At 62.8% G+C, this 45,799-nt stretch carries 47 protein-coding genes and 5 pseudogenes; 9 read left to right on the plus strand and 43 right to left on the minus strand.

All coding sequences use genetic code 11. The features are described 5' to 3' along the window. From trbL to X756_RS0135560, 34 genes and pseudogenes are all read right to left on the minus strand, one after another. On the minus strand, positions 1-869 hold an 869-nt coding region (gene trbL, locus X756_RS138720), incomplete at its 3' end, for a P-type conjugative transfer protein TrbL (protein WP_023731537.1). 1 nt (position 870) lies between these two features. Next, on the minus strand, positions 871-1,266 hold the full coding sequence (gene trbK-alt, locus X756_RS138715) for a putative entry exclusion protein TrbK-alt (RefSeq protein ID WP_023731538.1): 396 nt from the start codon (positions 1,264-1,266) through the stop codon (positions 871-873). 10 nt (positions 1,267-1,276) lie between these two features. Next, a complete protein-coding gene (gene trbJ / locus X756_RS138710) occupies positions 1,277-2,035 on the minus strand; it encodes a P-type conjugative transfer protein TrbJ (protein WP_023731539.1) in 759 nt (252 codons plus the stop codon). Continuing rightward, positions 2,032-4,508: pseudogene (gene trbE / locus X756_RS01000000166115) on the minus strand (conjugal transfer protein TrbE). The gene trbJ and the pseudogene trbE overlap by 4 nt, the downstream one beginning before the upstream one ends. A 13-nt stretch (positions 4,509-4,521) precedes the next feature. Beyond that, entirely contained in the window at positions 4,522-4,788 is a 267-nt protein-coding gene (locus X756_RS138705; protein ID WP_245264589.1) for a VirB3 family type IV secretion system protein, read from the minus strand. A gap of 29 nt (positions 4,789-4,817) precedes the next feature. Continuing rightward, positions 4,818-5,111 (minus strand): TrbC/VirB2 family protein, encoded by a 294-nt coding sequence (locus tag X756_RS138700; protein WP_081731038.1) that lies wholly within the window; start codon positions 5,109-5,111, stop codon positions 4,818-4,820. A 35-nt stretch (positions 5,112-5,146) separates the two neighbouring features. Beyond that, complete coding sequence (gene trbB / locus X756_RS138695) at positions 5,147-6,163, minus strand: P-type conjugative transfer ATPase TrbB (RefSeq protein ID WP_023731544.1); 1,017 nt, start codon at positions 6,161-6,163, stop codon at positions 5,147-5,149. Between the two features lie 217 nt (positions 6,164-6,380). Continuing rightward, positions 6,381-6,698 (minus strand): helix-turn-helix transcriptional regulator, encoded by a 318-nt coding sequence (locus tag X756_RS138690; protein WP_023707464.1) that lies wholly within the window; start codon positions 6,696-6,698, stop codon positions 6,381-6,383. Next, a complete protein-coding gene (locus tag X756_RS138685) occupies positions 6,695-7,069 on the minus strand; it encodes a type II toxin-antitoxin system RelE/ParE family toxin (protein WP_023731545.1) in 375 nt (124 codons plus the stop codon). The genes X756_RS138690 and X756_RS138685 overlap by 4 nt, the downstream gene beginning before the upstream one ends. 83 nt (positions 7,070-7,152) lie before the next feature. Next, the gene (locus tag X756_RS138680; RefSeq protein WP_023731546.1) at positions 7,153-7,608 is read right to left on the minus strand and encodes a ribbon-helix-helix domain-containing protein; all 456 of its coding nucleotides are present in this window, start codon (positions 7,606-7,608) and stop codon (positions 7,153-7,155) included. Positions 7,609-7,615: 7 nt separating this feature from the next. Beyond that, positions 7,616-9,601, minus strand: coding sequence for a conjugal transfer protein TraG (locus X756_RS138675; RefSeq protein ID WP_023731547.1), 1,986 nt, complete (start codon positions 9,599-9,601; stop codon positions 7,616-7,618). A gap of 27 nt (positions 9,602-9,628) precedes the next feature. Then, entirely contained in the window at positions 9,629-11,368 is a 1,740-nt protein-coding gene (locus tag X756_RS138670) for a VirD2 family relaxase/mobilization nuclease (protein WP_023731548.1), read from the minus strand. 243 nt (positions 11,369-11,611) lie between these two features. Next, the gene (locus tag X756_RS138665; protein ID WP_023731549.1) at positions 11,612-12,406 is read right to left on the minus strand and encodes a lytic transglycosylase domain-containing protein; all 795 of its coding nucleotides are present in this window, start codon (positions 12,404-12,406) and stop codon (positions 11,612-11,614) included. Positions 12,407-12,409: 3 nt separating this feature from the next. Further along, complete coding sequence (locus tag X756_RS138660) at positions 12,410-12,745, minus strand: DUF736 domain-containing protein (protein WP_023731550.1); 336 nt, start codon at positions 12,743-12,745, stop codon at positions 12,410-12,412. 15 nt (positions 12,746-12,760) lie between these two features. Then, positions 12,761-13,358 (minus strand): annotated as a pseudogene (locus X756_RS02450) (S26 family signal peptidase). After that, positions 13,355-13,876 (minus strand): DUF2840 domain-containing protein, encoded by a 522-nt coding sequence (locus tag X756_RS138655; RefSeq protein ID WP_023731552.1) that lies wholly within the window; start codon positions 13,874-13,876, stop codon positions 13,355-13,357. The pseudogene X756_RS02450 and the gene X756_RS138655 overlap by 4 nt, the downstream one beginning before the upstream one ends. Further along, a complete protein-coding gene (locus tag X756_RS138650; protein ID WP_023731553.1) occupies positions 13,873-14,067 on the minus strand; it encodes a hypothetical protein in 195 nt (64 codons plus the stop codon). Before X756_RS138650 ends, X756_RS138655 begins: the two co-directional genes overlap by 4 nt. Then, a complete protein-coding gene (locus tag X756_RS138645) occupies positions 14,064-15,272 on the minus strand; it encodes a replication initiator protein A (protein WP_023731554.1) in 1,209 nt (402 codons plus the stop codon). The genes X756_RS138650 and X756_RS138645 overlap by 4 nt, the downstream gene beginning before the upstream one ends. Positions 15,273-15,289: 17 nt before the next feature. Continuing rightward, entirely contained in the window at positions 15,290-15,571 is a 282-nt protein-coding gene (locus X756_RS138640) for a helix-turn-helix domain-containing protein (RefSeq protein WP_023731555.1), read from the minus strand. 140 nt (positions 15,572-15,711) lie between these two features. Continuing rightward, the gene (locus tag X756_RS0135550) at positions 15,712-16,257 is read right to left on the minus strand and encodes a DUF2285 domain-containing protein (protein WP_348524282.1); all 546 of its coding nucleotides are present in this window, start codon (positions 16,255-16,257) and stop codon (positions 15,712-15,714) included. Further along, the gene (locus X756_RS1000000170140; RefSeq protein ID WP_081727466.1) at positions 16,229-16,477 is read right to left on the minus strand and encodes a DUF6499 domain-containing protein; all 249 of its coding nucleotides are present in this window, start codon (positions 16,475-16,477) and stop codon (positions 16,229-16,231) included. The genes X756_RS0135550 and X756_RS1000000170140 overlap by 29 nt, the downstream gene beginning before the upstream one ends. Before the next feature lie 134 nt (positions 16,478-16,611). Then, complete coding sequence (locus tag X756_RS138635) at positions 16,612-16,905, minus strand: DUF2285 domain-containing protein (protein ID WP_081726974.1); 294 nt, start codon at positions 16,903-16,905, stop codon at positions 16,612-16,614. Positions 16,906-17,047: 142 nt separating this feature from the next. After that, positions 17,048-17,374, minus strand: a complete 327-nt coding sequence (locus X756_RS138630) for a DUF736 domain-containing protein (protein ID WP_023731557.1) — start codon at positions 17,372-17,374, stop codon at positions 17,048-17,050. Between the two features lie 618 nt (positions 17,375-17,992). Then, on the minus strand, positions 17,993-18,433 hold the full coding sequence (locus tag X756_RS138625) for a hypothetical protein (RefSeq protein WP_023731558.1): 441 nt from the start codon (positions 18,431-18,433) through the stop codon (positions 17,993-17,995). A 135-nt stretch (positions 18,434-18,568) separates the two neighbouring features. Then, the gene (locus tag X756_RS1000000169535; protein WP_023731559.1) at positions 18,569-18,736 is read right to left on the minus strand and encodes a hypothetical protein; all 168 of its coding nucleotides are present in this window, start codon (positions 18,734-18,736) and stop codon (positions 18,569-18,571) included. 553 nt (positions 18,737-19,289) lie between these two features. Further along, entirely contained in the window at positions 19,290-20,216 is a 927-nt protein-coding gene (locus tag X756_RS138620) for a DUF2493 domain-containing protein (RefSeq protein ID WP_023731561.1), read from the minus strand. 339 nt (positions 20,217-20,555) lie between these two features. Continuing rightward, positions 20,556-21,593 (minus strand): toprim domain-containing protein, encoded by a 1,038-nt coding sequence (locus tag X756_RS138615; RefSeq protein WP_023731562.1) that lies wholly within the window; start codon positions 21,591-21,593, stop codon positions 20,556-20,558. Further along, positions 21,590-25,918, minus strand: a complete 4,329-nt coding sequence (locus tag X756_RS138610) for a strawberry notch family protein (protein WP_023731563.1) — start codon at positions 25,916-25,918, stop codon at positions 21,590-21,592. The genes X756_RS138615 and X756_RS138610 overlap by 4 nt, the downstream gene beginning before the upstream one ends. Positions 25,919-26,091: 173 nt before the next feature. After that, entirely contained in the window at positions 26,092-26,358 is a 267-nt protein-coding gene (locus X756_RS138605; protein ID WP_023731564.1) for a DUF6117 family protein, read from the minus strand. 24 nt (positions 26,359-26,382) lie between these two features. Next, positions 26,383-26,781 carry a hypothetical protein gene (locus X756_RS138600; RefSeq protein ID WP_023731565.1) on the minus strand — a complete coding sequence of 133 codons (399 nt, stop codon included), beginning with the start codon at positions 26,779-26,781 and terminating at the stop codon, positions 26,383-26,385. Positions 26,782-26,865: 84 nt separating this feature from the next. Further along, positions 26,866-27,341, minus strand: a pseudogene (locus tag X756_RS01000000166120) (hypothetical protein). Between the two features lie 96 nt (positions 27,342-27,437). Next, on the minus strand, positions 27,438-29,570 hold the full coding sequence (locus X756_RS138595; protein ID WP_023731567.1) for a ParB/RepB/Spo0J family partition protein: 2,133 nt from the start codon (positions 29,568-29,570) through the stop codon (positions 27,438-27,440). 173 nt (positions 29,571-29,743) lie between these two features. Then, positions 29,744-29,963, minus strand: a pseudogene (locus tag X756_RS1000000168185) (DUF2958 domain-containing protein); the annotation flags it as partial. Then, positions 29,909-30,874, minus strand: coding sequence for an RNA ligase family protein (locus tag X756_RS0135560; protein WP_023731568.1), 966 nt, complete (start codon positions 30,872-30,874; stop codon positions 29,909-29,911). The gene X756_RS0135560 and the pseudogene X756_RS1000000168185, both read right to left, overlap by 55 nt. A 42-nt stretch (positions 30,875-30,916) precedes the next feature. Here X756_RS0135560 and X756_RS138590 point away from each other — a divergent pair, with 42 nt between their 5' ends. Then, complete coding sequence (locus X756_RS138590; protein WP_023731569.1) at positions 30,917-31,105, plus strand: DUF3606 domain-containing protein; 189 nt, start codon at positions 30,917-30,919, stop codon at positions 31,103-31,105. Positions 31,106-31,110: 5 nt separating this feature from the next. Here the strand turns inward: X756_RS138590 and X756_RS1000000169040 are convergent, their stop codons facing one another. After that, positions 31,111-31,359 carry a hypothetical protein gene (locus X756_RS1000000169040; protein WP_023713611.1) on the minus strand — a complete coding sequence of 83 codons (249 nt, stop codon included), beginning with the start codon at positions 31,357-31,359 and terminating at the stop codon, positions 31,111-31,113. A 121-nt stretch (positions 31,360-31,480) separates the two neighbouring features. Between X756_RS1000000169040 and X756_RS138585 the strand changes: the two genes are divergently transcribed. From X756_RS138585 to X756_RS1000000170465, 5 genes and pseudogenes are all read left to right on the plus strand, one after another. After that, entirely contained in the window at positions 31,481-31,750 is a 270-nt protein-coding gene (locus X756_RS138585; RefSeq protein WP_023713612.1) for a DUF982 domain-containing protein, read from the plus strand. A gap of 2,178 nt (positions 31,751-33,928) precedes the next feature. After that, positions 33,929-34,762, plus strand: a complete 834-nt coding sequence (locus X756_RS1000000168195) for a thermonuclease family protein (RefSeq protein WP_245264590.1) — start codon at positions 33,929-33,931, stop codon at positions 34,760-34,762. 239 nt (positions 34,763-35,001) lie between these two features. Continuing rightward, positions 35,002-35,094 (plus strand): annotated as a pseudogene (locus X756_RS1000000170640) (SOS response-associated peptidase); the annotation flags it as partial. 113 nt (positions 35,095-35,207) lie between these two features. Continuing rightward, complete coding sequence (locus X756_RS1000000170645; RefSeq protein WP_348524298.1) at positions 35,208-35,300, plus strand: hypothetical protein; 93 nt, start codon at positions 35,208-35,210, stop codon at positions 35,298-35,300. Positions 35,301-35,329: 29 nt separating this feature from the next. Beyond that, positions 35,330-35,695, plus strand: coding sequence for an SOS response-associated peptidase family protein (locus tag X756_RS1000000170465; protein WP_280800017.1), 366 nt, complete (start codon positions 35,330-35,332; stop codon positions 35,693-35,695). Between the two features lie 202 nt (positions 35,696-35,897). Here X756_RS1000000170465 and X756_RS0135580 read toward each other — a convergent pair whose 3' ends face one another. Both X756_RS0135580 and X756_RS138575 read right to left on the minus strand, forming a co-directional pair. Beyond that, entirely contained in the window at positions 35,898-36,740 is an 843-nt protein-coding gene (locus tag X756_RS0135580) for a plasmid partitioning protein RepB C-terminal domain-containing protein (RefSeq protein ID WP_023731574.1), read from the minus strand. Continuing rightward, positions 36,734-38,338: a recombinase family protein gene (locus tag X756_RS138575; RefSeq protein WP_084569983.1), complete on the minus strand. Its 1,605-nt coding sequence runs from the start codon at positions 38,336-38,338 to the stop codon at positions 36,734-36,736. The genes X756_RS0135580 and X756_RS138575 overlap by 7 nt, the downstream gene beginning before the upstream one ends. Before the next feature lie 113 nt (positions 38,339-38,451). On the opposite strand from X756_RS138575, the gene X756_RS138570 reads away from it, so the two are divergent. The 3 genes from X756_RS138570 to X756_RS1000000169045 all read left to right on the plus strand — a co-directional run bounded on the left by X756_RS138570 (position 38,452) and on the right by X756_RS1000000169045 (position 40,052). Further along, entirely contained in the window at positions 38,452-38,853 is a 402-nt protein-coding gene (locus X756_RS138570; RefSeq protein WP_023731576.1) for a type II toxin-antitoxin system HicB family antitoxin, read from the plus strand. A gap of 198 nt (positions 38,854-39,051) precedes the next feature. Beyond that, complete coding sequence (locus X756_RS138565; RefSeq protein ID WP_023731577.1) at positions 39,052-39,369, plus strand: YMGG-like glycine zipper-containing protein; 318 nt, start codon at positions 39,052-39,054, stop codon at positions 39,367-39,369. A gap of 515 nt (positions 39,370-39,884) precedes the next feature. Further along, positions 39,885-40,052, plus strand: a complete 168-nt coding sequence (locus X756_RS1000000169045) for a hypothetical protein (protein ID WP_023713678.1) — start codon at positions 39,885-39,887, stop codon at positions 40,050-40,052. Positions 40,053-40,269: 217 nt separating this feature from the next. Here X756_RS1000000169045 and X756_RS138560 read toward each other — a convergent pair whose 3' ends face one another. The 6 genes from X756_RS138560 to X756_RS01000000166135 all read right to left on the minus strand — a co-directional run bounded on the left by X756_RS138560 (position 40,270) and on the right by X756_RS01000000166135 (position 45,460). Further along, complete coding sequence (locus X756_RS138560) at positions 40,270-41,148, minus strand: YihY/virulence factor BrkB family protein (protein ID WP_031239541.1); 879 nt, start codon at positions 41,146-41,148, stop codon at positions 40,270-40,272. A gap of 125 nt (positions 41,149-41,273) precedes the next feature. Beyond that, positions 41,274-42,458 carry an acyltransferase gene (locus tag X756_RS138555; protein WP_031239542.1) on the minus strand — a complete coding sequence of 395 codons (1,185 nt, stop codon included), beginning with the start codon at positions 42,456-42,458 and terminating at the stop codon, positions 41,274-41,276. Positions 42,459-42,852: 394 nt separating this feature from the next. Next, positions 42,853-43,674 carry a DUF3618 domain-containing protein gene (locus X756_RS138550; RefSeq protein ID WP_023731580.1) on the minus strand — a complete coding sequence of 274 codons (822 nt, stop codon included), beginning with the start codon at positions 43,672-43,674 and terminating at the stop codon, positions 42,853-42,855. Continuing rightward, positions 43,671-44,063, minus strand: coding sequence for a phage holin family protein (locus X756_RS138545; protein ID WP_023731581.1), 393 nt, complete (start codon positions 44,061-44,063; stop codon positions 43,671-43,673). Before X756_RS138545 ends, X756_RS138550 begins: the two co-directional genes overlap by 4 nt. A 120-nt stretch (positions 44,064-44,183) precedes the next feature. Continuing rightward, positions 44,184-44,744, minus strand: a complete 561-nt coding sequence (locus X756_RS1000000170145) for a hypothetical protein (protein ID WP_023731582.1) — start codon at positions 44,742-44,744, stop codon at positions 44,184-44,186. Positions 44,745-45,004: 260 nt separating this feature from the next. Continuing rightward, positions 45,005-45,460: a manganese catalase family protein gene (locus X756_RS01000000166135; RefSeq protein ID WP_084569984.1), complete on the minus strand. Its 456-nt coding sequence runs from the start codon at positions 45,458-45,460 to the stop codon at positions 45,005-45,007. Positions 45,461-45,799 lie beyond the last annotated feature (339 nt).

A 45,799-nucleotide genomic window follows, 5' to 3' on the forward strand; every position in this document is an offset into this window, starting at 1 on the left:
GCTGTGCCCACTGCTGCCATGCCGCCGGCGGCGAGCCCGGTGCCGACCGCCGCACCCGCGCCGAGCTGCGGGCCGCCGGAGACGAGACCGTTGGCGATACCAGGTCCAAATATGCCAAGGCCGAGCAGCGACAGCGCGGCCAGCACGATCGCCATGGCGTCGTCGATCGACGGCGTGGTCCCGCCGAATCCGGAAGTGAACTCGGAGAAAAGGGTTGAGCCGATGCCGATGATGACGGCGAGCACGAGCACCTTGATGCCGGACGAGATGACGTTGCCAAGCACCCGCTCGGCCATGAACGCGGATTTGCCGAACAGACCGAAGGGTATCAGCACGAAACCGGCGAGCGTCGTCAGCTTGAACTCGATCAGGGTGACGAAGAGCTGGATCGCCAGGATGAAGAAGGCCAGCAGCACCAGCGCCCAGGCGAAGAACATGCAGGCGATCTGGATGAAGTTCTCGAAGAAGGACCAATAGCCCATCATGTTCGAGATCGAGTCCAGCAACGGCCGGCCGGCATCGAGCCCGGTCTGCGCCACCTTGCCCGGGCGCATGAGATCGTTGACGGTAAAACCCGTACCCGAGGCCTTCAGGCCAAGCCCGGCGAAGCTTTCGAAGACGATGCGGGCGAGATTGTTCCAGTTGGAAATGAGGTAGGCGAAGACGCCGACGAAGAGCGTCTTCTTGACGAGGCGCGCCATGATGTCCTCGTCGGCACCCCAGGACCAGAAGAGCGCCGCCAGCGTCACGTCGATGACGATCAGAGTTGTGGCGATGAAGCCCACCTCGCCGCCGAGCAGGCCGAAGCCGCTGTCGATGTAGCGTGTGAAGACTTCGAGGAAATGGTCGATGACGCCCATGCCACCCATGTCAGCGCGGCTCCGGCCGAGGCGGCTCGACCTGCATCGCGGGAGCGGTCACATCCGTCCCCTCCCCTTCTTGCCGGTCGCCTGACGCGGGCACATTCGGAAACAGCGTTGTCGGCGCTACCGGCGCAGGCGCGGTTGCCGAGTCACGTTGACGGAGAAACCGGCGCCGGCTCTCTGCCCAGGCTTTCAGACAACCGGGATCGCGAGGACCGGCCTCGCCGATCCCGGAACAGCGGCGCAATTCGAACGCGAGCAGGTCTTGTGACGCGGTGGAACGGTCCCGTGTCCCAAGGGCGTCAGGCTCATCGTCCTTGCTGCTCATCTCGATCGCGGTCACTGTCAAAGCGACCGCGATGAAGACGACCGCACTGACACGAGCGAGGATCTTGCCATCCATCGCTCCGGCCTCAGTTCTTGCCATAGAACATCTGCGCACTGCCGGGTTGGTAGCCCGAGCCCTGCGTCAGGAAGCGGCGGCGCTGCTCCCGGCCCTGGTCGGCGGCGGTGGCCTGCTCGGCCGATTGCAACGCTTGCGCCCGACCATTCGCGGCGACGACAGCGGTGAGATCGGCAAGCTGCTGCGCCTGAAGCCCGAGGAGCTGGTTGCCGGCCTGTGTTGCCTGAAGCGCGCCCGTCGCACCCTGGCTTTGGCCGACCAGTGCCGACATCTCACTGCGATTGGTGTCAATGTTGCCGACGACGCCCGCCTGCACACGCATGGCATCCTGAAGGCCACCAACCGTGTTGCCCCAGCGCGAGCGCGCGTCGGCGACGAGTTGCTGATCCGAAGCCGATAGCGAGACGTTGCCGTATTTCTGCTGGAAGGCCTGATCGATCTGCCGCACGTCATAGGCAACGTTCTGCGCCTGACTGAGCAGTTGCTGCGTACGCTGCACGGACTGCTGAAGCTGTTCCAGCGAGGAGAACGGCAGGCTTGCGAGATTGCGCGCCTGGTTGATGAGCATCTGCGCCTGGTTCTGGAGCGAGGTGATCTGGTTGGTGATCTGTTCGAGCGAGCGCGCTGCCGTCAGGACGTTTTGCGAATAGTTCGAGGGATCGAAAACGATCAAGGCCTGTGCCGGTGTCGTCAGGAAAGGCGAGAGCGCGGCAGGAGCGACAAGCAGTGCGGCGGCGAACCGCATGCCAAGGGAACGGCGTTGTTTCATGGGGACTTCTCCTTGTTGGTGAGGGCGGGGCTGGTTAGGGCGGGGCTGGTTATGGCGGGAACGAGTTCAGCGGCCCAGCCGACGCCACGGTGGCTAAGCCAGGCTGCGAGGAATCCGTCGCGGCCGTGCTCGGCGAAGATGCGGGCGATCGCGGCCTGGTCGGTCTTCGAGGACACAGCGCAGAGCGCGAGCGCCACATCGGACAGACCGAGCTCGAACAGCCGGTTGCCGCGTCGGGACTGGCAGTAATAGTCGCGCTTTGGCATCGCCCGCGCGATGATCTCGATCTGCCGATCGTTGAGGCCGAATCGACGATAGATCGCCGTGATCTGCGGCTCGATTGCGCGCTCGTTTGGCAGCAGAAGCCGGGTCTGGCAGCTCTCGATGATCGCGGGCGCGATTGCCGAGCCGTCAATGTCGCTGAGCGACTGCGTGGCGAAGATGACGCTGGCGTTCTTCTTGCGCAGCGTCTTTAGCCATTCGCGGAGCTGGCCGGCAAAGCCCTCGTCGTCCAGCACAAGCCAGCCTTCGTCGATGATGAGAAGGGTTGGCGAGCCATCGAGCCGGTCCTCGATGCGATGGAAGAGATAGGACAGGACGGCGGGCGCGGCACCTGTTCCGATCAGCCCCTCGGTTTCGAATGCCTGGACCGACGCCGATCCGATATNCCGATATGCTCGTGCTCGGCATCGAGCAGGCGGCCATAGGGACCTCCGACGCAATAGGGGCGCAATGCCTGCTTGAGATCGTTTGATTGCAGCAGCACGACCAGGCCGGTGATGGTGCGCTCCTCGACAGGCGCGGACGCCAGAGAACTCAACGCCGTCCAGATATGCTCCTTGATCTCAGGCGTGATCGTTACATTCTCACGCGTCAGGATCGCCACGATCCAGTCGGCGGCCCAGGCGCGCTCGGGGACATCGTGAATGCGCGCGAACGGCTGAAGACTGACGCTATCGGACGCTCCATCGCTGAGATCGCCGCCGAGATCATGCCAGTCGCCGCCCATGGCGAGTGCCGCCGCGCGGATCGAACCGCCGAAATCGAAGGCGAAAACCTGCGAGCCTTCATACCGGCGGAATTGCAGCGCCATCAGTGCCAAGAGCACGGACTTGCCCGCGCCGGTCGGGCCGACGATCAGCGTATGGCCGACGTCACCGACGTGAAGCGAAAGCCGGAACGGGGTCGAGCCTTCGGTCTTGCCGAAGAGCAGAGGGGGCGCCGCAAAATGCTCGTCCCGCACAGCGCCCGCCCACACCGCTGAAAGCGGTATGATGTGGGCGAGATTGAGCGTGGAGATGGGAGGCTGTCGGACGTTGGCGTAGACATGACCCGGCAGGCTGCCGAGCAAGGCGTCGACGGCATTGATGGTTTCGATGATCGCCGTGAAATCGCGGCCCTGGATGACCTTTTCGACCAGGCGCAGTTTTTCGTCGGCGATGCCAGGATCATCGTCCCAAACAGTCACCGTCGCGGTGACATAAGCCATGCCCGCATAGTCGGCGCCGAGCTCCTGCAGCGCCATGTCGGCATCAGCGGCCTTGTTTGCGGCGTCGGTGTCCACGAGGACGGACGCTTCGTTGGTCATCACTTCCTTGAGGATCGCGGCGACCGACTTGCGCTTGGCGAACCATTGACGCCGGATCTTTGTCAGCAGCCTGGTGGCATCGGTCTTGTCGAGCAGGATCGCGCGTGTCGACCAGCGATACGGGAAGGCCAGCCGGTTCAGTTCGTCGAGCAGACCCGGCGTGGTCGCGGTCGGGAAACCCGTGAGCGTGAGAATGCGAAGATTCGACGCGCCAAGCCGCGGCTCAAGCCCGCCTGTCAGCGGCTGGTCGGCCAGCATGGCATCGAGATACATCGGCGTTTCGGGAACGCGGACACGGTGGCGATTGGTCGAGACGCAGCCATGCAGATAGGTCAGCGTCTCGGCGTCATCGAGCCACTGGCACTCCGGCATGAAGGCTTCGACAAGGCGCAGGACGCGGTCGCTGCGGTCAGCGAAGCCGGTCAGCACCGCATTAGGGTCCAGGCCCTTCCGCTCGCGCCCTTCGTAAAGCCAGCTTTCCGCGCGGGCGGTGTCTTCGGCGGGCGCAAGATAGGTGAGAGTCAGGAAGTAGCTGGACTCGAAATGCGCGCCGGCCTCCTCGAAGCCCGCCTTTCGCTCCGCATCGACCAGCGTGGAGGCCGCATCTGGAAAGCGGCTGTCGGGATAGCCGGTCGAGGCATGGCGCTGCGCCTCCACGAAGATCGCCCAGCCGGAGCCGAGGCGGCGAAGGGCATTGTTGAGCCGGCCGGCGACAGCGACAAGTTCGGCGGGGACGGCGCTGTCGAGATCGGGACCGCGAAAGCGCGCGGTCCGCTGGAAGCTGCCGTCCTTGTTGAGGATGATTCCGGCGCCGACCAATGCCACCCAGGGCAGGAAGTCAGCGAGCCGGCTGCTACGATTGCGATATTCGGCAAGATTCATCATCCGATGGCCCCCCTCAGACCGTGAGATGCGCCGGGATGCGCAGATGCCGGCGAACTACGTCGACGAAAAGCGGATCGCGCTTGGCGGCCCAGAGGGCGGCAACATGGCCGATCGCCCAGATGGCGATACCGACGAGCCACAGACGCAGCCCCAGCCCCACGGCGCCCGCGAGCGTCCCGTTCATGATGGCGATGGCGCGCGGGGCGCCGCCGAGCAGGATCGGCTCGGTCAGCGCGCGGTGCACGAGGACCGTATAACCCGGTACTGTATAATCCGGCATTGGGCCGCCCTGTTCGACAGCGCCCACCATCAGACCAGCGCTCCGCCGCCGAACGAGAAGAACGACAGGAAGAAGCTCGACGCCGCGAAAGCGATGGACAGGCCGAACACGATCTGGATGAGCCGGCGGAAGCCGCCCGACGTGTCGCCGAAGGCGAGCGTCAGGCCGGTGACGATGATGATGATCACCGCCATGATCTTGGCGACCGGGCCTTCGATCGACTGGAGGATCTGTTGCAGCGGCTGTTCCCACGGCATCGACGAGCCGGAGGCATAAGCGGGCGCGGCCATCACCAGGAAGAGCGTGCCAACGGAAACAGTCATGGCAAGACGATGGCGCCCGAGGCGCAGGCGTTGGATCACGGATTTTCTCCTTCAGGGCTTTGGATGACCAAGGTTGTGCTGTCGTCGCCCTCAAGGACAGCTGGCGCGACCCGGTAATCACCGTCCGGGCGCAGCCCATCGACACAAGCGAGTTCGGACAGCCGGCGCGCGGAGCCGCGGCCGGAAAGGACGGCCACCAGATCGATTGTTTCGGCGATCAGCGCCCGCGGGACCGTGACGACGGCTTCCTGGATGAGCTGTTCCATGCGGTGGAGCGCGCCAATGGCGCTGCCGGCGTGGATCGTCCCGAGGCCGCCGGGGTGGCCGGTCCCCCAGGCTTTGAGCAGCTCGAGAGCCTCGGCCCCGCGCACCTCGCCGACCGGAATGCGGTCGGGCCGCAGGCGCAGCGATGAGCGAACAAGATCAGATAGAGACGCGGCACCGTCTTTCGTGCGCATCGCCACGAGATTTGGCGCGGCGCATTGCAGTTCCCGCGTATCCTCAATGATGATGACGCGATCGGCGGTCTTTGCCACTTCAGCGAGCAGCGCGTTGATCAGCGTGGTCTTGCCCGTGGATGTGCCGCCTGCAACGAGGATGTTCGCGCGGTTGGCAACGCCCAACCGAAGTGTGTCCGCCTGGCACGGCGACATGATCCCGGCCGCGACATAGTCTTCGAGGGTGAAGATGGCGACGGCGGGCTTGCGGATCGCGAAGGCGGGCGCCGCGACGACGGGAGGAAGAAGCCCCTCGAACCTCTCCCCCGTCTCCGGCAGCTCGGCCGAGACACGTGGGGAGCCGGCATGGACTTCGGCACCGACATGATGAGCAACGAGGCGAACGATGCGTTCGCCGTCCGCCGCCGACAAACGCTCTCCGGTGTCGGATAAGCCCTCGGACAGGCGATCGATCCACAAACGCCCATCGGGGTTGAGCATCACTTCAACGACGCCCGCGTCGTCGAGATAGCTCGCGATCGCGGGTCCGAGCGCTGTGCGCAACATACGTGCGCCGCGCGCCAGACCTTCTGAATTGTGATGCGAAGCCGCCATCCTGTCCCCGTTTCGATCCGGGGGACATGGGCGCCCCCTGGACGGGGATGATTAAGAGAGCCACATCTCGAGTGGTTTCAACACCTATGTCGAGGCGTAGTGGCGTAGCGTGCAAATACAGGAGATTGGCGGTGCCGACCGGCAATCAAAGGCTGACGATCTTCAGGCAAGGGCGGCGCTCGCCGTCAATTGTGCGCTCGTCGGCAAAGCCGTCTGGTCAAGCGGCCTCAGCACGAGTTGACCGTCGAGGCTTATGGCGCACCACAACATCCACCTTGTAATCGAGCCGATCGAGGCAACGCACGAGGCGATCTATCGAGAACTTGCCCGTTCGCCCGGTGACGATGGCGGAGACATCCGGCTGTTTCATCCCGAGCAGTTCAGCCGACTTCGCCTGGGTCAGGCGCCGGCGCTTGATAATGGCGCGGATCTCGCGGGCCAGCTTGGCCTTGAGCAATTCCTCTTCGGGATTGTCAAAGCCAAGGTCCGCAAACACGTTGCCGCTGCTCACTTCGGCGGTGATGTCTTCTGTCATGACTTTGTTCCTTTCCCATAGTTTTCGCGGTAGTGCGCCTCGGCCGCCTTCAATCGCACTGTCACGAGATCGATTTCGTGCTTGGGTGTCTCCCTGCCCTTCTTCGACTTCTTCTGGAAGCAATGAAGCACGTAGATCACCCCGGCAAAGCGCACCGCATAGACGGCCCGGTAGGTATCTCCGTCGAAGTCGTCGATCACCTCGAGGATGCTGCGGCCCCCAAACCCTTTCAGGGCTTTGACAGCCGGGTGCTCCTCACCATTCTGGGCGTCGTTGATTGCGACACCCATCAACCGGCGAACATCGACCGGAAACTCGCGCAGGTCGCCCTTCGAGGATCCCATCCACACCGTGGGCTTTTGGTTTTTCATTCGCCTGCCTTATAGCATACAGACTATAATTTTCAACCAAGAATCCTGATCGAGGCTTGCAAAATCTCAGTCCTCCCGTCCATTTAGCCCACGGGCCTGCCGGGCTGGTGGGTGTCCAGGCCGCCATCGATGTCCTCGGAGATCTCCTGGCGAAGCTTTGGACCTTTTGCCAGGCGCCGGCCGAGCGCGGTGACAAAGGCATCATAGCGCTCGCCCGCCTTGGCATGGGCAGCCTGCCCCGCGGGCTCGGGCAACGCTGGTGTTGTCGCCAGCCAGAAGCGGACGAAAACGGCGAGCGTCTCCACCGCAATTCCAACATCGCGCTCCTGGCGTGCCATGCGGCGATCGAGCTGGTCGAGCCGCTTGGTGATCGCCGCCTCCTGTCGCTCGGCGGCATCGGGTGAGAGGAACGACTCGATGGCCGCCTCGGCGACGAGCGACCGTGAAAAATCTCGACGCGCCGCATGTTCGGCCAGCCTGCTCATGACCTTCGGATCGAGATAGACGGACAGGCGTTGTTTGCGGGGTGGCTTTACCATGGGAGCCTCACATATCCACGCCGTCGCCGGGGTCGAGCGACACCTGTCGCGCAATGCCTTGCATCAGACGCGTCAGCCGACGGTTGCGGGCAACCTCGTCCTCCACGTCGTCTATGCGATCGATCTCGAATTCGTTCTCGGTCGAAGGCTTCACGACCTGCTCGACACGACTGAGCTCGGGTTGCCGAAGACGCTCGGAATCAGTTGTGTCGTCATCCGTGGCCGACGGCGCCGACGTGGCTTCAGCAATCTGCGGACGGGAAGGCAGAGGCAGTTTCGTCCAGTCGTCGGGCCTCCCCTCCTCCGCCGCCGCCGTCAGCACCGGCGGCGGCAGGATACGTTCCTGGAAGCGAGCATCCTCATGATAGCGCGCCTTTTTGGCGCGGATAGGCGGCGCACCCGAAACCATGACGATCTCGTCGGTGGACGGCAGTTGCATCACTTCTCCAGGCGTGAGCAGCGGCCGAGCCGTCTCGGAGCGGGAGACCATGAGATGACCGAGCCACGGCGACAGCCGGTGGCCGGCATAGTTCCTCATGGCCCTCATCTCGGTCGCTGTTCCCAGCGCGTCGGACACCCGCTTGGCGGTGCGCTCATCGTTAGTGGCAAAGCTCACCCGGACATGGCAGTTGTCGAGGATTGAATTGTTGGCGCCGTACGCCCTCTCGATCTGATTGAGGGATTGAGCGATGAGGAAGCTTTTCAGCCCGTAGCCGGCCATGAAGGCGAGCGCCGACTCGAAGAAGTCGAGGCGGCCAAGCGCCGGGAACTCGTCGAGCATCAGGAGCAGCCGGTGCCCTTTCGCCCTCACCTGCAGATCTTCAGTCAAGCGGCGGCCGATCTGGTTGAGGATCAGGCGAATGAGCGGCTTGGTCCGGCTGATGTCGGACGGCGGCACGACGAGGTAGAGCGTCGTCGGATGCTCGTCGTCGATAAGGTCGCTGATGCGCCAGTCGCAGCGGCGCGTGACCTCTGCCACGACAGGATCGCGATAGAGGCCAAGAAACGACATGGCGGTGGACAGCACGCCGGAGCGTTCGTTGTCTGATTTGTTCAAGAGTTCCCGCGCGGCGTTGGCGATGACCGGGTGCGGACCGCCCTCACCCAGATGGGCTGTTTTCATCATCGCGGACAGCGTCGATTCGATCGGACGCTTCGGATCGGAGAGGAAACCGGCAACGCCGGCAAGCGTCTTGTCCTTCTCGGCGTAGAGGACGTGCAAGATTGCGCCGACCAGAAGGGCGTGGCTGGTTTTCTCCCAATGGTTTCGCCGCTCGAGCGAGCCTTCGGGATCGACCAGGATGTCAGCGATGTTTTGAACGTCGCGGACTTCCCATTCGCCGCGGCGCACCTCGAGCAGCGGGTTGTAGGATGAGGATTTCGGATTGGTCGGATCAAACAGCAGGACCCGGCCATGCCTGGCGCGAAAACCCGCGGTGAGTTGCCAGTTTTCGCCCTTGATGTCGTGAACGACGGCGGAGCTCGGCCAGGTCAGCAGCGACGGGACGACGAGGCCGACACCCTTGCCCGAACGTGTGGGCGCGAAGCACAGCACATGCTCCGGCCCATCGTGGCGCAGATAGGCGCTGTCATATCGTCCAAGCACCACACCATCGGGGCCGAGAAGGCCCGTTGCCTTGACCTCCTGCTTGTCGGCCCAGCGGGCGGAGCCGTAGGTCTCGACCTTCTTGGCCTCTCGAGCCCGCCAGACCGACATGCCGATGGCGACGGCGACGCAGGCGAAACCGCCGAAAGCCGCGATAAAGGCTCCCTCTACGAAGATCGACGGCGCGTAGGCATCGAAGCCATACCACCACCAGAAGAATGACGGCGGAAGGTAAAACGGAAAGCCCAGGACACGGAACCATGGCCTGCCGAGCTCGGGCTGGAATGCCAGGCGCCAGGCTACCCATTGCGTCGCGCTCCAGGTAGTGATCAGAACGATCATCAAGACCGCGAGGATCTGGCCCCAGAGTATCTTGGTGGCGGACATAGAAGCGGTCCTTTCTTCACAACGAGGTTAGAGACCGAGGCTCCGCTTGCGGGCGAAGCTCCAGTCGATGCCGCCGTCATCGCGAGCGACGCCCGAGACGTGGCGGCCAAGATGCTTTTCGAGAGACGGCGTCCAGGGCACCAGTTGGAAACCGAGGCCGTCATCCATCATGGCGAAGCGGCCGGAGGCGAGCGTGAAACGGTGCCGGTAGGAACCGGCCACAAACTCACCACTGCGAACGCGGTTGAACGGCTGGCCGGTTTCGGCCGAGAGCTTTTCGCCGAGCGCCTCCAACTCGCGGCGACGCAGCGTGTCTATTAGGTTGCGGGTGAAGGTTGTGCGTTGGCCATGCCGCTCGCCGAGGCCCTGTTGGACGAGGTGGTCGGCACGGAGCTGCATCGCCTGCCGCACCTCGGCGCCGAAGCCGCCTTCCGACAACGCAATCGGTTCGCAGGCGGTGTTCTGGCGATCGAGCCAGGTGGCGCCGGCGGCGGTAACCTGCCGCTCAATATCGAGATCGGAACGGACAGCGAGCGCCACGCGACCATGTCCCTGCGCGTCACTGAACTTGCGCAGCTCGACGATCGAACCCGGAGCGCTGTCGCCGGCGGCATCGAGATCGGACAGCTTGATGTGATGTGTGCGGCCGTCGGTGCCATCGACCACGGCGTAGGCGCTGCCCTTCAGCTCATCATCAAGGCCGCGGTCGACCAGCCGACCGACGATAGGCGAGTCAAGGCGCTCCGCCGCCAGCACATAGTTCGCCGCGCCGCGCTCGATGCCCTGTTCTGTCAAGGCGCGATGCATACGCTTGATGATGTCGCCGCGCTCACCAAGCTCGCGCAGCGTCTCCTCGGCCTTTTCGCCGATCATCCATTGGCCTGGGCCGACCTGTTCGGCAAGGCCAAGGGTTTCGAGCTTGCGCACCCGCCCGACCTTCAGCACGTGATACTCATCGGGCTGAGCGTTCGCCGGGGACGCAAGATTGACAACGCCTGTGTCGCGGCCATCGCGAACAAGCTGCCGATCAAGTTGGGTCCAGCGTTCGGCTTCGACCTGGCGCTCCAGATTGCGATGGATGTCGACATCGGTGCGCGGGCCGAGCTCCTGCGTAACAAGGTCGGCGGCGCGGGCGCGCATCCCCTCCTTGATGTAATCGCGGGAGATCACAAGATCCTGCCCATCATCAGTCTGGCCGCGCAAAATGATATGAAGGTGCGGATTGTCGGTGTTCCAGTGATCGACGCCGGCCCAATCGAGCTTCGTGCCGAGGTCCTTTTCCATTTGGCCCATCAGATCGCGGGCGAAGGATTTGAGATCCGCCATTTCGACGGCATCTTCCGGCGAGACGATGAAGCGGAAGTGGTGCCGACCATCGCTGCACCGCTCGGCAAAAGCACCGTCATCCACCTCCCCGACTTTCGGCCCGAACAGCCTTGCCTTCTCCCCGTCACGGGTGACGCCCTCGCGGCGCAGATAGCTGAGATGGGCGGCAAGCGGCGCGGCGCGCGCGTGATGTCGCACCAGCCGTGTCTTGATGATCACGGTGCGCGAGCGGCCGGTGAGGAGACGATTGGCGCGCACGCTCGCCGAGCGGCCACGCCCGAAGGTCGAGCGATTACCCGGACGGATCCGGCCGGAGCGAGAGATACGGGCGCCCGCCTTCTGGGCGGCGGCAAGCGCCTGCGCGATGAAGGGCCTGGCGCGCTGGGTGCCCGATGAGCGGATGCGGCCGGGCCGGATTCGGAATCCATCCTCACCGTTCATGACGAAGATCCGCACATCGTGTCAAAACACGGAAATCACAGGTAAATGGGTGTTCCGCCGAGGTGCGCGAAACCTTCGCACCTCGCGGAAATGCTGCATAACCTATTGAAACAACACAACCGACCGACGCCGCACCTCGCGGCCTTTTATCTCGCCATCTTCCGGTTGTTCTGCCCACCTTCCGCCTCCATCCACGCCACGGTGCGCGGGAGCATGCGGTTGCGCGAAAACGCCCATGCGCGCTCATGGCTGGATCCTGTCGCCGGCTCGCGCCACGAAGAGGTCTTCGGACAGCGGCACGATGGCGGAGATATCGCGCACGATGGCGGAGATATCGCGCACGGTGGGTGCAGAGCTCGCGTCATTTGGTGGTCGCTCGGCCGGCACGAGAGCGACAGCCTGTATGCGATCCGGCTGACCGACGAAGAGCGAGCCGTGCTTCCACGGAATGGCCTCGACAGACGTGACTGCGAAAGGGCGCATACCCTCGCTTTCACCCATCAGGGGGGCAAGTGCTGCGACATAGGCGCGGGTCTCGGCCGGTAACGGCCGTCCGGTAAGGTAGGCTTCGTAGCGTGCAGGTCCCGCATTGTAGGCGGCCAGAAACCCCGGTGAGCCGAAGCGATCGTGCAGTTCGCGCAGGTACGCCGTTCCTGCCATGATATTGTCGCGAGGATCGAACGGATCGCGGCCGAGCGACCAGCGGGCGCGCAGGTAATCCCATGTACCCGGCATGATCTGCATCAAGCCGCGGGCACCCGCGCTGGAGACGGCGCGCACATCGCCCGCACTCTCCTTGCGCATGATGGCGCGTATCAACGCGGTCGGAACGCCGAAGCGGTGCGAGGCTTCGCTGATTTGCGTGCCGAAAGGATCGCGCTGCGACGATCGTGTGAGAGGTGTTTCCTGCGCCAAGGTCGCCGCCGGCATGACGGTCGCAACGGACAGGCCGCAAAGGAGGAGCAGAGCCATGCGCCGGGCAGCGCGAAGCGGCCCGGGCGCACCGCGATGGCTCGTCGACGGACGGCGAGCGCGCATCGTTCAATCCTTCCCGCTGCGGTCGCGCGGGCGCGCCCAGTGCAGCGACCAGGACGTTTTGTCGTCGCCATTGCGAAAGAGGTTCGCGCGTATCGGCTGCGCGAAGGTCGGGTCGTCGAGCTGGATCGAGACATAGTCTCCGGCCTTTTCGCTGGAGCGTTTCCAGCCGGCACCAATCTCGGGGCCGTCCTCGTTTCCGGCGTGAATGCGGTAGTCAGGCGCATTCTCCGTTTCGCTCGCCTCTGCCGCCACAATGGCGATATCCAGGTTGAGGCTGAGCGTGTGGATGCGCCCGTTATAGCCAGTCTTCTGGCGCGTGAATTCTCCGATCTGCTGCATGTCAGGCTCCTGTTTTCAGTTGTGCGGTGGTGGGCTGGCGGCCCGACACGCGCCGCCGGTCGCGCGCTCACCGCATTGGCGCGCGCCTTCGAAGCGGCCGTTGCCGCCCTCGTCCGTCCACAGTGGGACGGCGCGGCCGATGATCTGGCTGGTGGCGAGGAGGCCGAAGTAGCGTNCCATCGAGACTGTCGCGGACCTGCCAGTTCATCAGGAAGACTTCGCCGCTCGCGATGCGGCGGCAGCCCTGCCAGACCGGCAGGTCACGGCCGGCCCGATCACGCTCGAGCGCCGCGCCCGCCTCGATACCGTCGACGGTGATGGTGAGGTTCGAGCGACAGACTCGTTGCCCGGAAACGCCAAGGATGCGCTTCAAGAGTGGCACGCCCCTCGGCAGATAGCCGCGATCGGCGAGGAACGCCGCGAGTGGCTCGGGGGCGTCGACGGCGACAAGATCGGTGACCTCGAACGGTCCGTGAAAGTCGATCGTATAGAAGCCGATCGGTGCGCTGGCTGACGCATTCCAGATGAGCTTCGTGGGCGTCGAAGTGAGGCCGGGATAGCCGACGCCCATGGTTGCGACAACGCTGGCGAGGATGATCCCGGCGCGCGTCACGGCTCGGTCCTCTTGCGCAGCAGGAAGGCGCGATGTTGGTCGAGTGTGTAGCTGCGCGGCTCGTGGCCTGCGGTTATCCGGTTGTGGATGTGCCGCCAATGATCGGGCGACACCAACTCAGGCTCGATGTCGAGGCGCTGGATGGCGTCGATCGCCTGCAGCACGCGTTCGACCTTGGGCCAGCTCTCGACCTTCAGAAGGATGTCGCCGCCAGGCCGCACGAAGGGCAGTGTCTGATAGGCTTCGCCACGTGATACCGCACGCACGATATCGATGCGTGAGATGATCGTTCCGAAGTCGTTCGCGGCCCACCGCACGAAGGCGAAGACCGCGCCGGGACGATAGGACAGGATGCGCCGGCGACGATCAACAATCTGTTCGTGGGCGGGCGTGCCGAACCGTATCCAGTTCTCGATCCTCTTCTCGACCCAGGTCAGTTCGACATGGACGAGATTATCGGCAGCGTGGTCCGTGGCCGGGAATGCGCCGCGCATGCGGGGAGCCGCGGTGCCAGTCATTTCGGTTCTCCTGATGCAGTGGGAAATGCGCGCGCGAGCCTCGCGGGCAGCGTGTTGGCGACGAGGAGGTCGTGCTCGAAAGCGGCGATGCGTGCGCGCTCCTGAGTCGTCATGTCGGTGGTCGGGCGCACGACGAAGGTCGCGAACTGATTTCCCTTGCAGGTCAATTCACCGGCGAGAAGCAGCGTCAAAGTTGCCTTGCCGACACGGCTCTTTTGATTGCGGAGTGCGGCGATCGTCGGGTGGCTTTCGAGCGCGGATCAAGAGGCGGATTCGGGGCGTCAGAGACGCTGGTTGCCGTGTTGCGACCGCCAGAAACCGTCGACGTTTGGGGGGTGTTGTTGGTGGTTACGCTGAGTGCGTGGCTGGCTCGCCGGACGAGCCTCTGCACATCGCGCGCGCGCTCTTCAGAGTTAGAGTCGGGGTTAGAGTCTAAGTTAAGGGCGCGATTTCGGCTTTGCTTTCTAAGGGTTAGGCCCCGTTTGGGTTCCTGATAGCACGAGCCTGCGGTTCCCGATGGCACGATAGTTCCGGTTCCGGATAGCACGATGCCGCCCACAGGCTTTCCACAGAAGCCGATCCGCTCGAAAGCGAGCAGCGTCCGGCCGCCCATCTCCACTTCGAGGAAGAGCGTGTAGCCGGGCAGCGGCTGGCGGCGGATGATGTCGCGTAGCTCGAAGGCAAAGCGCTTGTGGGGTGACAGGCTGCCGGATTTCTGGTGCAGGTGACGGAAGTCGAAGCGCCAGCCGTCGGGCTGGCGTCCGCCATGCTTGCGCACCAGCCGATAGAGCCAGCGCTCCAGCCCGCCAGTGAGGTCGAAATAGGCGCGATCGATCGTCAGCACGAGCGCGTCATCGAGGACTGCCTGGTAGAACCAGTCGGGGACGATCAACTCGATCCCCGCGGGTTTGCCATGGCGATCGATGCGCTCCTGCCACTCATTGATCCATGAGAAGCGGTGACGCCGGCCTTCGGCGGGCTGACGAATCGTCGTCGAGACGGTGGTCGACTGCAGCCGGTCAAGCCCCGCCTTCAGGCGCTGATAGTCGCGCAGGCTCTTGCCGCGGCCAACGAAGGTCAGAATCTCATAGGGCGTGGCGGCCATCAGACGCGAGGTGCGAAGGCCCGCGTCGCGCGCCTCGACGATCTGGCTTGCGGCCCAGATCAGGATGTCGGCGTCCCAGATGGTCGCCATGCCATGATCGGGTACGGCTTCGACCCGGATCGTGACGTTGCCGGCCGTGAAGTCGATTGGCGCGACGCGATGGGTCTTGGAGAGGGAGAAGAACGGATAGGCCATGAGATCCTGCGCATCTCGTGGGGCGAAGTCGCCAGGCAGCGCCCTGAACAGGTCAAGCTGCCCGCGCTCCGAAAGGGATTGGTTTCGCGTCGCCATTTGGAATCCGCGCGCGATCAGCGTGTGTATCGTCCGCCGTGCGTCTGCGGCGTCGGCATGTGACGCTTGGCCGGCAGGACCGACCCACGAGGGTCGGATGTTGAGGTGACAGCGCCGCGTTCGGCCCAAGCCTGAAGATCGTCGACGGCATAGACGACACGGCCGCCGAGCTTGCGGTAGGAAGGGCCAGTGCCATAGGTACGGTGCTTTTCGAGCGTGCGGGCGGACAGGCTGAGGAAATCCGCGGCTTCCTTGGTGCGCAGGAAGCGCGGCGGCAAAACGGCGATATCGGGTCGCATGGGTCGAACCTCCGTGGGGTTTTGGGCAACCGCTGGCGTTCAGCGGTGGGCGGAGACCACGGTGGCGGAGAATGGGCTTCGCAAGGGATGGGGAAGTTGAGGGGGGCTAAAACTCCACCCCCTTTGCGCGGCCAGACCCGCTAGGATCGACGGCGATGACGCAGGATTTGCAAATAGCCGCCGCCGATCATGGCGGTGGCGCCTTCGACCAGGCCGATCACCGCATCGCGCAGCGCGGAGGTCTTCCAGGGATCGGCGGCGACGCGCTTAGACCCGTAAAGCGCGATCGCAATGTCGCGGTAGCTCGCGCCATTCGAGTGGCCGTCAGCGGCCTGCATCATCAGTCGAAAGCGGCGGCGCTGCTGCGGGGTCATCCGCGTGTCCGAAGGTGGGGGGCGCCCCTGCAAGGAACGCCAGAAACGGGCGAGTGCTTCGATCCGTCCCAACGTCTCTGCATCCAGGGGGATCAGCGCCGCCAAAGGACCGTGCGGCTCACTACCGGGCAGAAGCAAAAGTTGAGTGGCGACACCTGCACTATGGACAGTGTGACGTCCTTCCGGGCTGTCGTGGAGCACGCCCGGGCCGGTCAACGGCGTCGATCGCAAGGAAGACAGAAATTCCGGCGCCGGCACGAGAGAAACCACAGCTGGATCGACGTCAGGCGACCAGAAAACGTCTTGCGCCAAGGCGGACAAATCCGGCCTGGCCGGGAAATCGTAACCCCCACTGCCGCTGTGCCTCAGGGGGGAACGGTGCTTTTTCGGCTCTTGTGGTCAGGAGCGCTTGGTAGTGCCGTTGATAGGGTTCGTGACGCCGCAGACACTCCCAGGCGAGCCCCTCGATGGGTAATGTATCGAAATAGTCGTAACTGTCATTGTCTCGCCAATGCGACGTATCCGGCCTCATCCAAGAGCTCCTCGCAAACAACGCGTAAACCCCGCCTCCGAACGATTCCGTGTTGTAGCGATTGGCGGAAGACTCTTGCTGGGCATCGGGTGATGCCGCTTCGGCATCACCCGCGAACCACAGGTGCTGTGGTGCTAGCTGCCGGGTCGACGCAAGAGATGACGGTAGCCTGCACGCGCCATCCAGCGCGCTCGCGCCAGATGGCTGTCGTGGATGCGCCGGGCGCGTTGTGGCTCCTTCGTCAGATCAATGCCGAAGAGGATTTCGACCACCTCGCGCCAGTCCGCACCGTCGTCGGCGGCGTCAAGCAGGCGCATATAGAGCTTGACGTGGTCCCGATCGTATTCGGTGAGTTCGTCACTGGTCGGCGCGGTTTCGTCAAACGGCTCGATCATCGCTTGCCTCCTCTTCACAGAGTGAGCCTGCATTTTATAGAAGCAATTTTGCCAGCGGAGGATGGTTGATCAGCATCGGGCGATGCGGTTTCGGCATCGCTCTCAGCTTGGGAGAACCGAACCGGACGTCCGCGGAAGAAGGCCCCGGCCTTCCGGCCGGGGCCTGCGCGGGTCCTTAGTCACCCCGCCGTGCGTTCGGGCGGGACCAGATGAGCGAGAAACCCTCACCTTCCTCGTCGTCGAAGAGGTTGGCGTAGATCGGGGCGTTGAAGCTCGGATCGTCGAGCTTGAGACCCAGGTAGTCGCGGCCCTCGTTGGAGGTCTTCGACCATGCGGCACCGATCTCGGCGCGGCCGACCAGCACCCGGTGGCTGGGAGCGTTCTCGCCAGTGGCGCGTGTGTCTGGGACGATGCGCACGTTCTTGGCCTGGACGCTGAGGGTGACGATTTCACCGGTGAACTCGTTCGAGGCGGACTTCTTGAAGGTGCCGATGGTAGCCATTGTAAGTCTCCATTTTCTGATCCCGAGCCCGCACCATGCGGCCTCGATGGCGATCACTTGGCCGGAGGCGAGCGACGACGCATCGCTTGCGACCGGAGCAACGCGGAGGACGGCGCAGGAACGACTTTCTTGTCTCGCGAGGAATGGCGGTGCTCGGGGTCCCCATGCCCTTGCGGCATGGGGTGGGAGCCGGCAGGGGAAGAAAGTAGAGACGCGCCGTTGCGGCCTAGGCGGTCGAGGCTTCAGCCGTCCTTCGGCCAGATCAGCCCATTGAAGAGGCGGTTTGGAGCGCTCTTGGGACAGATTGGCAACGGCGACGTTGGCGAACAACGAGCCTCCAGCAGATCGTTGCGAGTTCACTGGCGTCGTCCACGCATTCCAAACGCCGGGAACCCCACGCACCTCCAGCGCGGCAGTCACCGGCCGCGCTGCCGTCCTGCCACCGATTGGTCGGCCTGCCATGCGGCATCGACCGAAAAATGTCCAAGTCCACAGACGGGGCCGCGCCGGCACGTGGCCGTTGCTCGATCCATGGCATGCATCCCGAGTGCTCCAACCACCGAGGACAAGGAGGCCAAGCCTTCATCGCTCTGGTCCACCCGCCTCGCTCGCGCGGGTTTAAGCTCGAACCATGTCCCTACCGGATTGGTCGGCGGCGGCCATGCCCGCGACCCGCAGATATGCCGTGACGCCGACGGCGATCGCGCCAATGACGGAAAAGACGACCTGCCAGACTTCCGAAGGCATCATGTGATTCGCGATGCCATGAGTGGTATGGTATCCGGCAACGATCGCGGGAGCGACGAAGACCATCGCGATCGCCAGCTTTGCCCACATTGGCCTGATAACGCAGAGGAGGATTTGGCCGACGCCGAGTGTCAACCCGGCTGCGAGGATGCCGACAAGGATCGCGCCAAGCCAGCCGGTACCGGTGTTGAATGCCCATGTACTTGCGTTGACGCCGACGACCAAAGGGAGGGCGACGATAGCAAGCGTGAAGAGCAACCAGCACAAGATGCCGATGGCCGCGATGCAAAGGAGAATGCCGAGGATGATCATGGTGGTGTCTCCGAGAGAATGACTCTGGTGATTGCGCCTTCCACCACCACCTGGCGCAGTGCACAGCATAGCAAGGGAAAAGCGCGGGCGAAACCCGCCGGTGTTCTTGCATCGCCAAGCGCGATGTCCGCCCCGTCATGGGGTGAATGGGTCAATTTCGCCGATGATGGCTGTGTCGTCGCCGTCATACTCGTTAGCCGGGACGACCGAGAGAGTGCCGTCGCCAGCACGAAAGATGACGATGGTGACCATGAGAGTGGCGGCGAGGCTGAAGGCGAAGGCATGTGCGTCGGCGAAGGACATCGATCCGGCTCCTGTTTGAAGCGGAGGACCCTCCCCCGCTGACAGGCGCCCGATGTGTTCGGCCGATGGCCGCAATCACCGCGAAGGTGAAGCCGGAGCGGCGGCACGCTTCGCGTAGTCCGACCCCTTGCGGGTTGATGGCGTCAGGCCGTCGGCCGGACCAAGGATCAGCGCAATGGATCGCGGGTGTGGTCATCTTCAAGTCAGGAGCAGCGGGCGTTGTTGGCGCGACGCCCGTGCTACAGGAGAGCCTGAGCAAGCTGTCGCGCGATGTGGCGGGCGTCGAGCGAGAAACCGGGCGGCCATGATCGCGATGGGTCCCGTTGGAAGCCGCCACGCTGAAAATGAGGATGAAGCTGGGCGATGACGCTGTGCACTCGCGGTGGCAGGCCCAATCCAGCTCGTTCGGCGTAAAGAGCCGCTTTGCCGAGATCGTGCCCGAAATGGCGGCGGTTCCAAGGATCGCCGGTCGCAACTCTGAGAAGATGTAGACTTCAGGAGCAATTCAATGGCGATGGCGATGGCGTGAAGGACCGCATTGATGCGGCGGCGCTTATGCGCCGCCGTTGCCTAGCCGATAGACCGGGATACCGAGCTTGCGAGCCTTGTCCGCCAGGTTCTCCTGAATGCCGGTGCCCGGAAAGACGATGACGCCGATCGGCATGACCGCCAACATCTGGTCGTTGCGCTTGAAGGGAGCGGCCTTGGCATGTTTGCTCCAGTCGGGCTTGAAGGCGACCTGCTGCACCTTGCGATGATCGGCCCAGCGGGCGGCGATCTTTTCGGCGCCTTTCGGTGATCCGCCGTGCATCAGCACCATGTCGGGGTGCTTGGCGCGGATTTGGTCGAGCTTTGCCCAGATCAGCTCGTGATCGGCCGTATCGCCGCCGGAGAAGGCGATCTTGGGGCCGGCGGGTAACATGATTTCGGTTTCCGCGCGCCGCTTGGCAGTGAGGAAGTCGCGGCTATCGATCAATGCGGCGGTGAGATGGTGGTGGTTGACCATCGACCCCGTGCGCGGTCGCCAGGCCGAGCCGGTGTGCTGATCGTAGTGATCGGCGGCCTGGTCACGCATGAGCTCGAAGGCGTCGCGCCGTTCGATCATGGTCTGGCCCTGGGCGGTGAGTGTCTCGAGTTCAACCGCCTTGATCTCGCTGCCGTCCTGTTCGCGCTGCAGGCGGCGCTGGGCCTGCTCGTTGTCGTCCAGTTGCCGCTCGATCCGTTGTACAGCTCGGTGGAAGACATTGGTGACGGACCAGAGGAGGTCATCGAGGTCGGGTTCGAGGCGCGTGTCGCTCAGGGTGGCGATGAGGGCGTCAAAGATGTCGGCGACGGCTCCGGCCGCGTGGTCGCCACCAGGGAGCGGTCGCGGATCGGGCTCGTCGGCAAATGGGCGCCAGCCATAGAGCTGGAGTTCGGTGAGGATGTGATCGGTCGGAGAAGCGGCGTGGTGCGGTTCGGTGTCGTCGTGCTCGCTCATGGGGATGCTCCCGTCGGTTTGACCGCGACCCTCGCGGCCTTCATGGCGACGAGAGCCCACGGGCGGGACGGTCCGACACCCGCAGCGTAGCGGAGGGCCGGAGCGTAGCGGAGGATGGCGGCGGCCGGCTATTTTGCCTCGCGATGGAAAGGCGTCGCGACCAATCGCTGCCATTCGCGAGCAGTCGCGCGCCGCGGAAAATAGTCGGCCGCCGCCATTGCCTGGCCGGCCCGATTGTGGGCCGATCGCCCTCTCGAAGGCCGGGTCGCGGTTCCCTACCGGCGGGCTCCCATCCATGCGATGCGGCCACACCGTGCGCCGCGCGCTTCCCTTCCCGCCTCACGCCGCCCGTGTCAGATAGCGGATGCGATCCCTGCGCATGAGCTGGTCCGCAATCGAGGCGCGGAAGGTGGCAAGTCCGAAATGGCGGAGATCTTCGTTAAAATCCTCCATGAACGGCGAAAGAACGATCGCCTCGATCCCGGCGTCGATCGCGCGCTCGAGCAGGCTGTCGCGGGCACCGTCACCGGCCGGATCTTTGTCGCGGATGACATAGAGCCGCTGCAGGTTCGGCGGGAACAGGATGGCGGCGAGATGAGCCGCCGAGAGAGCCGCCGCCATCGCCATGTCGGGCAAGGCGCATCTGAGCGACAGCGTCGTCTCGATGCCTTCGCCTGCCGCCATGACGCTGCCAGGTACGCCGAAGCGGACGGCGTGACCGAGGAGGTTACCCATTGCCCGACGCGGCGTGTCGACGAGTGCCTTGCCGGCGCCGTCCGGTGCGAGCCAGGTGCGGTGCGCGCCGGTCAGATGTCCATCGAGATCGGTGACAGCAGCGATCATCGCCGGCAAGGTCCTGGTCGGTCCATGATCGTCTGGCCGGTAGTAGCAGTGTGGATGGAACTGCAAGGCTGTGGTTCCGTGCAAAGTCGTAATGCTACGTCCACGCAAATACGTTTCCACGAGGGTGCCGATAATGGGCTTCGACATGGCGACCAGTCGGCGAGCCGCTTCCGGAGAGCCAATGGGGACCTGCGTGATCGGCTCGGCCGGTCGGGGTGGCATGGCATCTGGCATAGCGAGAAACACGCGCGCCTCGTCGGCGACGTCCCGGAAATTGACCAGTCCGAGGGATTCGCGGATGACATCAAGCAGGTCGCCATGCTCGCCGGTAGCGGCGTCGGTCCATTTGCCTGGAGGTCCCTTCGGGGATGGCTGCAGACGCACGAACATCGAGCGGCCCGGCGCATTGCGGACGTCGCCGACAGTCCAATAGTTGCCCTGGCGACGGCCATTGGAGAGGTAGTGGCGGCACACCGCCTCGGCATATGCGCCGAGGCGGTGTGCCAGGTCGCATGCAGCGTGACGCGGACTCATGCAGCCTCCCGCTCACTGACCCGATCGATTGGGAAGTGGTCGAGCACGCGCTCCAGCACGGCGAGCCCGTTGGCGTCGATCGGCACGAACATCCTGAGCTTCCACGAAATGATCTCGTGGAAGAGACCGTACGCGGTGAGGCGCTCGCGCATCGCGTCGGTGAAGCCGGACAATTCGATGCGCCATGCGCCCATGACGCGGCTGCGGCGAAGCTGGAGATCCTCGGCAAGATCGAGGATGGTCCGGCCGTCCATCAGAACCGCAAACGCCTGCTCCGGCGACAGCAGCACCACGTTCGTCGCAGAGGCCTTGGCGGCCCATGCCGGCGAGACGCGGCGGCCGATGAGGCGCTCGCCCTCGTCGGTCTGAAGTCGACAAACGCGGGTCGACTCGTTGGGCAGGCGCTTCCAGATCGGTAGCAGCAGGCCGGTGACCATGTGCAAGACCGAGTCCGAAAACTCCGGCACCCCGGCGATTTCGGCCGTCCAGGCAGATATGAACGCCTCGCGGTCGGCCTCGATCCAGCGTGTTTCGCCCATAGCCTTGAGCGGCATGTTCTGGCCTTCCATCGGCCGGATCAGGCGGACACGTCGCTCGACCTCGCCATCGTCGAGCATGACGCTGGGGGTCGGGATCTGCACGGCGGCGCGGCCCGATTGCTCGTTGATGAGCAGTAAGGCACGCGGATCGCGGAGATGAACGAGCGCCGCATTGAGCGTGACGGGCCGATTGCGCTTGCGTTCGGTGATCGTGAGCAGGCGGCTTTCGGCGCCAGTGCGCGGATGGGTGTAGATCACCTGCCGATCGGTGACGACGAAGTTTTCGGCCTGCAGCGTCTCCAGCCCGGCGTCGTAGGTGCCTGACGCGATCGCGCCCTCGATGCGCGCCGCCAGCAGTTGCTCGAAGGCACCGAACAGCACGCCCTGCAGCGCAATGGTCAGTGCGAGCAGGCGATTGAGGAAGGTGGTGATCGGCGGCAACTCGTCCTTGATGCCATTGGCATCCATCAGCTTGAGACCCGTCGCCGCCTCGAAACGGTCGAGCGAGCAGCCCTCGACCTTGCCGCGTACGATCAGCAGATAGAGTTGCCGTAGCGCATCGCGGGCATGGTGGCTTTCCAGATTGTCCTCTGGCCGGAACAGGCCCTGGCCGCCGGTCTGGCGCTGGCCGCGCGTGATTGCGCCTAGCGTATCGAGCCTTCGCGCGATCGTCGAGAGGAAGCGCTTTTCCGCCTTCACATTGGTCGAGATCGGCCGGAAGAGCGGCGGCTGCGCCTGATTGGTGCGATGCGTGCGGCCCAGGCCCTGAATGGCGGTGTCGGCTTTCCAGCCGGCTTCGAGCAGATAATGCACACGCAGCCGCGTGTTCCGGGCCGACAGTTCGGCGTGGTAGCTCCTCCCCGTTCCGCCCGCGTCCGAAAAAACCAGAACGCGCTTCTGGTCATCCATGAAGGCCTGCGTCTCGGCGAGGTTGGCTGACCCGGCACGGTTTTCAACGACAAGGCGCTCGCCCTTCCGGACAATGCGGCGCGAGCGACCGGTGACCTCGGCCACGATGTCCACCCCGAAATGCTGGACGATCTGGTCGAGCGCGCCGGGGACAGGCGTCAAGCTGGCGAGTTTGGCGATCAACTCGTCGCGCCGGGCGACCGCCTCGCGGCTCTCGACGGGCTGGCCATCGCGGTAGACCGGGCGCGACGACAGATTGCCCTCGCTGTCGGTGTACGGCTCGTAGAGCTGCACGGGGAAGGAATGGGCTAGGTAGTCAAGGACATATTCGCGGGGCGTGATGTCGACGCGAACGTCGTTCCATTCCTCGGTCGGGAGTTCGGCCAGCCGCCGTTCCATGAGCGCCTCGCCCGTCGAGACGATCTGGACAACGGCCGCATGGCCCTCCTCCAGATCGTGGGTGATGGAGCGGACCAGGGTCGGTGTCTTCATGCTGGTCAACAAATGACCGAAGAAGCGCTGCTTGGCGCTTTCAAAGGCGCTGCGCGCGGCCGACTTGGCCTGGGCATTGAGCGTACCGGTGCTGCCGGTGATGTTGGCCGCCTGCATCGCCGCATCGAGATTGTTATGGATGACGCCGAAGGCCCCAGCGTACGCGTCATAGATGCGGACCTGTTCGGGCGTCAGCTCATGCTCGAGCAGTTCGTATTCGACGCCGTTGAAAGAGAGGGAGCGGGCGGTGTAGAGGCCGAGTGCCCTGAGGTCGCGTGCCAGCACTTCCATCGCCGCCACGCCGCCGGCCTCGATCGCCTCGACGAACTCGGCGCGGGTCGAGAATGGAAAATGCTCGCCGCCCCAGAGGCCGAGCCGCTGGGCATAAGCGAGATTGTGGACGGTGGTCGCGCCAGTCGCCGATACATAGACGATGCGGGCGTTCGGCAGGGCGTGCTGTAGCCTCAGGCCGGCACGGCCTTGATGGGAGGGAGCGGCGTCGCCGCGTTCGCCCTTGCCGCCACCGGCGTTTTGCATGGCGTGCGCCTCGTCGAAAATGATGACCCCATCGAAATCCGGACCCAACCATTCGACGATTTGTTTGACCCGCGAAACCTTCTCGCCGCGATCGTCGGAGCGTAGCGTGGCATAGGTGGTGAACAGGATGCCTTCCGCCAGCGTGACCGGCCTGCCCTGCGGGAAGCGGGAGAGCGGGGTGACCAGCAAGCGCTCCATGCCGAGCGCGGACCAGTCGCGCCGCGCATCCTCGATCAGCTTGTCGGACTTGGAGATCCAGACCGCCTTACGACGGCCCTGCATCCAATTGTCTAGGATTACGGCGGCGGATTCCCGGCCTTTGCCCACCCCAGTGCCGTCGCCGATCATGAAGCCTTGCCGGAAGCGCACGGCCCCCGCCGCGTCATCGGCCGCGGCGCTAACCATGTCAAAGGCCTCGTCGAGCGTCCAGGCGCCGGCGAGATACTCGGCGTGAGCCTCGCCCGCATAGATGACGGTCTCGAGCTGCGCGTCCGAGAGCAGGTCAAGGACGTTCTTCGGTAGGCGCGGCCGGTAGCCCGGCTTGGGTGGCGCTACCGAGGCCATGGCCGCCGATTGAACGAGCTTGGTGGGGTGAGCCCGCGAGCCGGGAATGCGGATCGCCTGAAGCCCGTAGGCCTCATAGATGGCGTCGCTGATCTTGCCGTTCTCGGCGGCCTGCCAGTCGACAGCCTCATAGGCGAGGTCGATAGCTTCCGGTTCGGCGATCGACATGCGTGGCGTGGTACTCGCCGAGCGTGTGAGATAGCCGTGCACTTTGCGGGCCGCGGCGACCGCCGATGTCGCGCTGGGAAGGGCGGCCATCACGACCGGCGGCCGCGCGGGAAGGCGCTCCTCAATCCACGTGAGGAGCGTTGCCGCATCCGGAGCGATGCCGGGAGCATCCGGGAAGAGCGAGGGATCGTCCGCCGGCACCCTGTCGATGACGGTGAGGCGCGTCGGGAAGGTCGTGCCGTGCTTGGCATAGACCGAGCCATCGATGGCGGCGGAGAAGACCATGCGACCACGCTCCTGCAGGCGAGTGAAGGCGGCGGTCCAGGTCGGATGGTCGGGCGCGAAGTTCGCACCGGTGATCGTCACCAGCCGCCCGCCGGGCGCAAGGCGCGACAGCGCCGAGGCGATGTGCCGCCAGGCCGCGTCGGCCATGCGGCCCTCGACATTGGCCATGACCGAAAAGGGCGGGTTCATCAGCACCACGCTCGGCACGGCGCCGGGATCGAGATGGTCGTCGATTTGGGCGGCGTCGAAGCGGCTGGCGGAGACGCCCGGAAAGAGACACGAGAGAAGTGCCGCGCGCGTCTCGGCAAGCTCGTTGAGGATGAGCGAGGCGCCGGCTATCTCGGCCAGGATGGCGAGCAGCCCGGTGCCGGCGGAAGGCTCCAGCACACGGTCGCCGGGCGTGATGGCGGCGGCCGTTGCGGCGACCAGGCCGAGCGGAATCGGCGTCGAGAACTGCTGGAAGGTCTGTGCTTCTTCGGACCGGCGCGTATGCGTCGGCATCAGCCCTGCGATCTTCGACAAAGCGGACAGCCGTGCAGCCGGAGATTCGGCTTTGCGGGAGAGCGCCTTTCCGTACTTGCGGAGGAAAAGGACCGTTGCGGCCTCGCAGGCATCGTAGGCCTGCTTCCAGTCCCAGGCGCCGGCGGCGTCGGAGGCGCCGAATGCGGCTTCCATCGCCGAGCGGAGCTTTGTCGCGTCGATGCACTCGCCGCGTTCGAGACGGGGAAGCAGCAGGCCGGCGGCGGCGAAGATAGCGCCGGCAGCACGGGTTTGGGCGAGCGGGAGCGGCGCGGCGGTTGGAACCGCCGCGGCGGGCGAGATCATGTACATGGTGTGAACCTCGGGAGAGCGGGGACAGGACCGAGCCGCGCGGCGCTCTCTCTGGACCGCACGGTTTCCAAACCCATCCCGGCCCGCCTCTCCCTCTCAGGTCCCGCCGAAGCTAAAATGAAACAAGCGCCCCGCCATGAGGTTGAGCGCTTGCCGGTATCAACCGATCTCGATCATATTCCGCCGTCAGGCTCCGACTTCTGTAGCAAACCTTTGGCGTCGTCGGGATCGGGCGGCAGGTAGGCATCATAGGGATTGCCGTCGGCAAGATGACCGAACGGGGTGAACACGTAGTCCGCGCCCTCCCGCCCGACCGCGCAGATTACATAACGCCGCTGCCCGGTCGCCGCGTCGGCGCATTCCATCAACGCGAGGTTGCCGTCGCTGGCGGCACGAAGCAGCGTCTGGAAGTTGCTGCGGGCATGGTCGGGAATGCTCATGGCAAGTCCTTCGCATCTCCGGGTTCAACTGGATCGCGGGCGGCCCGCGAGGATCGCTTCGCCGCGCGCGATCGCCCATTCGGCCTTGCCGAGCCACCCCGGCGGCGTCGGTCGGCGGGCCCTTAGCATCGCCGACAATGATCTTGAGCAAGCCAGCATGAGTTCGAATTGTGCGGCCTTGCGCTGCACCGCTTCCCCAAAATGTGCATGAACCGGAATGGCCTGTCCACGATACGCGGCACCGGCGCCCTCCCATATGCCGGTGACATGGGCTTCGCCCGAGGACTCGCAATCCTCCCGCTGACCCGAACAGTCAGTGTCCTCGATGGCAAATCGGCACGCGACGTCGGGTGTCTCAGCCAAATAGGTTGAATGCCGGAACACTGGTAGGTGGTACGTCGTCTCGATGGTGAATTGCGGCATTTGCTGCTCCTGAAAAAGGGCGGCCCGGCGTTCGTCTCCGAGCCCCGGCCGGCGGGTCGAGGTTGATGTCCATGCGTGCAGGTGTTACGCCGCCGCCCGCCCCTCGACGACGTCGGCGCCGACTTCGTCAGCGGTGACGTCTTCAAGACGCGCATTGCGGTACCCGGTCTTGGCCAACCAGAGTGCGGCCGCCTCCCGGCTCTCGGCGAGGTACAGCAACTCTTCGTCGTCGCCGATCTGCTGCAGGACCCGGACCATGCCGATACCGGGCTGCTCGACGATCTTGAAGCTGAGGTCGCTGTCGACCGAGTAGGTTCGCATGACCGTCACGAGGATGACGCCGCCGGAGGAGAAGTTACCTTCATTGAGCGTGATCGAGGCCGGTGCGCTGTAGGTCGGACGGTCGCGCGGCGATGCCTTGCGGACCAGACGGCCGAGGCGTTGCGACGGCCCCAGTCGGCGAGCTTGCGGGTAAAGCGCGCCGGCGGTTTGGGGGTGCCGTCCGAGTACTGGATCAGCGAGCCTAGCGGGGCGTTGTCATAGACGATGTGGGCGGACATGGATGTCTCCTGAAACGAAAAGGCCCGACAGGGCGTCGGGCCATGAGGGTGAGGTGAAGGGGAACGGGGCGACCGGAGTCGCCCCGTCGATGGGTGCTATTCGGCAGCGACAGCGTGTGCGATGACCTCATCGGCTGCCGCCGAGTCGTCTTCGTCATCGCCGGCGAGGAATTCGGGCAGGTCAGGTTCCTCGCCCTCGCCCGGCTGCGCGGGCCGTGCGTCATGATCGATCAGACGGAGCGGTTCGGGTAGCCAGCCACTATCGGCAAGGAGGCGTTCGGCCTCCTTGGCCATGTCGCCCTTCTTGAGGTGGTCGATGAGTTGAGCCGCCTGCTCGCTGGCACCTTCGCGCACGGCTTCGAGGATGCGGGACTTGGTGACCCGGCCGAGATAATTATCGACCGTCGGCCGCCAGCCCGCATCCACCATGTCGAGCCCGGTGGCGTGGGAGAGCCGGTCGGCTTCGCGCAAGCGCTGCTCCAGCCCGTGCTGGGAAACGCCGCTGCCATAGGGGTTAGGTCGCTCGAACAGCGCGTTGATCCCATAGCTGACGCAATGCGCCAGCAGTGCGTGCTGACTGGCTTCATCGAGACTGTCGAGCCAAGCCCACAGAGTCTGATCGTCACCGAGCGGAATGTCGCCCTTCCACGCCTCATGGCGTTCGTCGATCGCCTTGGCCGCGGGGCTGTCTTTCAGCTCGGCGTCTTGCGTCGGCAAGTGGACATGTCGGACGAACGCCTCGAGGCAGCCAGTCGCGGAGCGATGACCGAAGGTGTCGAGGACGAGCCGATGCAACAGCGCCGTGATGGCCACATGCTGGTTCTCGGCCACGGCATTGCGCAGCGCCAACGTGCGATACGCGGTGAGCTCGATCACCAGGCGTTCGGGCAGCGGCTTGATGGCGTCGCCGTCATCCTCATCGGGCTCGGACGTTTGCGCGCCGATGGTGATGGTGGCGCGGCGAACCGAAGGATCGTCGCTTCCCTCCTCGCTCCCGGTCACACCGCCGGGCTCGGCGGCGTCGCCGTCGACCGCTTCCAGCGCTTCGTCCTCGGGGCGCACATATCCGCGATCGACGACCAGGTCACCGTCACGGTTGATGCTGATGAAGGCACCGGCGCGGCCGATATCGGCGGGATCGTAGTTCATCGGGCGGCTCTCGAACGCCTCCAGCACAGACTCGATCTCGCCGAGACGTTGATCGACCGCGTCGGGGAGTTCGTCGGATTCACCATACTCGGCTTCCAGCCGTTCGTACTCCGCGCGCAGGGCTTCGCGTTCCGCCCGCTCCGCGTCGGTCAGATCGACGGGGGTGCCGGCCAGTGCCCGCAGACCGTGATTATGGCCATAAGGCAGATCGACATCGACCACGATCCACTTCCAGCCCTCCGTCGCGATTTCGTCGGCGATCGACTTCAGCTTGTCGCGGACCAAGCGGTCGAGCAGAGCGGGGTCCTGAAGCCAGCCGCCATTCTCGGCCTCGAACAGGTCGCGCAGCACCATGCCGCCGGCAGCGACATACGCGTCGACACCGACGAACAGCGCCCGGCGATCGCTTGCCCGCACAGTGGTTTCCGTCAAAAGGCGCCGGATCTGCTGCGGCTCCTTCGACCAGGAGTTCTCGAGCGCCTCCCAGACCTGCTCCTGACGGGCGTGATCGTCGGTCACGGTAAAGGCCATGAGATGCTCGAGTTGCATTCCCTCCTGCTCGTAGACCTCGTGCAGCTTGGGCGAAACTTTTGCGAGCCGCAGGCGCTGCTGGACAAAGGTAGCGGACACGAAGAAGCGTGCCGCAATCTCCTCATGGCTGGCGCCCTGATCGTGCAGGGTCTGGAAGGCCCGGAACATATCCAGGGGATGTAAATCTTCGCGCTGAAAATTCTCGGCCAGCGAGTCCTCCTCGATCGGGATCGCGCTGTGGGCGTCGCTGACGACGCAGGGAACCGGCTCGGTCTTGATCATGCGCTTCTGCTTGACCAGCAGTTCCAGCGCGCGATAGCGGCGCCCACCAGCCGGCACCTCAAACATGCCGGTCTCATTGCCCTCGCCATCCAGCACTGGCCGGACGTTGAGACTCTGCAAGAGGCCGCGTCGTGCGATCGAGGCGGCGAGGTCCTCTATCGTTTCCCCGCGCTTGATGCGCCGGACATTGGCCTGGCTCAGCACCAGCTTGTTGAAGGGGATGTCACGTGAAGCGTTGAGGGTGATCTTCTGCTTGGGCGTAGCCATGTGGACTGTCTCCGCGACGGGCGGCCGAGACTCTCTCGACCTCCAAACCCGTCAAAAGAAACGGGCGCAGCCCTCTCACTCTGAGGACTGCGCGGCACACCGAAAATCCGGAGGGCGACAGGGCCGCAGACACGACTTTGCGCATCTGGCATTGGGGATTTCAAGCTGAGATCTCACGCGCCGTCTCGGCCAGACTGGGCGGCGTGGTAGAGGATGCGTTCCGCGTCGCGAAGGCTTTCCGGCCCGGCGGGCGGCCTCTGCCCAGACCGAAATCGGTAGGTCGGTGGTAAAGAGGATATCGCGCTCGATACCCACGCGGATAGGCAGCCCGACCGACGTCATCTCGAAGAGCGAGAAACTGCCCTGCTCGGGATATCCGAGACCGGCGAGACCNTCAGACGTGTGCTCTTCCGATCTTTGAAGAGCTTCACGACCGGTACGTGATCGGCGTTAACCCACTGTGTCGCCGGCCGCCTCATCCCCTTCGGTGCCGGCCCAGCGTGCTCCTGGACGCGCTTCCATAGCCGTTCGCGAATAGGGCGGCTGGAGTTGATGAACGCTGAGCCTACATACTGGCCGGTCTTCCGGTCGGCCATCAGCGCAAAGGCCGGCTTGCCGGGTTCACGCTCGACGCCAAGCAAATCGTATTCTTCCACCATGTAGCTTTTCACCTTCAGCCAGGCGGACGACCGGCCGCTGCGGTATTTGCTGTCACGTCGCTTCGATACCATACCCTCAAGGCCGGCTTCATCGATCAGGTGGAATATGGCTTTAGCGTCTCCGGGCAGCGCTTGGCTGAACTGGATGCGGTCATCAGGCAAGATGAGGCCTTCCAGGATTTCGCGTCTGTCTTCGATATCCATGTCCCGCAGATCGTGACCGTTCAAGTGGAGGAGATCGAAGGCGACGAAGTAGAGGTCATGCTGGCGGCTGGTGATGGCTTTGCGCAGCGCCTGATAGTCCGAAAGGCCGGCTTCGTTGAGTACGACTATTTCGCCGTCTATGATGGCATTCTCAACGCCAAGGCGTTTTGCGGCACCGGCCAGATCCCTGTATTTTGCCGTCCAATTGTGGCCGTTGCGCGTGAAGATGCGCACGTCATGATCGATGATGATTTGGCTGCGGTAGCCGTCGAACTTGACTTCGTGAATCCATTCGTCGCCTTCGGGAGGCTTCTCGACCAAGGTCGGCAGCAAAGGCTCGACGAACTTTAGACGCATGAACTCACCCACACCCGGCGATTCAATTAGCTTGTGCTGAAATGGTTCCGAAACCGGAAAACCGGCTTTTGGTGCAACAAACACGCTAAATGAACGTTGCTCGATATTCGCAGGAGGAATCGAGATATGGCCGATGACAAGAGCAAGCGGGATTTCCGCGATCGGGACCGTATCTCAGCCGACGAGGATTATGAAGTTGAATATTTCGCAACAAAGACCGGCATCACACCCCAGCAGGTCAAAGAGTTGATTGCGAAGCACGGCAACCAACGCGAGACGTTGGAGCGGGAAGCCAAGGCGCTGCGGAAACAATGACCAGGCTATCTGATCTCGGCAGACCACTGATCGGGCACCGACATGAAGGCCCGCCCGCGAGCGAACTCGCGCATTTCCTCCCTTGCCCTGTTTGCGGGCAACAGATCGATATGCGCGATTTTCGCCAGGTCACCTATCATGCCGATCCGCAGCACGAGCCGCTCGAACTGGACGCGTAGGACGCAAAAAGCTCGACTGCTGAATTGAGTTTTAATCCATGTTTTGGCGAAACGTGGCGGGGCTGCACCGGCCATTGCTATGGGTCCAACCGCCGATTCAATTGGCTCGTGCTGAAATGGGTCCAAGATCAAATAGGCATGGAAACCAAAAAGCTCTTGTTGCGTTCGGCGCACTAAAAGGTCGGGAGGTTGTGCCATGGGCACCTTTTTACCGCTGTTCGTTAAGCTGGTAGACCGTAAATCAATGACGGTTTCCTCTATCTGTGAGGCCGAGGAAGCGCTCCAGGGGCAGTGGCCAAATAAGGGTGCGGCGGCCTATAGGGATGCGTGCCGATTGATCGCGGAGGCCAAGGATGGAAGCTGCAGTCCGGCCGTAGCATTTGCGGCGTTCAAGGCCGCCGCTATCGACCAGCACCTGCTGCAGCCCGAGCCCGGCGCTCGGCATGTTCGACACAACGTGCCATAAACCATCGTGATGATTAACCGCCGTCCCCCAGTATCAAATAGGGACCGACACAGGGGAGTCTCGCTTGGTCGCGCGACGGTGGGCTCGCACCGACCGGGGCAGGTGATGCGAGCCCGGCCGAGTCTTGCGGGACCTCGACCAGCAGCGAACNACGGTGGGCTCGCACCGACCGGGGCAGGTGATGCGAGCCCGGCCGAGTCTTGCGGGACCTCGACCAGCAGCGAACACCCACTCGCTGCCGTTCTATCAACAAGCCCCCAAATTTCAGGTTCCGCTAACGTACAAAAAAGCCCACCAGCCGTTGAGGTAGTGGGCAGTTTTGGGAGACGCTGATATGGGAACAGTGCGACCGCCCGAAGTGTTTCGAGGCGACGATATTCCAAGGGGGATTCACAGATCCGCGCTTTCGATGTTCAGCGAAGGGCGGTCAAGTTGCTCGCCTTGGGGGAGCTTCCAATCCTAGACGAGAAGACTGATCGCTCGCGAAAGCGACGGCATCTGCCTCATTTTCGAATGCTCGGGAATACGTTTCACCGTTCCTCCCTATGATGCGAACAACCCACTCGCCTAACGAATGGCGGACCTCTAGGAAGAGGGAAGACGAAAACGGCGGCCGGTAAGTGACGCTGTCCAATGCCCTCGGGAGGCTTGTCCCGCCAAAATCGGCTCCATGATCGGAGGAATGAACTTCACGCATGCACTGACTCCCGAGACCGCGAGTCAATTAGCGCGTGCTTAATTAGTTCCNATCGGAGGAATGAACTTCACGCATGCACTGACTCCCGAGACCGCGAGTCAATTAGCGCGTGCTTAATTAGTTCCGGAGCGTTTTAACGAATCGTTGACAGCGCTGTCCCAGAATAGGACGGCGCGGTCAACCCCAACCTTGGCTGCGCAGGCGGCTCTGGCATCGAGTTCCACCCCGAACTGTCGGAGCCGCCACCCACATTCCGCAATTTACCAGCAATGGTTGAATCAACCGTTACTGCACGTGCTTTCCATGGCGCTTCCCCGATCCTTAGACTTTGACGAACAAACCGGGGATACACAGAGGCGTTCCGATCTAGACTCGACCGATGGAAACCATCTTCGATGACATCGCCAACGCCCTCAGAGAGCCCCGCCAGGATGCTTGGCGCCCTGTCCGCGCCTTCGGCCCTTGATCTTGCCGACAAGCTGTTCCTTGGCCTGCCATAGGCCTGGGTGTTGGCTTCGGAATGGCGATCTCGGGTTAGCCGGCCCCGATCAGGTAAAACAATGCGCTAAGAACCGCAGCGACTGATGCCCCGGCTATGAGCATGGCGGCGGTGCTGTTTGCGCCGATTGGCAGGCTTCTTCCCGTCCGCACCCGCGTATGCGCTGTAAATTCGCCGCCCGTCGTCACCGAACCTATCGATGTTCGGGTAAGCCTTCTTAGGCTTGGATCTCGGTCGAAGTATTTTCATGGCCTAGCCCGGATCGTGAACAACACCCGAAGTTTAGCGGCTCCTGATGTATGGACTCGAGCGTGGAATGGACGCGTTCTTTGCACGGGGGGAGAGAGGGCGTGGGCAAAGTCCAGCGTCATGGAGGGGCTAACCAGGCCGACCGCTGGCGCAAGAACGCCAAGCGGCGGCGGTTGTGGCGATGGCAATACTGCCGGCGCTGGTGATGGTTCCCTTGACCGCTTTTTTCACCGTTAACCGACAAGCTCTCGACACCTCCAATATGGTTCTGGGAGGTGAAGGGCAGCTCCCTCTTTCTGCTAAGAAGGTACTCGGAGGCCGTCGGTTCGTATCAGAAGGCCGGCGACCAATTCTTCATTCATCCCTTTCTCGCAGCGGCGTACGCTCATTTGGGCGAGACGCAGAAGGCGCGTGCTGAAGTTCAGGAAGCACTGATAAGGAAACACGACCTGACTATCCGGCTGATTTCACGTCTCCCGTTCGCCCACCAAGTCGACCTCGAGCTTTTCACGTCAGGCTTCAGAAAGGCCGGTTTTCCCGCGTGAACGCACCTTCGGGAGCGCGCCGGTCAGGCCCGACAGCCGAATGCACCCCAACAGGTCATCGAACCCCCTTAACCGAGATCGAAGTCGAGGGGCGTCGGCACGCATCGGCTTCGGGGCTAGCATTCCGCGCGTCTCGTCTTCTGGACTCTTCGTTGAAACAGTCGCATCCTCTCTGCGGGGATGAGGGCGTGGACAAATACCGATACGACAATCGATCTGATCGCTGGCGAAAGCGAACCGGTGCCAAGCATAGCCGTGCGCACCGATGGGCGAATGTGCCGCGGCGCCTGATTTTGGTGACTGCGGTAGCGGCTGGCGCTCTGGTCGCGCAAACCGCCATCCAGCACAGCGAAAGTTTGCCAGAGATCAATGCATCGAATTGGTTCGGCTCGAAGCCGGCGCCGATCGCCGGTGTCGCGTCTGTGATCGACGGCGACACGATCGAGATCCACGGACAGCGCATCCGCTTCAACGGCATCGATGCGCCCGAGAGTAAGCAATATTGCGAAGACGCTAAGGGCTTCGAATACGCCTGCGGGCGCCATGCTGCCCAAGCCTTGGACGAGTTCCTGGCTGCATTGCGTCCGTTGCATTGCAGCTTTGTTAACCGAGACCGGTACGGCCGGCTTGTTGGGGATTGCGATCGCGCCGACGGTCGCAACGTCCAGAGCTGGCTTGTCGAGCGGGGCTTGGCACTAGATTGGCCGCGCTACAGCCACGGAGCCTACGCAAGACAGCAGGCGAAGGCCCAGGCGGCGAAGGTCGGTCTGTGGGCTGGAGCGTTTCAGGCGCCATGGGATTGGCGCGCAGAGCATGCGAACGGCACCACCAGGCCGTCAGCAAAACAACCACTCGGTATCATGCGTAATGGGCAGGTGGCGCAGAGCTATTCTTGTCAGCCACGGCGAACCTGTCCCCAGATCAGCTCATGCAACGAGGCGAACTGGTATTTGGCCAACTGCTCTTGGGGCGGCAAGCTTGACCGCGACAAGGACGGCATTCCTTGCGAGAGCCTTTGCTAAGTCCGCAGTGAGAGGGACATGGCATGATCGTCGTCGACTTTGCCCTTTTTGCCTCCACGGCGCAGACCAAGGGGAACTCTGTGGTCGCCCAGAGCCTTCCGCAAGGCTACTGGCGAAGGCAATCAATCGGTCACCGCCGCCAAGATACGCGGCGTCTGGCGCCGCAGCGACGAGTATAGGAGAATTCCGACCTTGGCCCGCTCAGCGTGCCTGAACTCCTGCGCAACTGAGGCAGAGCGATGTGCGGACGTTACACCAAATATCTGTCGTGGTCGGAAATCCACCGGCTCTACCGCCTGACTGCGCCGGCGGAGACGGGCCGCAACGACGAGCCCCGGTACAACATTGCGCCGACTCAGGATGTCCCATTCGTCACTGCCGGTGAGGATGGCACCACAGGCTCCGTGAAGGGCGCTGGTGGCTGGTCCCTTTCTGGGCAAAGGAAATGCCCAAGGCGGCTATGTTCAATGCGAGGATTGAGGGCATCGATGCAGCGCCCGCCTTCCGCGACGCGCCTACAAGTCCAAGCGCTGCCTGATCCCTGCCGATGGCTTCTACGAGTGGACGATATCGCCAGCCGACGGCAAGAAAGACCCTTGGCACATCTACCAGCCAGGCCACGCGCCTTTCTCGTTCGCCGGGCTTTGGGCTTACAATTCCAATCTCGACATAACCAGCTGCACCATCATCACCGAGCCTGCCGCAGAACCGATGAAGCAGTTGCATGATCGGCAGCCTCTCATTCTCGACCCGGCCTACTATGACGCCTGGCTGGACCCGGCGACGCCCAAGGACAGCCTCAAGGACATTCTCAGCCACGACATCGACGGTCAGCTGCAGTTCAATCGCGTTGGGCGTGAGGTGAACACCAGCGCCGTCAACAAGTTGCCCAACGACCATCCCGGCCTCGTTGGGCCGATCAACCCGCTATGAGCAACGAACCGGGCCGGCTTGCCGAAGACATGACAGCGATTCCGCGCGGCCGAGAGCCGATCGAAAATCGCTTTGCGAGCATTCTGGCTGCGGCAAGCTCGGCGGGTTTGGCTTTTCGAGGCATAGACAGAAGTCACATTGGTTCTGTTGTTTGCGTCCCGGCGACGGCTATCGGTTTCTATAGGAGTTGACGTCCGACCATCTAGCGCCCCTGTTCGAGGCATGGCATCGAGAAGCTGTGAAACTCTTCAAAATGCCCCGGAAAGGTCCGGGCGAGATACCGCACCACTCTGGAATTATCCATCAACCGGTCGAAAAAGCGGTTGGCTGCGACAAGCTCCAGGCCCACCTGGCCATGACGTTCCGCGGCGCTGAGAACCGCAAGGCTTACCGCGCCGACATCGAGCACCATCGCGCCGCGCTGGTCTTCCGCCTGTGTGGTGATCGTTGAGAGATTAAAACCCTCGACCAGCAGGGCTTGCGGTGTCAGAGCGACGAGTAGTCTCGCGTAGGTGATCCTGACCCGGTCCATCGCCACCATCAGCCGGGCAATCTCCAATTGCCTGGCTGGCAGCACCTTCTGGAGCAACCCGAAGATTTTTGTTTTTACCGGCGCGTCCCGAAGCAGGTCGAGGACATCAGGGCAAATTCCGTTAACGGCTTTCCGGTTCTCGCCTGTCTCGGAAGCGGGTTTTCCGGGAGAGCAGAACATTTGCGGCTCGCGGGTCGCGCCACGCAACCTATGTGCCAGTAGGCTTGGCATTGTCCTGAAGCCCTCGGACACCAGCGTGGCGCAGAATTGCTTGTCGCGCATCATCAGGTGGAGCGCCGCTACTATCCGGTCCAGGCTCTGTTCAGACTTTGCCGCTTGCGTTACGAAATCGCGCATGCGTTTGCATTCCGTATCGTAGGTCGCCAAAAATTCGTGTGAACGAAGCCTCTTCTTGGACCCTAATGCGCCAGCAACAATATTGCTCGCATGTCTGTCGCCACCGTTTTCCAACGCACGGTAGGCGGCGTCCTTGGCTAAGCGCTTGACTACCAAGCCACGCCTCCGACAGGCTCTCGCTCTGCCAACCTGATAATGGGGTCGAGCGTGGGAAAAATATAGCTGTCCAGCGGTATCCCATTGATGGCATGCAGTTCCGATTTACCCGCGATCTCGTGGGCAGGCGCAATCAAATAGTCCCGAATGGTCAGGTCGCCGGGATTCATACGGATCAGGACGAAAATGTCGGGTAGTGGCCGTTTATCGGCCTTGGAAAACCAGCGAGGATAGCCGAAGCCGGAAACCCTGCATCGGCCCATTGTAATCGCCACCGTGATCTCCTCGTTTATCCGCAGGAGGTCCATCGCCATGTCATGGGCAGCAACCCCGCCCTGCTTATCAATCGCGCCCACAAGATCCCGGATAATCTGCAGCCTCATTGATTCCAGGTGCCGGTTCACGCCGATGAAGCGGTAGTTCTTGGATGGCTCGTATCCGATCAGTTCATATGCTTTGACAATGGTTCCAAAACGCCACTGGTAGCGTTGGGCCGGCGGGCACCCGGGATCCGCGTCGATCATGGCCAACGACAAGGCGCCACGGCGAGCCAGAAGCGCCCTTAGGGCGGCCAGCATCTCGTCGTTGGTCATGTGGCGATAGATGGTCTTGAGCACGATCTGCGCCCGATCGAACAGTTTGCTGTCGACGATCGGCTCCAGGACGTTTTCCACCCGCACCCACTGTTCGGGGGGATTGCGGACTTGATGGCTTCTCAGCCGGGCCGAATGCTTGTTCCAGACGCTGTTGCCAATGTAATTTTCGTTGGTCAGCACCGAGTGCACGGATTCCCGCGTCCATGGTCGCCCCAAATCGCTGAGCACGCCGCGCTTGTTGAGCAGTCTTGCCATCTCCAGCTCTGTCTTGCGTGTTCTGACAAAGTGACTGAAGATCCACTTCACTGTCGCAATCTCGTCAGGCGGGCCGAGCACCAGAACTATTCTATCCGCCTGCTGGCTCTTGTATTCGTAGGATGAAAGGATGCCTTTTGAGCGGCCGTGTTGATCGACAAGCAAGCGCCGCAGGCCAAAGCCGGCCTTCCCGCCCTGCCGGAAGCCCAGCCGGATCAACCTCGCCTGGCCGATGAAGACTTTTTGCGAGAGCATTCTGCTCTGCTCGGCAGCCATGCTCCGTTTGATTGCTTTGAGGACGTCTGAGCCGATGCTGCCGTCATTTGCGAATTGCTCGGCGCAAAATTCGATACGCACGCCGGCCATCTGGCATCGGTATTCGTAGGCTGCGCTTTCATCAATGTTCTGAAAACGCCCCCAACGGCTTACATCATAGACCACAACCGTCTCAAAATCGGCTCGCCCACTTTCGACATCGGCCAACAGCTTCTGAAGACCGGGGCGCCCTCCAAGGTTTAAACCGCTGCGACCGAGGTCCTCGTAAGTGGCGACAATGTCGTAAGCCATGATATCGGCATAGTCGCGAATGGCATCCGCTTGGTTGTCGATCGAGTAGGTCTGGTGTTCCGTCGACATGCGCACGTACTGCGCGGCGCGAACTCTAGGCACAGTCTGGTTCCCGCCATCTATCTTTGGCACTTTCCCCACACTCTCGACCGTTGCCCAGGCAATCTCTGCCTGGGGCATGCCCAACCTACTAGGCAGCTTCCTACGGTCCCATTAGGAATACCTCGACAGTTTGTGTCGAATGGCTCGATGTCTGATCGAGCCTCGAAGCCGCTCCTTGGGGGAACCGACCCGTGCGTCACTATATCGGACTGATCCACAAGCAAGCGGACAGCGACTTCGGCGTATCCTTTCCCGATTTTCCGGGCGTGGTCACCGCCGGCACCAGCCTGGACGACGCCCGCGCCATGGCTGAAGAGGCCCTGGCCTTCCATCTCGAAGGCCTTGTCGAGGATGGCGAAGCCATTCCCGAGCCATCATCCCTGGAAGATGTCATGTCGAACAATGACAATCTCAGCCGGGTCGCCGTCCTGGTAGCGCTCAAAGCCGAGACCACAAAGGTGGTGCGCGTCAACGTCACCATTCCCGAAGATGTCCTCGACCAGATAGATCGATATGCGGAACGCCATGGCTATAGCCGGTCCGGATTCCTGACCGCCGCCGCGAAAAAGGCGATACGCGACGAGCCAGCCTAGCTGCTCCTCAACGGATTCAAACCGAGGCGCTACCGACCTGTTCGCGCAGGCCGTTTCCGCTTTGGCAACCATTGTCTTCAAGGCCCGAGAAACCACGTCTCATTTCGTGAGAGGGCGTGCCGCCGTTTGGCCGCATTGCGCCAGCAACTGGCAACCATTCGCCCCGATCCGCGTTTGGGGCTCCAAAGGAGTTCCAAGATGATGATCAGACAAACTATTGGCGCCGTGCTCATGACTGCAGCACTTGCAGGCTGCGCGACTCAGACCGAACAGCAGCAGAGGGCAACCACAGGCGCACTCATTGGCGGCGGTGTCGGCGCCCTCGCCGGCCAGGCACTGGGCGGCAACACCGAAAGCACGGTCGTGGGTGCCGCCGGCGGTGCCTTGCTCGGCGCTGTCATCGGCCAGTCGACCACGCCGCAGCGCCGCGGCGAACAGCTTTGCCGTTACCAGGACCGTCGCGGCCGGATCTACACGGCGCCTTGTGATGATCGCTATTACAACAACGACTATTGATCCAGCCTCCCTGGAAGTGCGGCTCTCTAACCTTTGCTGCCGCCCTTCCAGGGACCCGGGATCCGTTCGGCGTTTCACAATATGAGACCCCGCTCGGTCCGACACCCTCTGCCTCATGAGCTTGCGCTTGGTGCTTGCAAGTATCCATTTCGCGGAAGCGACGTGAAGCGGTGGTTTTTGGCGCCAACAATCACATCGCATTGCGGCTGCTGAAAGTGCCGACAGCGACCACCTGAAGAACGGGGTGACGGTCACGCTGCCAAGCATCAAGGCGCCAAGCGCGCCTTGGCCAAGCGAACGGCTTGCGCTGCATGCACAAAATGTGGGATAATTTGTTGGGTGGAGATTCTCGCTCACACCATCCAAAGGCCTCCTTCGGAGGCCTTTTTCATGTCATGGTGGCTGGCAACTGAGTGCCACAACGATTAGGTGGCAGTCCCTGCCTAGGCGAAGAGTAGCACTGCCGCCAAGGTCCTTCGACCGCTTTAACGTCGTAAGCTTGGAGAACAATCCCGATGCTCAACAGCATTGCGGGCTGGCTCGATGCTGCAACTGCAATTGCCATTGTTCGGCTCCTGATTGACCTCATGAACCTGTACCGCTCCGCTGCCGCCAAGAAGGCGTCGGACGGCAGGCGCGCGAGATCAAAGCCGATACGCAAGCGCCGTCCGCGTCGCCGCTGAACCGCGTCTTCCCAACCAACTCAAACTGTGACCGCGATGGTTTGGCCCACCAGCGCCCCGTGCACTCATCATATGGCGTCGACCGTATCCAGCTCGCGTGCCCTGCTCGGTGATGCGGTCGGCGCCGACGGGTAATGATGCGGGTGGCGTCGCGAAGGCAGCCAGCCGGCGCGCCGCGCGCCTAGTCGATTTCGTCGTTAGTGGCGTGTGTTGCAAGTCAAGCACTGTGAAGCACAGCATCCAGATCGGACCTGCTGCCGTGTCGAATGGAATAGGCGCGAGTGATTTCCGCACCAAAAAGAAAAATTTCCGCCGAGTAGTAAGCCCACAACAGGATGACGAGGAGCCCACCGGCGGCCCCATATGAGGCCGCGACGGCGCTGGAGCCTATATACCAACCGATAAGCGATTTGCCGAGGGTGAACAGGGCAGCGGTCACAACAGCGCCAATCCAGACATCCCGCCATTCCAGGGTTCGATCAGGCAAGACCTTGAAGATAGCGGCCAAAATGGCAGCGAGGAGGACAAAAGAAACGACCGCGTTGATAACGGCCAGGACAAGTGTCCCGAACGGCAACTGTGCGTTGATGAGGTTGCCTAGGGCCGAAATCGCCGCGCTCGCGACTAGAGAGACGAGCAACATGAAGCCAAGTGCGGTGACCAGTCCCAGACTTACCGCACGTGCGCGCACCAGGCGCGACAACGAACTGCCCTGCGCTTCGACCTTCCATATCATGTTCAAGGACTGCTGTATTTCGCCGAAGACCCCGGAAGCGCTCACAAGCAAGGTGATGATGCCAATCACCGCCGCCCAGGTGCCGCGGGATGGCTTTTCGGATGCGCTCTTCAGTGCGGTTTGCAGGATATTTGCGCTTTCTGTACCCATCATCCCTGTGATTTGAGCGGACAATGCCGCTTGGGCTGCCTCGTGACAGAATGCGAGACCCGCAATTGCAATCACGATGAGCAGAATTGGCGCCAACGATGTTGTGGCATAAAAAGCGATTGCCGCGCCATGGCTGAGAGCATTGTCGTTGACGAACCCAACGACGGCTTCTCGCACCATTGCCCATGCATTTGTGATCCCGCGATGCATTTTTCGCCCCAGTCGAATTGGCGTTCACTAGCAATGCACCAGCACACGTGATGTTCCGGTTGCGGGCTACTAACGCCCTCAGGGAGAGCAGGCAACGTCAGTGGTTATGCGCCGCGCTTGGCGCCCTACTCCGCCGGGGTCTTCTCGAGCACCGGCGCAGTTTTCCGGCCAAAGCGCTGGACGACGAAGCGGCCCGCCTTCTGGCCGGGGACCTCGATCAGAGTGTAGGTGATCCAGGACAGCAACGTCACCGTCGGCAGCACAACGGCAACGACGATGGCGAAGCGCAGCGGCGCCGACAGTTGGTGGTCGAACTCACTGATGACGAACGCCGCGACGGGCTGCAGCACCAGCAGATGGATCAGGTAGATGCTGAAGGAAAGCTCGCCCATCAGGTGGAAGAACCGGTTGCTGAGCGTCACGGCGATCGCTCGCGCCAGCGTTCCCGCCCTTCCAGGCAGCATGCGGTAGAGAACCAGCGCAAAGAAGCCCGCCACCAGCGCTTCGCGCACCAGAAGCTTGCCCAGCCCCTGGCCGCCGCCAAAGGGCAGCGCCGCCAAAAGCATGGCCAATGCCAGATAGCGGAACGGCCTCGGTCGGGTTTGATGCACGACTCCGGCCAGCAGCATCCCGCACAGGAATATCTGCATCTTCAGCGGCAGAAAGGACGGCATCGGAAAATGGATCGACAACAGCCGCATCGCAAACACGATGACGCAGCCGATCGCCGCGACCACAAGGGCGCTCCTGATCCAGTCCAGCCTGCGAACCAGCAGCATGACGGCCGGGAACACGGCATAGAACTGCATCTCCAGCCCCAGGCTCCAGTCAGGCAGCGGCGTGCGATAGGCGAGGTTCGGCACCAGCCCAAACAGGAACGTGAGATGAGCGACGATGTTTTTCAGGCTGCCGTCGAGGTAGCGTTCCGGCGCCTGGTGCGATCTGGAGAGGAAATCGTCGATGATGATCCTGCAATCGTAGAGATAGGGGCCAAGCGCCAGCGCCAGGAAAAGCATGACATAGAACAGCGGCGCGATCCTGAAATAGCGGCGCGTCCAGAATTTCAGCCAGGTTTCCGGTCTTTGCCAAGGCTCCTTTTCCTGGCGCAGCTGATAGTGGAACACCATCAGGAAGCCGGACAGCATGATGAACAGGTCGACGCCGAGATCCGGCTCGCCGACGATCGGAATTTGCCAGCCGGTCAAAAGCATGCAGTGCCCGACCAGCACCCAGATCGCCGCAAGCGCGCGAAGCCCGTCCAGGCATTCGATGCGCGACGACTTGATGATGCTGGTTTCGTAGCTAGCCATGTTGCACTGCAGCATGGCGCCTGAGCAGCGATTGTCAACCCGGTGAGCGATGACGAATTGCGGTTACGAGTGCTGGACCGACCCTCGTATCGCCGTGCTCCATAAGTGGGTTTGGGACGAGGCCACGTGGCCCTGAAGGCCGGGACGGTCAGCCGCGCCAAACGGCGACAATTGGGCGCACTGCTGCTCGACAGCTTGTGAGCCGTGTTTGGACGGCTCTCCGTTAGCGAGGGTCCTATTTGAGCGCTCTGCAGTTCCGGCGCATCCTGGGAATTGCCGGGCACGTCACGTCAATTGGCTGAAGGCGGTCTGGGCCTTCGAAACGCAGCGATCAGCGCGACCATTATCACGCTTTCTGGAAGGGACCGACCATCGCTGATCCAGGATCGTCAAGCTAGGTTTGGCGCTGAGACGTATCGGAAATTCGTTCGCGCACGGCATGCTCGGTCTTGTCTGCTGTGGACTTCACGATCTCGCCGAGCTGATCGGCTATCGTGTCTGCTTCCATATCTTGCCGGCCAGCTTCCTGCTTGATGGTCTCATAGGCGTCGGCGGCGACCTGCTTGGCCTCATCGAGGCCCCTGTCGAGCAAAGTTTCGGCGGAATCGCGAAGCTTGTCGCCATAGGCGCCTAGTTGCTCGTCCTCCGTTGCGGTATGGGGCAGCATTGCACCTATAGCGGCGCCGATGGCGAGACCGACGGCCGCTACGGCCAAGGGTTGATCCTCCAACAGATCTTGCGCGGAGCGGCTGGCTTTCGCCGCCATGTCCCCAGTCGTCGAGCTTGCATTGGCAGCGCTTCCCGTCAGACCCGCCGCAGCGGCTCTTGCGGTGCTCGATATGGTGTCGCCGACGCTGGCAGCGCTCGAGGAGAGCGATTCCGCGGCGTCGGAGAGCGTGCCGCCCAAGCCGCCGCGCTCCCCTGCTACATCATGTCGTCCNCCAGCCGAACGGTGGGCGGTGTTTGAGGTACCGCTGCCGAACATCAGCCAGGCCAGACCTGCGCCCACCATGGTGACCGGCAAAGGATTGTCTCGGACCTGCGTTCTGAGATTGCTGAGCATGGCCGCGCTCTCCCCTCCCGAGAACAGCCCGGTGAACTCATCCAGCAATTGTCCAGGCGTCATCTTGCCTCGAATGGATTCGGCGGTCTCCATCACCCGAGCGCGAGCAGCCTCGGCCTCGCGTTCAAGTTCGGCTGCGGATTTCTCGTTCATCTCACCTGTTCCTTAATCGCGCTCGCGTCGCGCTTGAGCTGTCCCTGGGTCCGGTCGGGGGTAAGTTCCGAAGGCGCCATGCTGGCCGTCCCGGTCCGCAGCAGGATGACGCCGAGGACCGCCACGACCACACCGACCAGCAGGGAAGACCACCCCGCGCCAAGCCCTGCCCGCGTCAGCGCGATAATGAGCGCCTGCAGCAACACCAAGAGCGCGGCGAGCAGGCAAATCGCGCCGCCCAGCACTTCCGCGGCACCTGCTCCGGTTTTGGTAAGCTTTTCAGAGAGTTCGGCCCGAAACAGCCTCGCCTCGGTTTGCACCAGAGTGGTGACATTCTGGGCCAAATCGGTGACTAGCCCGGCAAGGCTGGGATTGTCCTGGTTGTTCATCTGTCCTGCTCCGCGATCTGCGTGGCCCCATCATCGCCGACCACGCCGAAATCTTGTGGACGATCAGCGGACCAACCCTTTGGCTGATCGGTGTGTGATCTGAGGCCTCCCGGAGCGGCCTCAGAATCGGGCGTTGCCGGCGGAGAAGCCTTGATNTGGCTGATCGGTGTGTGATCTGAGGCCTCCCGGAGCGGCCTCAGAATCGGGCGTTGCCGGCGGAGAAGCCTTGATGAACCGCCCGAGAGCCAATCCGGCCAACACCGATCCCGCAAGCAGGACACCGGGATTTTGCCGGCCGAAGGACTGCACGTCATCAAGGACTTGGCTAAAGGGCTTCTGTTTCAAGGACGATGAAAGCCGCTCAAGGCCACTGGCAGCATCCAAAGCGAACTTCGATGCGTTCCTTTCATCGTTGCTGGCAAGGTGATCGCTGGCCGCTCGCAGTGCACCACCCAACGCCGCCAAGCTCGATCCGATGTCGCGCTGCGCCTCCTCCGCCTTGTCGGAGATGACCTGCGTGGCTTCAGATGCATAGTCGCCAGCCTTACGGGTCACCTCGTCCCGCGCGTCGTGAAGCAACTCGCTGGCACGCTCATTTTCCTGGCGAAGTCTTTCGGAGACGTCGCTTTTCGCCTTGTCGAATTCGGTGGGCTGTCCGCCCTGATCCTTCTCATGCTGCATGAGGCCACCTAGTGAAAACCGAGGAAGGAGAGGACCGCGAGCACGACGACGATAAGGCCGATAAGATAGATGACACTGTTCATGTGCACGTCCTCCGTGGCTTTCCAACTTCGACGAACCTGCGATGTTCCGTAAGTGAGAGCATTTATCTCAGCCGAAACGAAGAGCTTCGTCAGGCACGCACCCAGTCACCAGTGAGTTGCCCTGTCCCTCGTGGGCAGGAGCCGAGTGCCGGCTGCCTCCTGTATTGCAATCTTTGCCTATTCGGCGGCCCCGCCTCGGCGTACCGGCGACCAGGGAGAACTCTCCCTTGCCGTCCATCGACGGTCCATCCTCCAACGGCCCCGCGCTGGTTCGATACCTTCGACGAAGCAATTGATGAAGGCATAGGATACGTCCTGATACACACGGGAAGGAGTTGGGACCGGCAGAAACGCGTTAAGTCCGCCCATGTCTTCAATGGCCGTGAGCCACTGCTGTGGGTCCATGGTGTCGCGCGCAATAAGGAAGGACACGATGTCCTTCATGCCGGGATCGTTGGTCATGTTGTACAGGCGGGTAGCAAGTACGCGGCCACTTCCTTCCGCAGTGACGTTTGCGACCATATCTGCGCAAGATTGCCGCCGGCGTAGGGATGCGAAGCATTGAAGGGAAACGCCGTTGGCGTTTTCAGGCAGTGCGGCCAGGCCGGTCGACAAGATTTGGCGGACGTTCATCCCGTTGAGGGCCGAGCCGCCGACCTGTCGGGGAAAGGCGGTAGCGCTTCCGCGACCACCTTACCCCCGCTGCTTTGACGCCATGCCCACCAGCTCGCCGACTCTGCGGCTGGAGATTGCACTCATCGCTAATGACTGCTGGGCGTACTTTTCTGGGGTGGATCGTGCCGGTCTGCCTGTACGCTCGAATTTCTGCCTTTGGGATTCCGCTGGGGCCAGCTCAAAGACCTGAGGCGCAAAAGCGGCCTGTCATGCATGCCTGAGCTAGGTGTTTGATCCCAGGCTTTGATGGCGCATACTTTTCGTCCGAATCAAAGGATGCGCTATGGGCCAGGTTCT

Source organism: Mesorhizobium sp. LNJC405B00 (assembly GCF_000502615.1).
Taxonomy (GTDB): Bacteria; Pseudomonadota; Alphaproteobacteria; order Rhizobiales; family Rhizobiaceae; genus Mesorhizobium.

Bases quoted from the DNA above. Each gene is read 5' to 3' on its own strand.
- X756_RS138670 (WP_023731548.1), bottom strand. From the start codon at position 11,368: ATGAACGGTGAGGATGGATTCCGAATCCGGCCCGGCCGCATCCGCTCA.
- trbK-alt (WP_023731538.1), bottom strand. From the start codon at position 1,266: ATGGATGGCAAGATCCTCGCTCGTGTCAGTGCGGTCGTCTTCATCGCG.
- X756_RS1000000169045 (WP_023713678.1), top strand. From the start codon at position 39,885: ATGCTCAACAGCATTGCGGGCTGGCTCGATGCTGCAACTGCAATTGCC.
- X756_RS138620 (WP_023731561.1), bottom strand. From the start codon at position 20,216: ATGAGCGAGCACGACGACACCGAACCGCACCACGCCGCTTCTCCGACC.
- X756_RS01000000166135 (WP_084569984.1), bottom strand. From the start codon at position 45,460: ATGAACGTCCGCCAAATCTTGTCGACCGGCCTGGCCGCACTGCCTGAA.
- X756_RS138705 (WP_245264589.1), bottom strand. From the start codon at position 4,788: ATGCCGGATTATACAGTACCGGGTTATACGGTCCTCGTGCACCGCGCG.
- X756_RS138665 (WP_023731549.1), bottom strand. From the start codon at position 12,406: ATGCGCGCTCGCCGTCCGTCGACGAGCCATCGCGGTGCGCCCGGGCCG.
- X756_RS138565 (WP_023731577.1), top strand. From the start codon at position 39,052: ATGATGATCAGACAAACTATTGGCGCCGTGCTCATGACTGCAGCACTT.
- X756_RS138585 (WP_023713612.1), top strand. From the start codon at position 31,481: ATGGGCACCTTTTTACCGCTGTTCGTTAAGCTGGTAGACCGTAAATCA.
- X756_RS138560 (WP_031239541.1), bottom strand. From the start codon at position 41,148: ATGCATCGCGGGATCACAAATGCATGGGCAATGGTGCGAGAAGCCGTC.
- X756_RS138630 (WP_023731557.1), bottom strand. From the start codon at position 17,374: ATGGCTACCATCGGCACCTTCAAGAAGTCCGCCTCGAACGAGTTCACC.
- X756_RS138555 (WP_031239542.1), bottom strand. From the start codon at position 42,458: ATGGCTAGCTACGAAACCAGCATCATCAAGTCGTCGCGCATCGAATGC.
- X756_RS138575 (WP_084569983.1), bottom strand. From the start codon at position 38,338: ATGCCCCAGGCAGAGATTGCCTGGGCAACGGTCGAGAGTGTGGGGAAA.
- X756_RS138590 (WP_023731569.1), top strand. From the start codon at position 30,917: ATGGCCGATGACAAGAGCAAGCGGGATTTCCGCGATCGGGACCGTATC.
- X756_RS1000000170140 (WP_081727466.1), bottom strand. From the start codon at position 16,477: ATGAGGCCGGATACGTCGCATTGGCGAGACAATGACAGTTACGACTAT.
- X756_RS138655 (WP_023731552.1), bottom strand. From the start codon at position 13,876: ATGACTGGCACCGCGGCTCCCCGCATGCGCGGCGCATTCCCGGCCACG.
- X756_RS138685 (WP_023731545.1), bottom strand. From the start codon at position 7,069: ATGAAAAACCAAAAGCCCACGGTGTGGATGGGATCCTCGAAGGGCGAC.
- trbB (WP_023731544.1), bottom strand. From the start codon at position 6,163: ATGGCGGCTTCGCATCACAATTCAGAAGGTCTGGCGCGCGGCGCACGT.
- X756_RS138700 (WP_081731038.1), bottom strand. From the start codon at position 5,111: ATGACTGTTTCCGTTGGCACGCTCTTCCTGGTGATGGCCGCGCCCGCT.
- X756_RS1000000169535 (WP_023731559.1), bottom strand. From the start codon at position 18,736: ATGTCCTTCGCCGACGCACATGCCTTCGCCTTCAGCCTCGCCGCCACT.
- trbJ (WP_023731539.1), bottom strand. From the start codon at position 2,035: ATGAAACAACGCCGTTCCCTTGGCATGCGGTTCGCCGCCGCACTGCTT.
- X756_RS138635 (WP_081726974.1), bottom strand. From the start codon at position 16,905: ATGCAGGCTCACTCTGTGAAGAGGAGGCAAGCGATGATCGAGCCGTTT.
- X756_RS1000000170645 (WP_348524298.1), top strand. From the start codon at position 35,208: ATGCCCAAGGCGGCTATGTTCAATGCGAGGATTGAGGGCATCGATGCA.
- X756_RS138545 (WP_023731581.1), bottom strand. From the start codon at position 44,063: ATGAACAACCAGGACAATCCCAGCCTTGCCGGGCTAGTCACCGATTTG.
- X756_RS138640 (WP_023731555.1), bottom strand. From the start codon at position 15,571: ATGCGACCCGATATCGCCGTTTTGCCGCCGCGCTTCCTGCGCACCAAG.
- X756_RS138645 (WP_023731554.1), bottom strand. From the start codon at position 15,272: ATGGCGACGCGAAACCAATCCCTTTCGGAGCGCGGGCAGCTTGACCTG.
- X756_RS138595 (WP_023731567.1), bottom strand. From the start codon at position 29,570: ATGGCTACGCCCAAGCAGAAGATCACCCTCAACGCTTCACGTGACATC.
- X756_RS138690 (WP_023707464.1), bottom strand. From the start codon at position 6,698: ATGACAGAAGACATCACCGCCGAAGTGAGCAGCGGCAACGTGTTTGCG.
- X756_RS1000000169040 (WP_023713611.1), bottom strand. From the start codon at position 31,359: ATGGCCGGTGCAGCCCCGCCACGTTTCGCCAAAACATGGATTAAAACT.
- X756_RS138610 (WP_023731563.1), bottom strand. From the start codon at position 25,918: ATGTACATGATCTCGCCCGCCGCGGCGGTTCCAACCGCCGCGCCGCTC.
- X756_RS138600 (WP_023731565.1), bottom strand. From the start codon at position 26,781: ATGCCGCAATTCACCATCGAGACGACGTACCACCTACCAGTGTTCCGG.
- X756_RS138605 (WP_023731564.1), bottom strand. From the start codon at position 26,358: ATGAGCATTCCCGACCATGCCCGCAGCAACTTCCAGACGCTGCTTCGT.
- X756_RS138615 (WP_023731562.1), bottom strand. From the start codon at position 21,593: ATGAGTCCGCGTCACGCTGCATGCGACCTGGCACACCGCCTCGGCGCA.
- X756_RS138625 (WP_023731558.1), bottom strand. From the start codon at position 18,433: ATGATCATCCTCGGCATTCTCCTTTGCATCGCGGCCATCGGCATCTTG.
- X756_RS138680 (WP_023731546.1), bottom strand. From the start codon at position 7,608: ATGGTAAAGCCACCCCGCAAACAACGCCTGTCCGTCTATCTCGATCCG.
- X756_RS138675 (WP_023731547.1), bottom strand. From the start codon at position 9,601: ATGTCCGCCACCAAGATACTCTGGGGCCAGATCCTCGCGGTCTTGATG.
- X756_RS138660 (WP_023731550.1), bottom strand. From the start codon at position 12,745: ATGCAGCAGATCGGAGAATTCACGCGCCAGAAGACTGGCTATAACGGG.